Here is a 55,774-nt window from a genome sequence, read left to right as displayed (position 1 = left end):
CCGGTGATCTTGAAGCGCTCCTGGCCGCGCAGGCGCAGGTGTTCTTCGGCGCCACGGAAGGCGTTCTTGCCAGGTGAAACAGTGAAATCCAGGCCCATTTCCCAGAGGGTGTCGCCGGCCTTCTGGTCGGCGAAGGGGTACATCTGCGAGTTGTCGTAGGGGAAAAACATCAGCGAGCTTTCCACCCGCAACCAGTCCAGGGCGGTGAAGGCGCAGGGGATGATCCCCAGGCTCGCGCCTTGTTCGAGGATGCTGTCCCACAGGAACGGCGCATCGGCGGCCTTGCAGAAAATCTCATAGCCACGTTCGCCGGTGTAGCCGGTGCGCGAGATCATCACCGGGCGGTCGAACAGGCGGGTTTGCAGGTGGTGGAAGTACGCCAGCTGGCGGATGCCGGGCACGTGTTCGGCGAGGAAATCCACCGCCAGCGGACCTTGCAGCGACAGGTCGTGCAGGTCGTCATCGAACAGCACCGCCACTTGCCGGCCCTGGGCCGAGCGCACGAGCATTTCATGCCCGGTGCCGGCGCCATGCACCACCATGAACGCGTTGGGGCCGGTGCGGTAGACGATGCAGTCATCGACGAACTTGCCGTCCTCATCGAGCATCGAGGCGTACACCGATTTGCCGGGGTAGAGCTTGGCGATGTCGCGGGTGGTGGCCCACTGCAACAGGCTCTCGGCGTGGGGGCCCACGTAATGGACTTTTTTCAGGCCGGACACGTCCATCAGGCCGGCGCGGGTGCGGATCGCCTGATGGTGGTCGGCGAGGTCACTGCTGTAGGTCCAGGCAGTGCCCATGCCGTTCCAGTCTTCGAGGTGGGAGCCGAGGGCGCGGTGCCGTTCGGCCAATGCAGAAATACGCCATGAGTGGGTCATGTGAGGTTCCTTGTCGTAGAAGAAGGGGCGTCAGGCCTGTGGGTCGAACTGGCTCAGCCACTCGACCAGCGTGTGGCGGTAGCGGGTCATGCCCTTGTAGTCGGCGATGGGGTCGGGCAGGTCGCGCAGCACGCGGTGCAGGCGACAGCCCCAGCCGGGTTGCGTGACCAGCTCGTCCAGGCTGATCAGGTAGGTGCGGATGCTGAACATCACCGCGTGGCTGCGCGGCAGGCGTGCCATCACTTGCAGCTCGACCCGCAGGTGCACCTGCTGGCCGACGTTCTGCGCGGTGATCCGGCCGCGATCGGCGCCCCATTCGTGGAAGGTTTCCGGCGACGAATCCAGGCGCGGGTTGATGGTCAGGGTCCAGTTCAAGCGCCGTACCGGCTGGCCGACCTGCAGGTTGAGCAGGTACTTCAGCGCCCGTTCGAACACGCCCATCTGATGGGCCATGGGCACCGGTGCGTGCCATTGCTTGAAACTCATGCCGGCGTCGAACGCCAGCGACCAGTCGGCCGGGCTGGTGACCAGGCCGGCGTCCATGTACAGGTCGCCGTCACGCTGGTCGAGCAGGGCGAAATCCCCCTGCACCTGACGGCCGATGTACTCCAGCGGCGCGCAGGGCAGGCTGGTGGCATCGCCGAAGATGAAGGCCTGGTCGATGTCCAGCAGGTGGTTGCGCCACTGCCAGCGCTCGCCGTTTTGCGTCAGGCTGAACGACTGCGGGTAGTCGGCGGCCAGGTGTTCCATGATCATCTGCAGCGCATCCCATGCCGCCACTTGCATGTGGGGCATCACCAGGTAGCGGCGCGGGTCCTTGTCCAGCACCAGGGCGCGCTCGGCCATTTCCGAGCGGTAGTGCTCGTCGATGTCGAAGGCGTGCTCATAGATCGAGCCGGGGTCGCGGGAGATGGCCGGTTCGATGTTTACCGAGTACAGGTAGCTGTCCTCGATAAAGGGAAAGGGGAAACGCCGGATCGCTGCCGGGCTGTTGCGAAAGCTGAAATCGTCGCGATAGCTCAGCACGGGGCTCGTTTGCAGGGGCATGGCACTCACTCCTATAGGTCCAGCGAAACGCAGGGGCCGCTGCCGCGCGAGACGCAGGGCATCAGAAAGTCGGCCTGCTCGGCCGGGCTGAGGAAGCTGTCGCGGTGTTCGATGGCGCCGCCCTGGTGGCGGGTGATGCACTGGCCGCAGACCCCGCCACGGCACAGGTTGGGCACCTGTAATCCGGCGTGTTCCAGGGCTTCGAGCAGGCTTTGCTCGGCCTCGACCCGCAGGCGCCGGCCACTGCGCAGCAGCTGCAGGTCGAATGGCTGGCCGGGTTGTGCGCCCTTGAAGGCTTCCGAATGCACACGCCTGTTCGGCCAACCGAGGCGTGCAGCGTGTTGCTCAACCGCCTCAAGCAAGGGCTGCGGGCCACAGGTGTAGACGTGGCTGCCCAGCGGTCGATTGCCGAGGATCCGGTCTAGGTCCGGGCGCCGATCGTAGGTGTGCAGGCGCGGGCCAAGACGCTGTTGCAGCTCGTCGAGATAGGCGTCGCTGAGGCCTCGGCGGAACAGGTAATGCAGTTCGAAGTTGGCCTGCTGTTGTTCCATCGTGGCGATATAGGCCATGAACGGCGTGATCCCGATCCCGGCGGCGATGAGGATATGCAGGCGCGCGGTGCCATGGGGTGCGAACAGATTGGCCGGTGGTGAAATCTGCAAGGTGTCGCCGACCTGCACCTGCCTGTGCAGGTACTGCGAGCCACCGCGCGAGGCGTCTTGCAGGCGCACGGCGATGCGGTAGTGCTGGGGGTGGGCCGGGTCGCTGGTGAGTGAATAGGCGTTGCGCACCGTGCCTTCGGCCAGCGGCAGGTGCACCTGCACATGGCTGCCGGGCGAGAAGCCGGGCAGGCTGCCTGTGGCGGGCGTCAGGGTGAATTCGCGCACCACCGGCGTGAGCATGCGTGCGGCGCTGACCTGGACGTTGAGGGCCGCGCTCATGGCTGGAACCCCGCGTAGGGCTGGTCGGGGTTGATACACACGCCGAGATACGCCCCCAGGCGCCGCGAAAAATGCGTGCGGACCTCCAGCCCGACGTGGCAGCCGATGCAGTTCAACAGCGACTCCGGCCCGGCCGCCTGGGTCAGGCCGCAGTGCGCGCAATACACCTGGCGCAGGCCCGGTGTGGTGCAGGTCATGTCGATCTCGTCGTCTTCCAGGCCAGCGGCGCGGGCCTCGCCGTGCACACGCCAGATAAAGGCTTCGTCGCCCAGCAGGTAGAGCCGGCAGCCCACGGTGGCGCTGGCCAGCGCCTGTTGCAGGCGTCGCGCAAAGTCGGGGTGTTCGCCGTTCAACAGCACGGGCATGTGCAGTTCGTTGATGAACGCTGCGCTGGCGGCGGCTGATTGCATCACCACGATGGGGCGGCTGCGGGTAGGCGTCATGCGGGCTCTCCACGGTGTGTGTTTGTTTCCTGTTGGGAGAGATACTTTCCTATGGGGAAAATCTTCTCAATCTGGAAAAAGGGCTATGCCTTTGGAGATAAGCCTTGCGCGCCGGCCATTCGGGGCATGGAAGTTGCTGGGCCTTTCGACCACGCAGAGCAACCGGACGGGGAGTTATCAAAGAGTGCTGACACGACCAAAAGGCTGGCCGCTCTGGTTGGGGCCTGTACGCGCCGAACAGGCGCGCAGCGTGCGCAGGTTATTGGCCGGGTTACCCCTGCACGCTGACGGTGCCTTGTCGGATTTCCTGGACCGTTTCGACGCACTGCTGCCGCCTGCCCGGCTTAACCTGATCCTCGGCGGCGAAGACCTGGGCCCGACGCGGCGAGGGTGGGTCGACGGCTGCCAGGCGCTCGCGCGTTGCCCCTGGCGCGACGCCAGCGTGACGGACGCCCCCCAAGCCTGCGGACCCTGCCGGCAACGGGGCGTGCACCGTCTGGTGTGCGCCTTGCCCGAGGGTGAAAAGGGCGCATTGCTGCTCGACACCCCCCGGCGCGCCGGTGCCAGTTGGCGCCAGTTACTGGAAGAGGCGGCGCAGGCGGTAGGCGTGACCGTACGCCTGCGCAGCCACAACCGTGAGCAGCAGCGCAAACAGGCGACCTCCCGCCACGGTGCCCTGGCCCGTGAGCTGCACGATTCGGTGGCGCAGCAGTTGGGTTACCTGTCGTTCCAGGCCCATGGCTTGCAGTCGCAACTGGGCGAGCCGGCACTGCAGGACCTGTGCACCGGCCTGAGCCAACTGCAACGCCAGGTGCGCGAGCTGATCACCAGTGCGCGCCTGACCATGGACGGGCGCTCGCTGCGCCAGGCCCTGGCCGACTCCGTCGCGGAGTTCTCGCGGCGCTGCATCATTGTCTTCGAACTCGACAACCGCCTGGCCGACGACGCCCTGAGCCCGGAAACCGAATTGCAGATCCTGCAGATCATTCGCGAGGCCCTGGCCAATGCGGTGCGGCATTCCCACGCGCGCCACGTGCGCATCGAACTGCGCCAGACCCAGGACGGCGACGCCTCGGTGTCGGTCGAAGACGATGGCATCGGCTTGATCCCGGCCTGCGACGAGCACAACCATTTCGGCCTGGCGATTATCCGCGAGCGCGCCGCCAGCATCGGCGCGCGGCTGAGCATAGAAGCGATCCGCCCGCACGGGGTGCGCGTGCACCTTGGCCTGCGCCGCCACCACGATCTGCCACAGGGGAGTCTCGATGGGCTGCACGACCTTATTACTGATCGATGATCACCCGTTGTTTCGCAAGGGCCTGGCGCAGTTGTTCGATGCCAGCGGCGACTTCGAAGTGGTGGGGCAGGCGGCCAGCGGCCGCGAGGGCATCAACCTGGCCGTGAGCCTGACGCCGCAACAGGTGCTGCTGGATTTGCACATGCCTGGCCTCAGCGGATTACAGGTGCTGGATGAGCTGCGCCAGTTGCATCTGGATTGCCAGGTGGTGGTGCTCACCGCCTCCATGGACCGCGCCGAGTTGCTCACGGCCTTGCGCCTGGGCGCCAGCGGTTATGTGCTCAAGGAAACCGAGCCCGATGCGTTGCTGGCGTACATGCGCAACTGTCACAAGGGCGCGATCGTGCTGGATTCGAGCCTGATTGCCTTGCTCGCCGACCAGGCGGAGCCCACGCAAGCATGTGAGGCTGCGGGCAGCGAAAACCTCACCGAGCGCGAAGGCCAGACCCTGGCGCTGATCGCCGCCGGCATGAGTAACAAACAGATCGGCAGGGAACTGGGGATCAGCGACGGCACGGTGAAAATCTACGTGCGCAGCCTATTGCAAAAGCTCGGCCTGCATTCTCGCCTGGAGCTGGCGGCCTGGGTGCACAGCGGCGCCTTGATGAAACACGAGGAGCGCCATTAGATGAGGGACAGCCCCGAAGCGTTTGCGCCGCCGCCGATTGACCTGATGGATTGCTTTCCCGCCGCCTTATTGCAACTGCGCGACAACGGTCAGATCGCCCACTTCAACCTGGCCTGGGCCGAGTTGATGGGCGCGCCGGGCGCGGAGCGCAACCTGATGGACTACGTGCACCAGGAAGACCGCCCGCTATGGCGCCAGGCCCTGAATGAACTGCGTCGCCGCCCCGACACCTCATTCAACCAGCGCCTGCGCTTTGTGCACCCCAGTGGCGAACTGCGCTGGTTCGAGATCAGCCTCAAGCGCGGCCCCCAAGGCTTCTACCTGGTGGCCGGGGACGTTACTGCCCACAAGCGCCGCGAAATCGCCTGGCAGGCCAGCCAGCGCAGCAGCATGAGCTTGCTCGACAGCATGCCGGGCCTGATCTATCGCGGCCGCAACAACCGCGACTGGACCATGGAGTTCGTCAGCGCCGGCTGCCTGCAACTCACCGGCTACCCCGCCGAGCGTCTGGTGGACAACCATGAGTTCACCTACAACAGCCTGATCCTGGCGCAGGACGCCGACTACGTGTGGCGCGAGGTGCAATATGCGTTGTCACGGCAGGAGCCGTTCGAGCTCAATTACCGGATTCGCTGCGCCGACCGGTCGATCAAGCCTGTGTGGGAGAAGGGCGTGGGGATTTATGCCGATACCCGTGAGGTGTTGGGGATCGAGGGGGCTATTTTCGAGCGCAAGAGTTGACGGATAAACGCACTTCAAATGTGGGAGGGGGCTTGCCCCCGATGAGGGAGTGTCAGTGAATGCATCTTTAACTGACACAACGCTATCGGGGGCAAGCCCCCTCCCACATGGGATTCAATGCGCGCCTGCGGCCTTGTTCAGATCACTCTCGGCCCACTCCGTATACACACACGCATCCGCCGTCGCCCAGCGCACACGCACCGGGTCGCCGGCCTTGAGGGGCATGCCCGCAGCGGACAGCGCCTTGACCGTCATCGATGTGCCGCCCAGGGTTTTTACTGTGCAGGTCTGGCTTTCGCCGAGGAACAGCACCTCACCCACAATCGCCGACACTTCGTTCCAGCCCGCCGCCAACGGTTGTTCAGCGGCCTGTTCGACACTCAGCGCCAGGGCTTTTTCCGGGCGTACCATCAGCAGCACATCCTGCTCGGTGTGCAGCCCGCTGGTCAGGCGGATCGACAGGGACTGGCCTTCGAACGCTGCAGCCGCGTTGCCCTGGGCCTTGAGCTTGAGGAAGTTGGAGTTGCCGAGGAACGACGCCACAAACGCGTTCGGCGGGTTCTGGTAGAGGTCGAAGCCGCTGCCCAGGCCGACGATCTTGCCGTGGCTGAAAATCGCGATGCGCTGGGACAGGCGCATGGCTTCTTCCTGGTCGTGGGTCACGTAGACGATGGTGATGCCCAGGCGCCGGTGCAGTTGGCGCAGTTCGTCTTGCAGGTCTTCGCGCAGCTTCTTGTCGAGGGCGCCGAGGGGTTCGTCCATCAGCAGGATGCGTGGTTCGTACACCAGCGCGCGGGCGATGGCGACCCGTTGCTGTTGGCCGCCAGACAATTGCGAAGGGCGGCGATGCGCAAATTGCTCAAGCTGCACCAGCTTGAGCATGGCGTCGACGCGCTTTTCGCGTTCAGCGCTGGCCAGTTTGCGAATTGCCAGGGGGAAGGCGATGTTGTCGCGCACCGACAAATGCGGGAACAGCGAGTAACGCTGGAACACCATGCCGATGTCGCGTTTGTGCGGCGGTACGTTGACCAGTGATTGGCCGCTGACCAGGATCTCGCCGCTGCTTGGCGTTTCGAAGCCGGCAAGCATCGACAGCGTGGTGCTTTTGCCCGAGCCGCTGGAGCCGAGGAAGGTGAGGAATTCGCCGTCCTGGATGTCCAGCGAGATGTTGTCCACGGCTGCGAATTCGCCGTAGTGCTTGTTCAGGTTGCGCAGGCTGACCAGGGGTTGGCCATGGCTCTGCGCGACATCGTTGATCACTGCACTCATGTTCTTCTCCTCGGCGCTCAAGCGCGGGTTTCGGTACGCCGGCGAACGGCGGCGGCAATCACCATGACCAGCACCGAGAGGCCGATCAGCAGCGTCGACGCGACGGCGATCACAGGCGTCAGGTCTTGGCGCAGGGTGGTCCACATTTTTACGGGAAGGGTTTGCAGGGTCGGGCTGGCCATCATCACGCTGAGCACCACTTCGTCCCACGAGACCAGGAAAGCGAACAGCGCACCGGCGACCATCCCTGGGCGAATCGCCGGGAAGGTCACCTTGAACACCGCCTGCAAGCGCGAAGCGCCGCAGATCACCGCCGCGTCTTCGATCGACTGGTCGAACAGTTTCAGCGAGTTGATGATCGAGATGATGGTGAACGGCAGCGCCACGATCACATGGCTGACCACAAAGGCGAACATCGTGCCGGTGTAGCCCAGCTTGAGGAACAGCGCGTACACCGCCACGGCGATGATCACCAGCGGCACGATCATCGGCAGGGTGAACAGGCCGTAGAGCAATTCACGGCCGGGGAAGCGCCCGCGCACCAGGGCAAAGGCGGTGGGCAGGCCGAGGGCGACGGCGAATACGGTGGTCAGCACGGCCACCTTGAGGCTGGCCATGGCCGCGTTCATCCAGTCGGCGTTGGAGAAGAACTGGCCGTACCATTTCAGCGTCCAGCCCGGCGGCGGGAACACCAGCCATTGCGACGAGCCGAACGACAGCAGCACGATGAACACGATCGGCAGCAGCAGGAACAGGCCGATCAACCCGGTGGTGGTGTAGAGGCCCAAGCGCATCCTGCGGCTCATGGCATTGGGAGTCAGGAGCATGACGGCTTACCTCGCGTTGCTGGCGCCAACCGGGGATTCCGGCTGAAGCTTCAGGTAGAAGTAGAACAGCACCAGCGTGATGAAGATCAGCAACGCGGCGCCGGCACTGGCCAGACCCCAATTAAGGAACGATTGCACCTGCTGGATGATGAACTCGGGCAGCATCATGTTCTGCGCACCGCCGAGCAGCGCCGGGGTGACGTAGTAACCGAGGGACATCACGAACACCATCAGGCCGCCGGAGAACAACCCCGGCCGGCACAGCGGCAGGAACACGCGGAAGAAGTTGGTCCACGGGCTCGCGCCGCAGATCGAGCCGGCCTGCAGGATCATCGGGTCGATGGCCTGCATGGTCGCCTGCAACGGCAGCACGATGAACGGGATCATGATGTAGCTCATGCCGATCACCACGCCGGTGAGGTTATGCACCATCTCCAGGGGCACATCGATGATGCCCATGGCCATCAGCGCCTTGTTGATCACCCCGGAGGCTTGCAGCAAGACCAGCCAGGAGTAAGTGCGGGCGAGCAGGCTGGTCCACATCGACAGCAGCACAATATTCAGGATCCAGCGCCCCCAACCGCGCGGCACCAGGGTGATCGCCCAGGCCAGCGGAAAGCCCAACAGCAGGCTGAACAGGGTCACCAGGCCCGCCACCGAAAAGGTGTTGAGCAGTACCCGCGCATACGCTGAGTTCGCGAACAGCTGTTCGTAATTGCCCAGGCCCGGTGTGGGTTCCAGTACGCCGCGCAGCAACAGGCCGATCAGCGGCGCCAGGAAGAACAGGCCGAGGAACAGCAGGGCCGGGATCAGGTTGCTCGAGCCCCGCCAACGCTGCGCCAGGGAGGGCGCCCCGGCCTTGGGCGAAACCGCGCCGGCAGCGCCGAGGGCGCTCCCGGTCGGTGTGGTTGCCGTCATTTTCATTTGACTAGCCATTCATTCCACCGTGTCGCAATGGCCGGACCGTTCTTGGCCCAGTAGGCGAAATCGAGGGTGATCTGGTCCTTGACGTAGGCGGTCGGCAGGTTCGGCGCGAGCACCGAATCCAGGCGCTGCACGCTGTCGATGTTCACCGGTGCATAGGCGGTCAGGTTGGAGAAATCCGCCTGGCCCTTGGCGCTGCTGGCGTTGGCCAGGAACTTCATCGCAGCCGCTTTGTTTTTCGAACCTTTAGGCACGACGAGGATGTCGGCCATGACCAGGTTCTGCTTCCAGCTCACGCCCACGGGCGCGCCGTCTTCTTGCAGGGCGTGGATGCGACCGTTCCAGAACTGGCCCATGCTGACTTCGCCGGAGGCCAACAACTGTTGCGATTGCGCACCGCCGCCCCACCAGACGATGTCTTTCTTGATGGTGTCGAGTTTCTTGAAGGCGCGGTCCAGGTCCAGGGGGTAGAGCTTGTCGGCCGGGACGCCGTCGGCCAGCAGCGCGAGTTCGAGCACGCCGGGGCTTGGCCATTTGTAGAGGGCGCGTTTGCCGGGGTAGGTCTTGGTGTCGAACAGCGCGGTCCAGTCCTGGGGCTTGCCGGCGCCGAGCTTGCCTTCGTTGTAGCCGAGCACGAAGGAGAAGAAGAACGAGCCCACGCCATGGTCGGAGACGAAGCGCGGGTCAATCTTGTCGCGCTGGATCACCGAGAAGTCGAGGGGTTCGAGCAGGCCTTCGGCGGCGGCGCGCAAGGCGAAGTCGGCCTCGACATCTACCACGTCCCACTGCACGTTGCCGCTTTCGACCATGGCCTTGAGTTTGCCGTAGTCGGTGGGGCCATCCTGGACGACGGTAATGCCGCTGGCCTTGCTGAAGGGGTCGGCCCAGGCCTGCTTCTGCGCATCCTGGGTGCTACCGCCCCAGCTCACGAAATTGACGCTTTCGGCCGCCATGGCCGCGTGAGTGGCCGTGGCCAGTAAACCCGCGAACAGCACTGCGGTTGCACGTTTGTTCAACACCATTTTCACGCCCTCATTTGTTTTGTTATTGAGCGGGCTTGGTAATGCCCGCCTATCGGGAGCAGTAGGTCTATCGGGGCCTCTAATCGAGGCCCCAAAAGGCGACCGTGCCAAGGGCTGTTATTGGTGCTTTCCCTGGCGGGCGCACTTGGCAAAAGCGTTCGGTCTATGGAATGTCATATTATGGTATTCCAAACTTTGTGCAAGCATTTTGCCTTACCGGTTATCCGTCATTCGGTGAAGGCAATGCTCTCGACCACTTCCAGGTCGTAGCCGGTCAGCCCGGCGTATTTGAGGGGCGGGCCGAGGTGACGCAACTTGCCGACGCCGAGGTCCTGCAAGATCTGCGCCCCGGTGCCCACTTCAGAATAGATGCGCGACTGCGAACGGTTGAACTGGCGCGGCGCCTGGGTCAGTTGCGGCACACGTTCCAGCAGCGCCTGGGACGACTCATGGTTGGCCAGCACCACCACTACGCCAGTGCCTTCAGCGGCGACACGTTGCAAGGCCGCCCACAGCGTCCAGTTGGACGGGCCGCTGTAGTCGGCACCGACCAGGTCGCGCAGTGGGTCGATCACATGCACGCGCACCAGCGCCGGGGTATCGCGGCGCAACTGGCCCATCACCATGGCCATGTGCACGCCGCCGTCGATGCGGTCTTCAAAGGTGATCAGGCGGAATGTGCCGTGCACCGTGGGCAGGTCGCGTTCACCGATGCGCACCACGGTGCGTTCGGTGCTGAGGCGATAGTGGATCAGGTCGGCGATGGTGCCGATCTTGATGCCGTGCTTGCGCGCGAAGATTTCCAATTCCGGGCGGCGGGCCATGGTGCCGTCGTCGTTCATCACTTCGACGATCACCGACGCCGGGGTGTGCCCGGCCAGGCGCGCCAGGTCGCAGCCGGCTTCGGTGTGGCCGGCGCGGGTCAACACGCCGCCGTCCTTGGCGCGCAACGGGAAGATATGCCCCGGCTGCACGATGTCGGCCGGTCCGGCATTGCTGTCGACGGCCGCTGCCACGGTGCGCGCGCGGTCGGCGGCGGAGATGCCGGTGGTCACGCCGCTGGCGGCTTCGATGGACACGGTAAACGCGGTGCTGAACACGCTGCCATTGCTCGGCACCATCTGTTCCAGGCCCAGGCGCTGGCAGTGTTCATCGGTGAGGGTCAGGCAGATCAGGCCACGGGCTTCGCGGGCCATGAAACTGATAGTCTCGGCGGTGCAGCAGGCCGCAGGCAGCAACAGGTCGCCTTCGTTTTCCCGGTCTTCGTCGTCCACCAGGAGCACCATCTTGCCTTGGCGGTAGTCTTCGATGATGTCTGCGATGCTGTTGAAGGACATGGAGAGTGCTCGATTTGTTGGTTGTATGTATTATGGTATACCACAAAAACTCAACAAGAGGATGTCACGATGAAGGCCTACTGGATTGCCCATGTGGATGTGTCCGATGCCGAGCAATACACGCAGTACACCCAGCGCGCGCCGGCGGCGTTTGCAAAGTTTGGCGGGCGGTTCCTGGCCAGGGGCGGGCGCAGCGAGGCGATGGAAGGCGGGCCTGCACGGCAGCGTAATGTGGTGATTGAGTTTGAGAGCTATGAGCAGGCGGTGGCGTGTTATGAGTCCGCTGAATATCAGGAGGCGAAGGCGCACCGTGAAGGGGCGGGGGTGGCGCAGATCATCATCGTGGAAGGGTTGGCGCCCTGATTTTTTCAGGTATGAACCGATTCAGATGTGGGAGGGGGCTTGCTCCCGATGGCGGTAGTTCAGTCACTTCATGTATTGACTGACATAGTGCTATCGGGAGCAAGCCCCCTCCCACATTTGGACCCGGTTTACCTGAAAATCAGCGGATGAAGTGGATCTTGCCGCTGTCGTCATTACCGATATAGATGCCATACACCCCAGCCTGGCGTTCCTCGATATAGCGTTCGAGGATCTGCCGGATCGCGGGGTAGTAGATGCTGTCCCAGGGAATCTCCTCGGGCGCGAAGAACTTGTAGTCGAGGGTTTCCGGGCCGAACTGGCCGGTGATCTCCAGCGCGATGGCGCGGAAGATGATGTACACCTCGCTGATCCTGGGCACGCTGAAGATCGAGTAGGGCGAGAGGATCTCGGCACGTACGCCGCTTTCTTCCCAGACCTCACGCAACGCCGCCTGCTCAGTGGTTTCGCCACCTTCCATAAAGCCGGCAGGCAATGTCCAGGTGCCCGGGCGGGGCGGGATCGCGCGTTGGCACAGCAGGTATTTGCCGTCCTGCTCTATGATGCAGCCGGCGATGATTTTGGGGTTGATGTAATGGATATAGCCGCAGCCCCGGCACATCAGGCGCTCATGGGTATCGCCCGGTGGCAGCTGGTGACCGAGGTCACTGCCGCCGCATGTCGGGCAAAAGCTGGGGCTGGCCAAGGTCAGTGACCTATGCGCGGTTCTTTCAGCGCGATGGGCAGGGTGATTTCCGGAATCTTGCCGGTTTCTTCCTGTTTGCGCTTGAGGTAGTCCAGGGCCACGGCGGCCGCAGCGCGCACGTGATCGACGCAGGCCTGGTGAGCGGCCAGCGGGTCGCCGCTCTTGATCGCCTGGACCATGCGTTCCATTTCCTGGTTACTGGTGCCGCGACGGTTTTCCTGGGACACCGAGGTGGCGCGCAGGTAGCTGATGCGAGCCTGCAGCTGGCGCAACTGGGTGGCCGCCACATGGTTGCCCGAACCTTCGAGCAGCACGTCGTAGAAGCCTTGGACCGAGTCGATGACCTGTTGCAGCTCGCCGTCCTTGAGGGCCTTGCGGTTTTCTTCCAGGGCTTTTTCCAGGGCCTTGATGTCCTTGGCCTTGGCGCGCAGGGTGAACAACTGCACGATCAAGCCTTCGAGCACGCACCGCAGTTCATAGATGTCGACGGCGTCGGCCAGGGTAATGATCGCCACCTGTGGGCCCTTGGCATCGGCGAATTCCACCAGACCTTCGGACTCCAGGTGACGCAAGGCTTCGCGTACCGAGGTGCGGCTGACGCCGAGGCGGTCGCACAGGTCGCGCTCCACCAGGCGGTCACCGGGCAGCAGTTGGAAGTTCATGATGGCGCTGCGCAGTTTTTCCAGCACGATTTCGCGCAGGGTGACCGGGTTGTGATTGACCTTGAAGCTGTCGTCGAGGGGCGCGCGTTTCATGGGGTCTGCTCTGAATTTGGCGGTTAACTGGAGGCCTCGGCCGGCCGGGGCCGATTGAGGGCCGAAAAACGTGCCCAAGTTTATCATGCTGCGTTCCTTAAGCGACAAACCCTCATGGCCCCCGCGCGCCTCAGGCCAGGGCCGGCAGCGGGCCCAGCTTGCCCTTGTGGTAGATCATCGGCGTGACTGGCTCCTTGGGCAGGATCAGGTTCTTTACCGCGCCGACGATGATCGCGTGATCGCCGCCGTCGTATTCGCGCCACAGTTCGCACTCGATGATCGCCGTGGCCTTGGCCAACAGCGGGTTGCCCAGCTCGCTCAGGTGCCACTCGATGCCCTTGGCCTTTTCCTTGCCCTTGCTGGCGAAAGCATAGGCCTCGGCGGTCTGGTCGGCGGACAGCAAGTGGATCGCGAAGCGCTTGCTGTCGCGCAGGATCGGGTAGGTGTCCGACGCATAGTTGGGGCAGAACAGCACCAGCGCCGGGTCGATCGACAGCGCGCTGAACGCACTGGCGGTAATGCCGACGATGCCGCCGTCCGGGTCGAGGGTGGTGACCACCGTGACGCCCGAAGGGAATGAGCTCATGACGTCTTTGTAAATGCCGGGTTCGATCATGGTCGGGGTCTCTTAACGCATCACAAAAGGATCAGGCATGGGCGCCTGGGAGAGGTTGATCCACACCGTCTTCAGCTCGGTGTAGGCGAGCACCGAATCGATGCCGCTTTCGCGTCCGTAGCCGCTGTTCTTGAAGCCGCCGATAGGCGCCATGGCCGACACGGCGCGGTAGGTGTTGACCCAGATGATCCCCGAGCGCACGTCCCGGGCCAGGCGGTGGGCGCGGCCGAGGTCGCGGGTCCAGATGCCGGCGGCGAGGCCGAATTGCGAGTCGTTGGCGATGGCCAGCGCTTCGGCTTCGTCCTTGAAACGGATGACCGAGGCCACCGGGCCGAACACTTCTTCCTGCATGATCTTCATCGAGTTGCTGTCGCACTCGAACAAGGTCGGCTCATAGAACCAGCCTTCGCCAAGGTTCTGCGGGCGTTTGCCGCCGGTGCGCAGGCGCGCGCCTTCGGCGATGGCATCGGCGACCAAGCCCTCGACCACGGCCAGTTGCTGCGCGGTGGCCATGGGCCCCATTTCGCTGGCGTCGTCCTGGGGGTTGCCGATGCGGATGCGCTCGGCACGTGCCACCAGGCGCTCGACGAATTCGTCGTAGATTTCATCCTGCACCAGCAGGCGCGAGCCGGACACGCAGCTCTGCCCGGACGCTGCATAGATCCCGGCAATCGCACCGTTGATGGCGCTGTCGAGGTCGGCGTCGGCAAAGATGATATTGGGGGACTTGCCGCCCAGTTCCAGGGACAGCTTGGCGAAGTTCTCCGCACTGCTGCGCACCACATGGCGGGCCGTGGCCGCGCCGCCGGTGAAGGCGATCTTGCGCACCAGTGGGTGGCGGGTGAGGGCGGCGCCGGTGCTGGGGCCGTAGCCGGTGACCACGTTGACCACGCCCGGCGGGATCCCGGCTTCGAGGGCCAGGCGCGCGAGTTCGAGGATAGTCGCCGAAGCGTGCTCCGATGGTTTGATCACGATGGTATTACCCGCCGCCAGGGCCGGCGCGAGTTTGATCGCGGTCAGGTACAGCGGGCTGTTCCACGGAATGATCGCGGCGACCACGCCCATGGCTTCGTGCACGGTGTAGGCGAACAGGTCGGGCTTGTCCAGCGGCAGGGTGCCGCCTTCGAGCTTGTCGGCCAGGCCGGCGGTGTAGTGGAAAAACTCCGGCAGGTAGCTGACCTGGCCACGGGTTTCGCGGATCAACTTGCCGTTGTCGCGGCTTTCCAGCTGGGCCAGTTGCTCTTTGTTCTCGGCGATCAGGTCGCCCAGGCGGCGCAGCAATTTGCCCCGTGCGGTGGCGGTGAGGCCGCGCCAGGCCGGGCTGTCGAAGGCGCTTTGCGCGGCCTGCACGGCGCGCTCCACATCGGCTTCGTCGGCGTCGGGCAGTTGCGCCCAGGGTTCGGCCAGGGCCGGGTTGAGGCTGTCGAAAGTCTTGCCGGACAGGGCATCGACCCATTCACCGCCGATGCACATCTGGAAGCGTGCGAGTGTCATGCAACGATCCCCTTGATTGGATTGTTTTGGGCGTACACCGTGTCGAGGAAGCCCAGCAGCAGCTGGTTGACCAGGCGTGGCGATTCTACCGGCATCATATGCCGTTGCTCGGCCAGCACCGCAACGGTGGCACCGGGAATACGATCGGCCAGTTGCCGGGCCATTTCCGGGGTTGAACCGGGGTCGAGTTCGCCGGTGGCGACCAGGGTCGGTACGCGCAGGCCCTTGAGGTCGTCGGCGCGGTACATGTCCTGGGTCGCGAACAGTTCGTAGGTGGTCAGGTAGCCCTGGGGGTCGTTGCCCGCCAGGGTTTCCCGCAATGCGGCGATCTGCGCCGGGTTGGCCGCCTGGTATTCACGGCTGAACCAGCGCGACAGCGCGGCTTCGGCATTCGCATCCGGGCCGTGTTCCGCAGCCTGGGCGGTGCGTGCGATCACGCCGGCACGCTGTTCGGGGCTGCGGTTGAACACACTGTTGAGCACTACCAGGGATGTGAGGCGCTCGGGGTAGTGCAGGGCAAACGCCCGGGCGACCAGGCCGCCCATGGAAAAACCGATCACCGTGGCCTGGGGCAGTTGCAGGTGGTCGAGCAGCTCCAGCAACTGGTCGGCATACCCCAGCAGCGGCGTGCCGGCGGCCGGGCGCGGGCTGGCGCCATGACCGAGCATGTCATAGGTGATCACGCGGTAGTTCGTGGCCAGGCCAACGACTTGCCCGCCCCACATTTCTTTATTCAGGCCCACGCCGTGGATCAAAACCACAGGCTGGCCTTGGCCGGTCGCCAGATAACTGGTGCCAGCCGGGGTGCGTTCAGCGGTGAGCCGAATCATGGAGCGCTCCTGCATGCTTTTTTGTTTTGGCCGGTCTTGCTTACTGGGCTTTTTCAGCGGCCAGCTCTTCCAGGTCGATATAGCGGTTGCCGATACGAGGGTGCAGGCGGCCGCCATCGGCGCAGCCCAATACCACGACGATTTCATCGGCACGCGGCGCATCTTCGATGTGCATTTCCAGGGTGATGTAGTGCGAACGCAGGCCTTCGTCGTCCTTGTGCATCATCGGGATCTGGATCGAGGTGCCCGGACCGCCGCGCTTGTTGGTGAAGCTCAGGTAGCTCTTGGCCTTGACCGCTTCACGGTAGTGATTGCCGAAGCGCAGGGTGTGGATGATCGCGCTCGCGTGTTCGATCTCGCCATCGGCACCGACCACGGCGGCCTTGCCATACGCCTCGATGTTTTCGGCGCCGCCAATGATGCCCACCAGGCGCTCGACCATCAGCGCGCCGAGGTCGGAGCAATTGGCCCGGATTTCCGGCTTCAAGTCTTCGACGAAGCCACGACCCAGCCATGGGTTCTTCAGCACCACGGCGAGGCCGACCATTTTCACCGGGGTGTCTGCGGCCTTGCCGCCTTCGATGAAGGTTTCTTCTACGTAGCTGACGATCTTGCGGATTTCGAAACTCATGAGCGGCTCCATCAGGTGTGGGGGGAGTGGATTGCGTATGATGGTATACCATAATACGCAAAGCACAAGCATCGGAAATGAGTTTGCGTTGGGTGAGGAGAAAAGGCGTGCACGAGGGTGCGGTGTTAATAAATGTTAAATTGAAAAAATACTTCACATAATTCGTTCATTGGTGGATGATCGACTGCAATTCCAACGCGGCTCGCCGGTGTAGCGCGAGCCGCCGTTTTCCCCTGGAGTACCCCATGAATAATAAGAATGTCGGTGTGATCGGTTTGGGCGCGATGGGGCTGGGTATTGCCCGCTCGCTGTTGCGCGCAGGCTTCAATGTGCATGCCTGTGATGTGCGTGAGGCGGTCACCCAGCAGTTCGCCGGCGAAGGCGGGGTGGCGTGCGCGTCGCCGGCGCTGATGGCGGATGCTTGCGATGTGATCATCACCGTGGTGGTCAACGCCGAGCAGACCGAAACCGTCTTGTTCGGTGAAGGCGGTGCGGTAGCCGCATTGCGCCCGGCGAGCCTGGTGATCGGCTGCGCCACCGTGGCCCCGACCTACGCCGTGGACCTCGGCCAGCGCCTGGGCGAACACGGCCTGCTGTACCTGGATGCGCCGATTTCCGGCGGTGCGGCCAAGGCCGCCGCCGGTGAGATGACCATGATGACCTCCGGCCCGCAGGCCGCCTATGCCAAGGCCGATTCGGTGCTGGCGGGCATGGCCGGCAAGGTCTATCGCCTGGGTGACGTGCATGGCCTGGGCTCCAAGGTCAAGATCATCAACCAGTTGCTCGCCGGCGTGCATATCGCCGCGTCCGCCGAAGCCATGGCCCTGGGCCTGCGCGAAGGCGTGGACGCCGATGCCTTGTACGAGGTGATCACCCACAGCGCCGGCAATTCCTGGATGTTCGAAAACCGCGTGCCGCACATTCTCAAGGCCGACTACACGCCACTGTCGGCGGTGGATATTTTCGTCAAGGACCTCGGCCTGGTGCTGGATACCGCGCGTGCGAGCAAGTTTCCGCTGCCGTTGTCGGCCACTGCGCACCAGATGTTCATGCAGGCTTCCAGCGCCGGTTTTGGCCGCGAGGACGACTCGGCGGTGATCAAGATTTTCCCCGGCATCGACCTGCCGACTGCCAAGCCCGAGCCGGTGTAAGGAACGCTTTATGACTAACCACACCACGCGCCCGTTGCTGGGCTGCATCGCCGACGATTTCACCGGCGCCACCGACTTGGCCAACATGCTGGTGCGCGGCGGTATGCGCACGGTGCAGAGCATTGGCATCCCCAGCCGCGAAGTCGCGGACGGGCTGGATGCGGACGCCATCGTCATCGCCCTCAAGTCGCGTACCACGCCGGTCGCAGAGGCTGTCGAGGAATCCCTGGCCGCGCTGGACTGGCTGCGCGAGCAGGGCTGCGAACAGATTTTCTTCAAGTATTGCTCGACCTTTGACTCCACTGCCGCCGGCAATATCGGTCAGGTCAGCGAGGCCTTGCTCAAGGCACTGGGCAGTGATTTCACCCTGGCCTGCCCGGCGTTCCCCGAAAACGGCCGGACGATTTTCCGTGGCCACCTGTTTGTGCAGGACCAGTTGCTCAATGAGTCGGGCATGCAACATCACCCGCTGACACCCATGGGCGATGCGAATCTGGTGCGCGTGTTGCAGAGCCAGACGCAATTGCCGGTCGGGCTGTTGCGGTACGACAGCATCGCCGCTGGCGTCGAGGCGACCCGTAAAAAAATCGCCGAACTGCGCGAGCAAGGCGTGGGTATTGCCATCGCCGATGCGCTGTCCGATCAAGACCTCTACACCCTCGGCAGCGCCTGCGCCGACTTGCCTTTGCTCACGGGTGGCTCAGGCCTGGCCTTGGGTTTGCCAGGCAATTTCCGCCGTGCCGGTAAGCTGCGCGACTTCGATGCGGCGACGCTGCCGACCATCAGCGGTGGCGAGGTGGTGCTGGCCGGCAGTGCCTCGGTGGCGACCCTCGGCCAGGTTGCGGCCTGGTTAGAGGCGGGCCGCCCGGCGTTGCGCATTGATCCGCTGGCCCTGGCCGCCGGTGAACCGGTGGTGGCGCAGGCGCTGGCGTTTGCCCGCGACAGTGCACACACCGTATTGATCTACGCCACCAGCACCCCCGCCGAGGTCAAGGCCGTGCAAGAGCGGCTCGGCGTCGAACGCGCCGGGGCCCTGGTGGAGAACGCCTTGGGCGAGATCGCTGCGGGCTTGCGCGAGCAAGGCGTGCGGCGTTTCGTGATCGCCGGCGGGGAAACCTCCGGGGCGGTAGTCAAGGCGCTCGGCGTCAACCTGCTGCAGATCGGCGCGCAGATTGATCCTGGCGTGCCGGCCACCGTCAGCAGTTCCACTGAGCCGCTGGCGCTGGCGCTCAAATCCGGCAACTTCGGTGGCCGTGAGTTCTTCGCCAAAGCCCTCGCGCAACTGGCCGGAGGTGCGCAATGAGCGGCACCGATGAACAGGCCCTGCGCGATGAAATCTGCGATGTCGGCCACAGCCTGTACCAGCGCGGCTACACCGTCGGCAGCGCCGGCAACATCAGCGCGCGCCTCGACGATGGCTGGCTGATCACCCCCACCGATGCCTGCCTCGGGCGCCTCGCGCCAAGTGCTATTGCCAAGGTCAACCTGAAAGGCGAGTGGGTGTCCGGGGACAAACCCTCGAAGACCCTGGCCCTGCATCGCCAGGTGTATGACCGCAACCCCTCGGTGGGCGGGGTGGTGCACACCCACTCCACCCACCTGGTGGCGCTGACCCTGGCCGGGGTGTGGAGCGCTGAGGATATCTTGCCGCCGCTCACGCCTTACCAGGTCATGAAGGTCGGTCACATTCCCTTGATCGGCTATCAGCGTCCGGGTTCGCCCAAGGTCGCCGAGCAGGTCGCGCAACTGGCCAACCGCGTGCGTGGGGTGATGCTTGAGCGCCTGGGGCCGGTGGTCTGGGAGAGTTCGGTGGCCAAGGCCAGCTACGCCTTGGAAGAGTTGGAAGAAACCGCACGGCTGTGGTTGATGAGCAACCCCCGGCCGGCGCCGTTGGATCAGGCTGCACTGGATGAATTGCGCGAGACGTTCGGCGCGCACTGGTAACCCGCAAGACGACACGGCAAGTGCTGCCCGAGCGTCTGGTTTGACGCTCGACGGACCCGGCTTGCCTAAAAAACAATAACAACAGGACATTCTTGAATGAGCCCATTGATTTTGATGTTGACCGCTGGCGCGGGTATCGCGCTGCTGCTGTTTCTGGTCCTCAAGTACAAATTCCAGCCGTTTGTTGCGCTGATGCTGGTGAGTATCGTGGTGGCGCTGGTGGCCGGGGTGAAACCGGCTGATCTGGTGGCGACCATCGAAGGCGGCATGGGCAAGACCCTTGGCCATATCGCGATCATCATTGCCCTGGGTGCGATGATCGGGCGGATCATCGAGCTGTCCGGCGGTGCCGAAGCCTTGGCCAAGTCGTTGATCGAGCGGTTTGGCAACAGCCGTACGCCGCTGGCGCTGACCATCGCCGGGTTCATCATCGGCGTGCCGGTGTTCTTTGAAGTCGGGGTGATCATCCTGATGCCGTTGGCGTATGGCGTGGCACGCCGGGCGCGCAAGCCGCTGCTGGTGTTCGCGTTGCCGATGTGTGCGGCGCTGCTCACCGTGCATGCCTTCCTGCCGCCCCATCCGGGTGCCGTGGCCGCCGCCAGCCAACTGGGTGCCGACCTGGGCCGGGTGCTGATGTTCGGCCTGCCAATCACCGCGTTGCTGTGCTACATCGGTTACCGCGTGGCGGGGCGCATGACCCGACGCTTCTATCCGATGACCGACGATATCCGCGCCGAAGTCTATGGCCCTCACGTGACCAATGAAGACCTGCGGGCCTGGACCAACGGCAATCACCAGGCGGTGCAACAGAGCGCTGTGGCCGAGTCCCATATGGGCCTGGAAGAGTCCACCAGCGCCATCGCCGCCAAGCTGCCGGCGGCGCCTGCACCCGGTTTTGGCCTGATTGTCAGCCTGATCCTGCTGCCGATTGTGCTGATTTTACTGGGTACCCTGGCCACTTCGCTGCTGCCGGTCGATTCGACCCTGCGCGGGGTGATGACCGTACTCGGCGCGCCACTGGTGGCGCTGCTGATCGACACCTTGCTGTGTGCCTGGCTGCTCGGCTCGCGCCGTGGCTGGAGCCGCAGCCAGGTCTCCGACGTGATCGGCTCGGCGTTGCCGGGCGTGGCGATGGTGATCCTGATCGCCGGCGCCGGTGGCGTGTTCGGCAAGGTGCTGGTGGACACCGGCATCGGCGCGGTAGTCTCCGACATGCTGCGCACCACCGGCCTGCCGGTGCTGGCCCTGGGCTTTTTGCTGACCATGTTGCTGCGTGCGGTGCAGGGTTCGACCACCGTGGCTCTGGTGACCACGGCGGGGATCATCAGCCCGCTGATCGTGACCCTCAACCTAACGCCCAACCACCTGGCGCTGCTGTGCCTGGCCATGGGCGGTGGCGGGCTGGCGATGTCGCATATCAACGACGCCGGCTACTGGATCTTCACCAAGCTCGCCGGGCTCAACGTGGCAGACGGTCTGCGCACATGGACGGTGATCACCACCTTGCTCGGCACCTTGGGTTTCTTGATTACCCTGCTGATCTGGCCTTTTGTCTGACTCTTGGGAGCTTTGTATGCCTCGTTTTGCTGCCAACCTGAGCATGCTGTACCCGCAACATGATTTTCTCGAGCGCTTCGCGGCTGCGAAGGCCGATGGTTTTGACGCGGTGGAATACCTGTTTCCCTACGACTACAGCGCCGAGGCACTCAAGCAACGCCTGAGTGACAACGGCCTGGTCCAGGCTCTGTTCAATGCACCACCGGGCGATTGGGCGGCGGGGGAGCGCGGCATCGCCACGCTGCCGGGGCGTGAGGCGGAGTTTCGCAGTGGCTTCGACCGGGCCCTGGAGTACGCCGCCGTGCTTGGCAACGACCGCGTGCACGTCATGGCCGGCTTGCTGCCCTCGGAAAGCCTGCGCCAGCGCCATCAGGCCGTGTACCTGGAAAACCTCGCCTACGCCAGCGCAGCGGCGGCCAAGGTCGGCGTCACGGTCTTGCTGGAACCGATCAACACCCGCGACATGCCGGGGTTTTTCCTCAACCGCCAGGACCAGGCCCAGGCCATCTGCCGGGAGGTCGGCGCGCGCAACCTCAAGGTGCAGTTTGACTGCTACCACTGCCAGATCGTCGAAGGTGACTTGGCCACCAAGCTGCGCCGCGACATCGATGGCATTGGCCATATCCAGATTGCCGGGGTACCGGACCGTCACGAGCCTGACCTGGGCGAGCTGAACTACGGCTTCCTGTTCGAACTGATGGACCAGTTGGGCTACGACGGCTGGGTCGGCTGCGAATACCGGCCAAAGGGCGACACCTCGGCGGGCCTGCAATGGTTGCGGGACTGGAAAGCGGCTCGGTAGTCGACGAGCCTCTGTGGCGGTTCGGTTCAAATGTGGGAGGGGCGGTGCGACGATTCGACTTGCCCCCGATAGCGGTGTGTCAGCCAACACACCTGCCAACCCTGCCGCCGCCATCGAAGCCTCGCTAAAGCTCGACCTCTCCCACAAAGGAAGGGCATCACGCCGGCAACGGATCACCCGGCAGCATCAATTCAATCCCGCGCTTGCGGATGCCATCTGCCGCTGCCGGGGCCAAGGCGTCGTCGCTGATGATCACGTCGAACGGTTCCAGCCCGGCGATGCGGTACATGCTGAAGGTGCCGTATTTGGAACTGCTCGCCACCAGCACGACCTGGGATGCCGATTGCATTGCCACTTGCTTGACCTCGACTTTCAGCGCCGAGGGGGTGGTGATGCCTCGGTGCAGATCCCAGGAGCTGGTCGACACAAAGGCGATGTCCGTGACCACCTGGCGCAAGGTCGCCACGGCCAGCCCGCCGACGGAAGAGTGGTTGTCATGGTCCAGTTGGCCGCCGGTGTGGATCACCGTGACTTGCGTCGCATCCATCAGGGCCTGCACGATCCCGAAGTCGTTGGTGACCACGGTCATCCCCGACAGCGCCTTGATATACGGGACGATCTCCAGGGTGCTGGTGCCGGCATCCAGGTACACCGTCATGTCCGCGTGCAGCAACCGCGCCGCCAGTCGCGCCATGGCCTGCTTTTGCGGCAACTCCACCACGGCTTTGGATTGGTGGCTGGGCTCGCTGTGCAACTGACTGGCGATCCGGACCCCACCGGTGACGGAGTACGCCCGGCCTTCCTGCTCCAGCAATGCAATATCGCGGCGCACGGTCATGTGCGAGCAGTCGAACATCTCCATCAACTGGTGCACGCTCATCACCTGATGCTTGCGCAATTGCCGCAGGATTTGTTCGCGACGCTGCTCGGGAATCATCGGGGTACTGCTGTCGGCGGCAGTGTCCTTGGGGGTGGGCATTGAGGCTCCGGGTCGGTCTGGGGGCTGGGGCACATAGTAGCGAATACACGCGGCGTTCGCCTGCTCCCTGCAGGCGATCCCAGCCCATTGCCCGTCAGAACTTGAACCGCCCCACCAACCCCTTGAGCTGACCGGAAATATCCGTCAACCGACCTGATCCGGTCTGCGCCGAGTGGGCAAAGCCTTCGACCAGTTGCGCATCGGCATGGATCTGCGCGATGTGGCGGTTGATCTCCTCGGCCACCTGGTGCTGTTCTTCGGCGGCGGTGGCGATCTGGGTGTTCTGGTCGCGGATCGAGTCCACCGAGCCTTGGATCTTGTCGAAGCTGTCGCGGGCCTGCTGGATGCGTTCCACGCTGGTGTGGGACACCTGCAGGCTGCCTTGCATCTGCAGGGTGACTTCCTGGGTGCGGCGGGCGAGGTTGCCCAGCAGGCTGTCGATTTCGCCGGTGGAGTCGGCGGTGCGGCGCGCCAGGGCGCGGACTTCGTCGGCGACCACGGCAAAACCTCGGCCCTGATCACCGGCGCGCGCGGCTTCAATCGCCGCGTTGAGTGCCAGCAGGTTGGTCTGTTCGGCGATCGAACGGATGGTGTCGAGGATGGTGTTGATGTTCTGGCTGTCCTGCTCCAGTAACTGCATGGTCTGGGTCGACTTTTGCAGGTCTTCGCTGAGCTTGAGCACGCTGCCGGTGGCTTCGCCGATATGCTGCTGGCCATTGTGCACGTCGCGGTAGCCTTCGTCGGCACTCGCGGCGGCGGCGCTGCAGGAGCGCGCGACTTCGTTGGCGGTGGCCACCATTTCGTTGAACGCGGTGCTCACCAGCTCCACGGCTTCGCGCTGGCGGCCGGCGGCCTGGTTCATGTTATTGGCGACTTCGCTGGTGTCGGCGGCGGCGGTCTGCAGGTCGGAAGAGGCGTTACCGATGCGCTGCACCAATTGCGCGATCATGCTCAGGAACTGGTTGAACCAGCCTGCCAGGCTGGCGGTTTCGTCCTTGCCTTGCACTTTGAGTTGGCGCGTCAGGTCGCCTTCGCCTTCAGCAATTTCTTGCAGGCCGTCGGCCACCCCGCGAATCGGGCGCACGATCATGCTGGCAAAGCTGGCACCGACAATCGCGAACACCACGGCCAGGGCGGCGGCAATTGCGGCGATCAACCACGTGAGGCTGGTGGCGCCGGCCATGACTTCATCGCGTTTGATCAGGCCGATAAAGCGCCAGCCCAAATCCTTGGAGCTGACCACGTTGGCCATGTAGGCCACGCCGTTGATGTCGATCTGGGTCACGCCGTCGCCGCGCTTGGCCAGTTCGGCGTAGTTGGGGCCCAGGTCGGCCATCGGCTTGAAGTTGTGCTTGGCGTCGCTGGGGTCCACCAACACGTTGCCGTTGGCTTCCACCAGCATCAGGTAGCCGCTGTCGCCCAGCTTGATATTGCGCACCAGCTCGGTGAGCTGCTTGAGCGACACGTCCAGGCCGACCACGCCAAGGATGTCGCCGGTGGCGTCGGCGACGGTGTGCACGGTGCCGATCAGGACCACGTCGTCCGGTGCCCAGTAATAGGCGCCGGTGCGCACGGTGGCGCCTGGCGCGGCGATGGCGGCTTTGTACCAGGGGCGTACGCGTGGGTCGTAGTTGTTCAGTTTGGTGTCGTCAGGCCAGCTGGCATAACCGCCGTCGGCGAGGCCCAAAGACAAGTAGGCGGTGCTTGGGTGGCTCTTGGCGAACTGGTCGAAAATCGCCAGCAGGTCTTTGTTGGTCTGGGTCAGGGGGATTTGCGCGGCGTCAGCGCCGGCGTAGCTCTTGAGGTCCTTGGCCGCGACAACGCGCGGGTCCTTGGCCACGAAGTCGACGTTCTGGCTGATGCCATCGAAAAACTGCTTCATGCCGTTGTCGATCTGGCGGATCTCGCGGCCGCTGCTGTCGAGGAAATTGGCCAGGGCCCCCTCGCGCAGATTCAGTACAACCAACACAGCGACCAAAATAACCGGGACGCACGCAATGGCGGCAAACGCCCAGGTCAGCTTTTGCTTGATATTCATGACTTCACCCGCGGGTATTTATATTTTTGGCAAGGAGAAAACAGTGGTGTCGAGCGTCGCATGTGTTGTTTTGAGGGGGTGTGGCCCATGCGTACTCCCTGTATATCGACTGCGGGAGCACGCACTTGAGGCCCAAGGGAGTGTTTAACCGATACGTTCGCCACCCAGCGCATCACGCTGCATCGATTGCAGGTTTTTCTCGATGGTTTCGCAGATGGTTTCCATCTGGATCTGGTGTTCGCTGGAGCGGAACGGGCTCTGCAGGTCGGTGCCGATGCGTTCGATGGCCAGCAGCATAAAGCCCACCACGGTGGATGCCAGCGGGGTGAACCAACCCAGGGATTCCACCAGGCCCACCGGCACGATCAGGCAGAACAACGAGATAAACAGGCGTGGGAAATACACGTAAGGGTAGGGCAGTGGCGTGTTGGCGATCCGTTCCATGCCGCCCTGGGCGTTGGATAAATCCACCAGGGTCGACTCCAGCCGTGCCAGGCGAATGCTGTCCACGTGCCCGGCCTTGTATTCCCTGGCCAGCAACGCCGCCGAGCCGGTGAGGATGTCATTGGCAAAGTTGTTGGTGGCGCCGTTGCGGGCGAATTCCTCGGCCGGGATAAACGCACGCACCTCTTCCGGGCACGGCTCACCCTTGAGATGGGCGGCCAGGCAATTCACGTAGGCCACGTGGCGGCGCAGCAGGGTGGACTTGACCGGGTTCACTTCGCCGTCCGGATCGTCCAGCAGGGTCAGCACCTGACGGGCAAAACTGCGCGAGTTATTGACCATCGCCCCCCACAGCGTGCGCGCCTCCCACCAGCGGTTATAGGCGCTGCTGTTGCGAAAGCTGATGAGCACGATCAGTGCCGAGCCCAGCAGGGTAAGGGGCATCAGCGGCAAGTTGATCTTGGCGGTGAGGAACAGCATGAAGTCCACGGTGACGGCGACGTCCCACAGCAACAGCCAGAACAGCGACCAGCCCACATAGCCCATGGTCTTGATGATCAGGCGGTACTTTTTGATGATGGCGGCTTTCAAACGACAACCTCGCGGCGAACGGTAGGCAACAGTGCCTTAGCTCGGACGCCGGCTTGCGGGGAAGGTTCGCCGCAGCGACTGAAACGGTTAAGCCATCGGGGTCTTTTTGGAACAATTTTGGTAGCGACGGTGTCCCCTGCGCTAATCACGATAGATTGCGCCCAAGGCAAAACGCCATTATCGGTGCTGCAATTGAGATCAGTGAATCCAAGTTGTTTGATCAGGGCTCTTTCTCATGTGCAGTGGTTCGTTGAAGTTGGCGATGGAACAGTCGGCGCGGGCGTTCGAGCGCCATGTGGATTTTGAAGCGTGTATTCGTACCCATTATTCGATCTTGCTGGAGTGCTATTCAAAAAGACCCTTTTTCTACAAGACCGCACTCAAGTTCAGTCGCTTGATGGTGTCCTTTACGTTATTGAGCACGTATTTCTCCAAACCGGTGCCATTGCTGTCCGAGGTGAAAGAGTTTTGTATGGCGCGTGGGTTCTGTTCCAGAAACAGCCTGGAGTCGATCTTCCTGCTGTTCCGGGCGCTGGGGTTCATGACGGTGTCCAGGCATGCGGATGACAGCCGTTTGCGGGTATTCAGCCCGTCATCCCAAGCCTGCGAGGAGGTCAGGCAGATGCTCACGTCGGTGGTCGAGCCGCTGGGCGTGATGTGCCCGGAAACCGCGGTGTGCGGCTCAATGAACGGGTTGGATGATCGCGCCTATCTGGCACGTTATTTCAAAGGGTTTTCGGTCCTTCTGAGCCATAACGTGACCATTGACCTGTTGATGCCCGACTGTTATTGGCTGGTAAAGCGCGATGCCGGGCATATGTTGATGCTGGCGATCTATAACGATGCGTGTGCGCTGGATAATCAAGGGGCAAGTTTCAGGTCTTCGTCGTACCTTTCCATCGCTGAGCAACTCTCGGTGTCCAAGACCCACGTTATTCGCCTGGTGCAAGAGGGGGCCGACCGGGGCTATTTCAAGGTTCATTCCAAGACACTGCTTGAAGTCCTGCCACCTTTTATCGTGTTGGTAAGGCGGTTCATGGCTTATTCGTTTGCGACCTGCCTGCACAGTCTTCAACTGAGTCATGTCGATAACAAAGCGGCCACTCATGCACAGGGAGTGACGGGATGCCGGCTAATGTGAAACTCAGGCCTCGGATGCAAAGGCTGTTGTCGCCCGCCATTGCCCAGGCCGAACTGATCGGGATTTTCGCCTGGCTGGCGGTGTTGCTGGTTGATCGCGGGGAGATGTTCGGCTGGCCGGTCGCGCTGGTCACGATGGGTCTGTGCGCGGTGTATGGGGTCCACCGGGTGGTGACTCAGTATGTGCTGTGGCGGGCGCTGGGCGTGGCCTACATGGTGCTGCTGACCGCAGGTTTTGCCTATGTGGTTCACACCCGCCCCGCGTTGCAGGTGTTCGCCTTGCCGCTGGCCGTGACCTTGGTGATGAGCAGCGCAATCCTGTTTATCGTGGTCCAGGATTTTCTGTTATGCGCCGCTGTGGTCTGGTTGCTGACGTGGCCCAGCATTCAATTGAGCCTCTATGAAGGCGTCGACAGCTACGTGTTTATCTTTTGCGCCGCGTCGGTGGCGATCGGCTTTATCTTGAATGTCTATTACCTGAAAAACCTGCGCTCCGTGTTACTGGTCGAGAGTGAGTTTCGGGAATTGGCCGAGACGGATTATTTGACCTCCATCCTGAACCGGCGAGCCTTTATGGAGAGTTTCGCCAAACTGATTGAGGCCGGTGATACCGGTTACTTCATGATGTTGGATATCGACAGTTTCAAGTTGAAGAATGACCAATTCGGCCATGACGTCGGCGACAGGATTCTCTGCGCGATGGCCGCGTGCCTGAAATCCACCCCCGGCAGCCACAGTTTCGGCAGGATTGGCGGCGAGGAATTCGGCGTGCTGCTGGTGGGCGATGACCCTGATGTCGCCAGCGATTTTGCGCTGCGGCTGTTGCATGGGATTCGCTACAGTGTCGCACCGCCCCATCACTACACCTGCAGTGCGGGCATGACGCGTTTTACGGCCGGGGACGATATGTCGGCGGTCCTCAAGCGTGCCGACCGCAATCTCTACGCCGCCAAGGGCAACGGTAAAGACCGCGTGTATCTGGATGGCGCGCCGGTGGTTCATGGTTCGATGTCCACTCCGGAGGCCTTATGAAAGTTGGCGTGATTTCCGATACCCATGGCCTGCTGCGGCCTGAAGCGGTGGCGGCCTTGCAGGGATGCGAGCAGATCATCCATGCCGGCGATATCGGCAGCCCTGAGATTCTTGAGCAGTTGGCACAGATCGCGCCCCTGCACGTGGTGCGCGGCAACAATGACCAGGACGCGGCGTGGGCGGAGCAGGTGCCCGACCACCTGATGCTGGATGTGGGCGGATGGCGGACGTTGGTGGTGCATGACATCGCCGACGTACCCGCCTTACTCGACACGCCTACACGGCTGGTGATCACCGGCCATTCGCACAAGCCCCTGATCGAATGGCGGGGCGCAACGCTGTATGTGAACCCCGGCAGTGCAGGGCGGCGGCGCTTCAAGTTGCCGGTGACGTTGGCGGTGCTGGAGGTGCAGGAAATGACGATCGAGTCGCGGCTGATCGCGCTGCTGGACTGAGCCGGCTTTTATCGTTGCGTCAGGATGCTCTGCAACAATCCCGGAAACCGTTCCTCAAGCACCTCGCCGCGCAGTGAATTCATATGGGTAGTGCCCATGCTGCGGGTGTGTACCAGGCCGGCATCGCGCAGGACCCGGAAGTGGTGGGACATGCTGGACTTGGGACGCCCGCCGTCCAGTTCGCCGCAACTGGCCTCGGGCACGCCGGCCAGGCAGCGGACAATCTCCAGGCGCACCGGATCACTCAGCGCGTACAACAGGCGCTCGAGGGTCAGGTCTTCCGGGGTGGGGTGTTTAAAGGCTCGCATGAAACGAATCATAACAGGGGGCTATCATCGAATACCATAGTTCGATTACCATCGAACTATCGAATCAACCACTCGCTCCTGGAGTTCTCAATGTCCGCTTTGTTCGAACCGTTCAAACTCAAAGACGTCACCCTGCGCAATCGCATCGCCATCCCGCCAATGTGCCAATACATGGCCGATGACGGCATCGTCAACGACTGGCACCTCGTGCACCTGGCCAGCATGGCCCGTGGCGGCGCCGGTTTGCTGGTGGTCGAGGCCACCGCTGTAGCGCCTGAGGGGCGTATCACCCCAGGCTGCGCCGGTATCTGGAGCGACGCCCACGCCCAGGCGTTCGTGCCCATGGTCAAGGCCATCAAGGCCGCCGGCTCGGTGCCAGGCATCCAGATCGGCCACGCCGGTCGCAAAGCCAGCGCCAACCGCCCATGGGAAGGGGACGACCATATGCCTGCCTCCGATGCGCGCAGCTGGGAAACCATCGCGCCGTCAGCCATCGCTTTTGGTGCCAACCTGCCGCAAGTCCCACGCGCCATGACCCTGGACGATATTGCTCGGGTCAAGCAGGACTTCGTCGACGCTGCCCGCCGCGCCCGTGACGCCGGTTTCGAGTGGATCGAACTGCACTTCGCCCATGGCTACCTGGGCCAGAGCTTCTTCTCCGAGCATTCCAACCAGCGCACCGACGCCTACGGTGGCAGCTTCGACAACCGCAGCCGTTTCCTCCTGGAAACCCTGGCCGCCGTGCGCGAAGTCTGGCCAGAGAACCTGCCGCTGACCGCGCGTTTTGGCGTGATCGAATACGACGGCCGTGACGAGCAGACCCTCACCGAATCCATCGAACTGGCCCGCAACTTCAAGGCTGGCGGCCTCGACCTGCTGAGCGTCAGCGTCGGTTTTACCATCCCCGACACCAATATCCCGTGGGGCCCGGCCTTCATGGGCCCGATCGCCGAGCGCGTGCGCCGCGAAGCGGGCATCCCGGTGACCTCGGCCTGGGGCTTTGGCACGCCGCAACTGGCAGAAGGTGCGTTGCAGTCTGGGCACCTGGACCTGGTCTCGGTCGGTCGTGCGCACCTGGCTGACCCGCATTGGGCGTACTTTGCGGCCAAGGAACTGGGCGTGGAGAAATCCTCCTGGACCTTGCCGGCGCCTTACGCCCATTGGTTGGAACGCTATCGCTGAGCGGATCCATTTCTAAAGTTATAAAAAAATCCAAATGTGGGAGGGGCGGTGCGACGATTCGACTTACCCCCTCCCACATTTGCCTCGCGTCCAATTTCCTGCATATCGATACAAAGCGGTTACCTGAAAAATAGTGAATGAGAACAGATGTCAAACGCGAATGACTTGGTATACCATTCCCGCGTTTTTTGGCAGGTTTGCCGCCCCTTCTGGCTCATTCACTAGGTTCAACATCCATGCGTCGTACCTTGATTTCCCTCTGTGTGCTTCAGGCGTTTTCCCCTTTCACCTGGGCAGAGGTTGTCCCTGCCGACAAGGCCAGTCTTGAGCTGCAGGCCACCAATGTCACAGGCGAGGCGGACTACGAGACAGCTCAAGGGCCGGTCAAGGGCTACCACGCCACACGTTCCGCGAGTGCGACGCGCACCGACACCTCGATTCATGAAACCCCGCAGTCCATCAGCGTCGTGTCCAAGGATGTGGTCGAAGACATCGGCGCCACCCGCTTGCAGGACGCACTGGACTACGCCGGCGGCGTGGGCCGCGCCAACAACTTCGGCGGGCAGGGGCTCACCACCTTCACCGTACGTGGCTTCACCACCGGCGAGTTCTACCGCAATGGTTTCCCGATCAACCGCGGCTACCCGAACATGCCGGACGCCAACACCATCGAACGCCTCGAAGTACTGCGCGGTCCGGCGACCATGCTGTATGGCCGTGGCGATCCCGGCGGCACTTTCAACGTGGTCTCCAAGCAACCGCTGGCCGAGCCGACCGTGACCCTCGGCAGCCAACTGGATGACCAAGGCATGCAGCGCGCCACCCTCGACGCCTCCGGCCCGCTGGACGAACAAGGTCGCCTGGCCTATCGCCTGAACGTGGTGGGCGAGGGCGGTGACACGTTCCGTGATCACGTCGAAACCGAACGCTACGGCGTGACGCCGGTGATCACCTGGCAGGCCAGCGATGACACCAAGGTGATCTTCGAAGGCGATTTCATGCGCAACAACCACCCGCTGGACCGTGGCCTGACGCGCTACCCCAATCAAAAAGGCACCGCCTCGCGCGACACCTTCTGGGGTGAAAAAGACGTCGGCAAACTGCACAACGACAACAGCATGGCGCAGCTGCGTTTCGAGCACCTGCTCAATGACAACTGGACCCTGGGCGGCGGTTTCCAATGGCTCGACGGCACCCTGCAAGGCAACGCCATTGAAGCCAACGGCCTGGCCGCCGATGGGCGCACACTGGGCCGGAACTTCAACTACCGCAAGCTGGAGTGGACCGATAAAGACACTCAGCTCAACCTCACCGGGCATTTCTCCACCGGCGGTTTCGATCACACCTTGCTCACCGGCGTCGAGTTCGAAGACTACGACTATAAGTCGATCATCCAGCGCTCCAGTGGCGCGGTGGGGGCCTACACCATCGACATCTTCAACCCGGTCTACGGCCAGGCGCGCCCGAACCTCACACGCACGCCGACCCACGACAAGGAAAACCTCAAGACTTACGCCGCTTTTGTGCAGGACCAGGTGGCCCTGACCGAGCGTTTGAAAGTCCTTGCCGGCGCACGCTTCGAGCGCTTTGAACACGACTACCACACCTACGTGCCGGGCGGTAAAAGCTGGGAAGCCAGCGACAACGCCGTCACCCCACGCGTCGGCGTGATCTATGACCTTACCGACACCGTCGCGGTCTACGCCGACGCCGCGCGTTCGTTCAAGCCCAACACCGGCGCCAGTCGCCAGGGCGGTGGTTTTGAACCGGAGAAAGGCAAATCCTACGAGATGGGCATCAAGTGGGAAGCCCTGGACCGTCAACTCAGCGTCGACGCCGCGATCTACCAGATCGAGAAGAAAAACGTGCTCACCACCGACCCTCTCGACTCAACCTTCAGCGTCGCCGCCGGCCAGGTGCGCAGCCGTGGTTTCGACTTGAACGTGGCGGGCAATATCACCCCCGAGTGGCGTGTGATCGGTGGCTATGCCTATGTGGACGCCGAAGTGACCAAGGACAACACCCTGCGCACCGGCACGCGTTTGCTGAACATCCCGCGCAACAGCTTCAGCCTGCTCAACGTCTACGAATTCCAGGACGGCGCCCTCAAGGGCCTGGGCTTGGGCGCGGGTGGCAAGTATGTGGATGAGCGGGCCGGGCAGACCTCCAACAATGCCTTCTCGATGGACGCCTACACCGTGGTCGACCTGCTCAGCTACTACAAGGTCAACGACAAGGTGCGGCTGAACCTGGATGTGAAGAATCTGTTCAATCGGGACTATGAAGAAGGTGCGTTTGGCAACGTATACGCCTACCCAGGCGAACCGCGCACGGTGCAGGTCGGCATCGCCTACACCCTCTAACAGCCTGCACAGCTTCAATGTGGGAGGGGGCTTGCTCCCGATAGCGGTAGACCAGTCGATGTTGCTATGACTGATCCACCGTCATCGGGGCAAGCCCCCTCCCACATTTGATTGCGTTTACATTACAACGGCGTGAGCACATTCATCACCGTATCCAACGCCACCCGCGTGTCATCCAACTGCACCAGCGAAGCATGCCGTGCGCCAAGGGCGTCGCGGTTTTTTATCGCGGTGAGGATCGCCTTGTGCCGGGGCAGGCTCAGGCCCTGGATGTCCGGGCGGCGGTTGGTGATGTTGATCGACTCGCGCAGCGGCAACGACAGCATGTTGCACATATAGGCGAGCAGGTCGTTGCGGGTGGCGTCGGCGATGGCGCGGTGGAAGTCCAGGTCGGCCTGCAACAGCTGTTCGTGGGTCTGCGCGGTTTCCATGCCCAGGTAGGCTTTTTCGATGGTGGCGATGTCTTCATCGGTGGCGGTGGTCGCGGCCATGGCGGCGATCTCCGGCTCGAGGATGCGACGCACACCGGCCAAGGTGTTGAAGAATTCACTGTGGGGAGTGGACTGCATCAACCAGGACAACACGTCCGGGTCGAGCAGGTGCCATTTCAAGCGCGGCCGCACCACCGCGCCCACCCGCGGCTTGGAATACACCAGGCCCTTGGCGCTGAGCACCCGGGTCGCCTCGCGCAATACCGAACGACTGACCTTGTACTCCTCGCAGAGCGTGGCCTCCATGGGCAACCGTTCTTCGGGCTTGAAGCGACCTGAAACGATGTGCATGCCCAAGTCCTGAACGATCTGGGCATGCATGCTCTTGCGCGGCTTGGGCGGCTGGTGATCCATAACGACAGGGATGCTCTGACTTAAATTCGCGGCATCATAGCATCCCAATTAGTGGGAATGCCGGGGGACTTCAGCCCCACGGCAACCCACCAGGAAGTCAAAGTCGCAACCCTGGTCGGCCTGCAGCACATGGTCGATGTACAGCTGGCGGTAGCCGCCGACGATCAGGTTCTGCGGCGGCTTCAGGTCGGCCATGCGCGCCGCCAGCTCTGCGTCGGGGATGTCCAGGTGCAGGCGACCGTTGGCGCAGTCGAGTTCGATCCAGTCACCTTCCTTCACCGTGGCCAACGGTCCACCGGCAGCGGCTTCCGGCGCCACGTGCAAGACCACGGTGCCGTAGGCGGTGCCGCTCATGCGCGCATCGGAGATCCGCACCATATCGGTCACGCCCTGGGCCAGCAGTTTGGCCGGCAAGCCCATGTTGCCGACTTCGGCCATGCCCGGGTAACCCTTGGGCCCGCAGTTTTTCATGACCAGGATCGAGTTGGCGTCCACGTCCAGTTCCGGGTCGTTGATGCGCGCCTTGTACATGTCGAAGTTCTCGAACACCACCGCACGGCCGCGATGCTGCATCAGCTCGGCGCTGGCCGCTGAAGGCTTGAGCACCGCACCGAGTGGCGCCAGGTTGCCGCGCAGCACGCAGATGCCACCGTCGGCGCGGATCGGGTTGTCGAGGGTGCGGATCACTTCGTCCTGGCCGTAGATCGGCGAGTCCTTGGTGTTCTCGCCCAGGGTCTTGCCGTTGACGGTCAAGGCGTTCGGGTGCGGGATCAGGTTGGCTTCGCCGAGGCGACGCAGCACGGCGGGCAGGCCACCGGCGTAGTAGAACTCTTCCATCAGGAAGCGCCCGGACGGTTGCAGGTCGACGATGGTCGGCATGCCGCGACCGATGCGGGTCCAGTCGTCCAGGTCGAGCTCGACGCCGATGCGCCCGGCGATGGCTTTCAAGTGGATCACGGCGTTGGTCGAACCACCGATGGCGGCGTTCACGCGGATGGCGTTTTCAAACGCTTCCTTGGTGAGGATCTTCGACAGCTTCAAGTCTTCGCGCACCATCTCCACTGCACGCATGCCGGACATGTGGGCCAATACATAACGCCGCGCATCCACCGCCGGGATCGCTGCGTTGTGGGGTAGGGAGGTGCCCAGTGCCTCGGCCATGCAGGCCATGGTCGACGCGGTGCCCATGGTGTTGCAGGTGCCCGCCGAACGCGACATGCCGCCTTCGGCCGCGAGGAAGTCATCCAGGGTAATGGTGCCGGCCTTGACCTGTTCACTGAGCTGCCACACCACGGTGCCCGAGCCGATGTCCTGGCCCTTGTGCTTGCCGTTGAGCATCGGCCCGCCGGTGACCACGATGGCCGGCACGTCGCAACTGGCGGCGCCCATCAGCAGGGCCGGGGTGGTTTTGTCGCAGCCGGTCAGCAGCACCACACCGTCAATCGGGTTGCCGCGAATCGCTTCCTCCACGTCCATGCTCGCCAGGTTGCGGGTGAGCATGGCGGTGGGGCGCAGGTTGGATTCGCCGTTGGAGAACACCGGGAATTCCACCGGGAAGCCACCGGCCTCGATCACGCCACGTTTGACGTGCTCGGCGATCTGGCGGAAATGCGCGTTGCATGGGGTCAGCTCCGACCAGGTATTGCAGATACCGATGATCGGCTTGCCATGAAACTGATGGTCGGCAATGCCCTGGTTCTTCATCCAGCTGCGGTACATAAAGCCGTTTTTGTCGGCGGTACCAAACCACTGGGCGGAGCGTAGGCCGGGCTTTTTATCAGACATGATCGACTCTCTTATTGTATGACTATATGTTCTATGCGTGCTTAAACATAAGCGCAAAATCGATGCTTTGGAAGAGTTGTTTTGCAAATAGTCCTACTATATAGTCTGGCTTAACTGAGGTATGACCCTGGCGGATTTTCGCGAGAGGCGTCCCCCGAGCTTCTATAAGAACAACAATCGGAGATCGACCCCCATGAGCCAGGAACTGCGGCTTATTCGGCGCATCACGCTGAAACTGATTCCCTTCCTGATCCTGCTGTACCTGATCGCCTACGTGGACCGCTCCGCCGTGGGCTTTGCCAAGTTGCACATGGGCGCCGACGTCGGTATCGGCGATGCGGCCTATGGCCTGGGCGCGGGGTTGTTCTTTATCGGCTACTTCCTCTTCGAGATCCCCAGCAACCTGATGCTCGACCGCTTTGGCGCACGGCGTTGGTTCGCGCGGATCATGATCACCTGGGGCGCGATCACCATCGGCATGGCCTTCGTGCAAGGGCCGCACAGCTTCTATGTGATGCGCTTCCTGCTCGGCGCGGCCGAAGCCGGATTCTTTCCCGGCGTCCTGTACTACATCACCCAATGGTTCCCGGTGCGCCATCGCGGCAAGATCCTCGGGCTGTTCATCCTCTCCCAACCGATTGCGATGATGATCACCGGCCCCGTGTCCGGCGGCCTGCTGGGCATGGACGGCATCCTCGGCCTGCATGGCTGGCAGTGGCTGTTCATCGTGATCGGCACCCCGGCGATCCTGCTGACCTGGCCAGTGCTGCGCTACCTGCCGGATGGCCCCAAGCAGGTCAAATGGATGAGCGACGCGGAAAAAACCTGGCTCACCGATGAATTGGCCAAGGACCTGCAAGCCTACGGCCAGACCCGCCACGGCAATCCGCTGCATGCCCTCAAGGACAAACGTGTGCTGCTGCTGGCGCTGTTCTACCTGCCGGTGACCCTGAGCATTTACGGCCTGGGCCTGTGGCTGCCGACCCTGATCAAACAGTTTGGCGGCACCGACCTGGTCACCGGCTTTATCTCCGCCGTGCCGTACATCTTCGGCATCATCGGCCTGCTGATCATCCCGCGCAGTTCCGACCGCCTGAATGATCGCTACGGCCACCTGGCCGTGCTGTATGTGCTGGGTGCCATCGGCCTGTTTTTCAGCGCCTGGCTGAGTGTGCCGGTGCTGCAAATGGCCGCGCTGTGCCTGGCGGCGTTTGCGATGTTTTCCTGCACCGCAGTGTTCTGGACCTTGCCGGGGCGCTTCTTTGCCGGCGCCAGTGCGGCGGCGGGCATTGCCTTGATCAACTCGGTGGGCAACCTCGGCGGCTATATCGGTCCATTCGTGATCGGTGCACTCAAGGAATACACCGGCAACCTCGCCTCGGGCTTGTACTTCCTGTCCGGGGTCATGGTGTTCGGGCTGGTCTTGACCGGCGTGGTCTACCGCCTGCTGGAGCGCAAGCACGTACTGCCCGCCGATCAATTCGCCGCCAGCGCCCGTGGCGCCACACGTACTTAATCTGGGAGAAGTTTCATGCGTTTAGTTCAGTTCGAGTCAAGCAACGGTGAACGCCGGGTCGGCGTTGTAGAAGGCGCCACAGTGCGCGAAGTGCGTACCGCGCGCAGCGTGCGCGAACTGGCGCTGGCCGCCATCGAGGCGGGCGTCAAGTTGCAGCAGCAGGTCGAGAGCCTGGGCCTGGGCGACAGCCATGACTACGCCGCACTGCTGGCCGACCTGAAGATTTTGCCGCCGCTGGACCACCCGGACCCGGCCCATATGCTTATCAGCGGCACCGGCCTGACCCACCTGGGCAGCGCCTCGGCGCGGGACAAAATGCACCAGCAGGCCGGCGATGAGAGCACCTTGACCGACACCATGCGCATCTTCAAATGGGGCGTGGAGGGCGGCAAGCCTGCTGCCGGCCAGGCCGGCGTGCAACCGGAATGGTTCTACAAGGGCGACGGCAGCATCGTCGTGCGCCCAGGCGAAGCCTTTCCGGTGCCACCGTTTGCCGAAGACGCCGGTGAAGAACCGGAAATCGGCGGCCTGTATGTGATCGGCCCGGACAGCAAGCCCTATCGCCTGGGTTTTGCGGTGGGCAACGAGTTCTCCGACCACATCATGGAGCGCAAGAACTACCTGTACCTGGCCCATTCCAAGCTGCGCAGCTGCAGCTACGGCCCCGAACTGCGCGTGGGCGAGTTGCCCCAGCACCTGGCCGGCACCAGCCGCATCCTGCGTAACGGCGAGGAAATCTGGCGGAACGAATTCCTCAGTGGCGAGGCCAATATGTGCCACAGCCTGGAAAACCTCGAGTACCACCACTTCAAATACCGCCAGTTCCTCAAGCCGGGCGATGTGCACATTCACTTCTTCGGCACCGCCACGCTGTCATTCGCCGATGGTATACGTACCCAACCGGGCGATGTGTTCGAGATCAGCCAGGCCGAGTTCGGCGCGCCGTTGGTCAATGGCGTCGGCAGCAGCGAGGCGGCATTTGAACCCGGCCAAGTCACCCCCCTTTAAGGAGATCAACATGACCCAGTTCCTCGGCCACAACTACATCGGCGGCCAGCGCAGCGCCAACGGCAGCATCAAGCTGCACAGCGTTGACGCCAGCACGGGCGAAGCCTTGCCGCAGGACTTCTACCAGGCCACGCCGGAAGAGGTGGATGCCGCCGCCAAGGCCGCCGCCGCGGCGTATCCGGCGTACCGTGCGTTGAGTGCCGCGCGCCGCGCGCAGTTCCTGGACGCGATAGCCGACGAACTGGATGCCCTGAGCGATAACTTCATCGAGCTGGTCTGCCGCGAAACCGCGCTGCCCGCCGCCCGTATCAAAGGCGAGCGTGGGCGTACCAGTGGCCAGATGCGCCTGTTCGCCACGGTGCTGCGTCGCGGTGATTTCTACGGCGCACGCATCGACAAGGCGTTACCCGATCGCCAGCCGCTGCCACGCCCGGACCTGCGCCAATACCGCATCGGCCTGGGCCCGGTCGCCGTGTTTGGCGCGAGCAACTTCCCCCTGGCCTTTTCCACCGCCGGCGGCGATACCGCAGCGGCGCTGGCGGCCGGTTGCCCGGTGGTGTTCAAGGCCCACAGCGGGCATATGGCCACGGCCGAGTGTGTCGCTGATGCGATCATTCGCGCGGCCGAGCTCACGGAAATGCCGGCGGGCGTGTTCAACATGATCTTCGGCGGCGGCGTCGGTGAGGCGCTGGTCAAGCACCCGGCGATCCAGGCGGTGGGCTTTACCGGCTCGCTCAAGGGCGGTCGCGCCTTGTGCGATATGGCCGCGGCGCGCCCGCAGCCGATCCCGGTGTTTGCCGAGATGTCGAGCATCAACCCGGTGATCGTGCTGCCCCAAGCCCTGCAAGCGCGAGCGGAAGCGGTCGCTCGGGATCTGACCGCGTCGGTGGTGCAAGGCTGCGGCCAGTTCTGCACCAACCCTGGCCTGGTGATCGGTATCGCCTCGCCGCAGTTCACTGCGTTTACCCAACAGGTCGCCCAATTGATCGGTGAGCAACCGGCGCAAACCATGCTCAATGCCGGCACCCTGAGCAGCTACGGCAAAGGCCTGGAAAAACTCCTGGCGCATCCTGGCATTCAGCATGTGGCCGGTAGCACCCAGGCGGGCAATCAGGCGCAACCGCAGCTGTTCAAGGCCGATGTGCGCTTGCTGATCGATGGCGATGAAGTGCTGCAGGAAGAAGTCTTCGGCCCTACCACGGTGTTTGTCGAAGTGGCTGATCAAGCCCAACTCAGCGCCGCCTTGCACGGCCTGCACGGCCAGCTCACGGCGACGATCATTGGCGAAACGGCAGACTTTCAACAGTTCGCCGAACTCACGCCGCTGCTGGAACAGAAAGTCGGGCGCATCCTGCTCAACGGCTACCCGACCGGCGTCGAAGTCTGCGATTCGATGGTGCATGGCGGCCCGTATCCGGCGACGTCGGATGCCCGTGGCACCTCGGTCGGCACCTTGGCCATCGACCGTTTCCTGCGCCCGGTGTGCTTCCAGAACTACCCTGACAGCCTGCTGCCCGACGCGTTGAAAAACGCCAACCCGTTGCGCATCCAGCGTCTGGTGGATGGCACGCCATCGCGCGATTCGCTGTAAACACTCATCAGGAGGCGTCATGTCGTGTACCGCTGTCACTGAGCACCGTGCGCAACTGGGGGAAGGCCCGTTCTGGGACGTGCCGACCCAGGCGCTGTACTGGGTCAATATCGCCGGCAAGCAGGCACTGCGCCTGATGGGCGGGCAGTTGCAGATCTGGCAGTTGCCCGAGCACGTTTCGGCGTTTATCCCGTGTGAAAGCGGTGATGCGCTGGTGACCTTGAGCAGCGGTGTCTACCGCCTGGACCTGGCCACCGAAGCCCTGACCCTGCTGTGCGTGGCCGACCCGCAACCGGGCAACCGTGGCAATGAAGCGCGCTGCGATGCCCAGGGCCGCCTGTGGCTGGGCACCATGCAGAACAACATCGGCGAACACGGCGAAGACTTGCCGATCACGCGGCGCTCCGGCGGCCTGTTTCGCATCGATGCGGATGCACAGGTCACGCCGTTGCTCCACGGCCTGGGTATTCCCAACACCTTGCTGTGGAGCGAGGACGGCAGGCAGGTGCATTTCGGTGACAGCCTGGACGCCACGCTCTACCAGCATACGATCCAAGCCGACGGCCAACTTGAGCCGGCAACGCTATGGTTCGGACCGCACGCACGCGGCGGGCCGGATGGCTCAGCCATGGACAGTCAAGGCTACATCTGGAACGCCCGTTGGGACGGCAGTTGCCTGCTGCGCCTGACGCCCGAGGGGGAGGTGGACCGCATTATCGAATTGCCCGTGAGTCGCCCCACCAGTTGCGTATTCGGTGGCCCCAACCTCACCACTTTGTATATCACCAGCGCTGCCAGTCCATTGGATCACCCTCTGGACGGCGCGGTGCTGGCCATCGAAGTCGATGTCCCCGGCATGCCTTGCCATCGCTTTGCCGGTTAGCTGCACCGCTTCACTGTAGGAGCGAGCTTGCTCGCGAAAAGCCTGAGCGCGCCGCGTGCATTCAGGATGTACGCGTCATCGTTAACGTTTTTCGCGAGCAAGCTCGCTCCTACAAAAAACAGCAAACAAAAAACAACAACAAGGAGTCACCCGTATGAATCATCGTCGTCGTGGTATCCGTTCCCTGTGCTGCGCCGCTGTGGCGGTCTCGGCCATGAGCTTGAGCGGGCTGTTGCTGGCCGCTGAAGAAGTGAAAATCGGCTTCCTGGTCAAGCAGGCCGAGGAGCCCTGGTTCCAGACCGAATGGGCCTTCGCCGAAAAAGCCGGCAAGGAACATGGCTTTACCGTGATCAAGATCGCCGTGCCCGATGGCGAGAAAACCCTCTCGGCCATCGACAGCCTGGCCGCCAACGGCGCCAAGGGCTTTGTGATCTGCCCGCCGGACGTGTCCCTGGGCCCGGCCATCGTCGCCAAGGCCAAGGCCAATGGCCTGAAAGTCATGGCGGTGGATGACCGCTTTGTCGATGCCAAGGGCAACTTCATGGAGGACGTGCCGTACCTGGGCATGGCCGCGTTTGAAGTGGGCCAGAAACAAGGTGCCGCCATGGCCGCCGAAGCGAAAAAACGCGGTTGGGACTGGAAGGACACCTACGCGGTGATCAACACCTTCAATGAACTCGACACCGGCAAGAAACGCACCGATGGCTCGATCAAATCCCTGGAAGAAGCCGGCATTCCCAAGGACCACATCCTCACCGCCGCGCTGAAAACCCTCGACGTCCCCGGCAGCATGGACGCCACCAACTCGGCGCTGGTCAAGCTGCCCAGCGGCGCGAAAAACCTGATCATCGGCGGCATGAACGACAACACCGTATTGGGCGGCGTACGCGCCACCGAAAGCGCCGGCTTCAAAGCCGCCAACGTGATCGGCATCGGCATCAATGGCACCGACGCCATCGGCGAATTGAAGAAAGCCGACAGCGGCTTCTTCGGCTCGATGCTGCCGAGCCCGCACATCGAGGGCTACAACACCGCACTGGCGATGTACGAGTGGGTCACCACCGGTAAAGAGCCTGCCAAGTACACCGCGATGGACGAAGTGACCCTGATCACCCGCGCCAACTTCCAGGAAGAACTGACCAAGATCGGGCTGTGGAAATGACTGCGGCGGCCCTGCGTTTTGACGCTATCGGCAAAACCTTTCCCGGGGTCAAGGCGCTGGACGGCATCAGCTTCACCGCCCAGCCGGGGCAGGTGCACGCCCTGATGGGCGAGAACGGTGCGGGCAAGTCGACGCTGCTGAAGATCCTCGGCGGCGCCTATATTCCCAGCAGCGGCACGGTGCAGATCGGCGCGCAGACCATGGCGTTCAAGTGCGCCGCCGACAGCATCGCCAGCGGTGTGGCGGTGATTCACCAGGAGCTGCACCTGGTGCCGGAAATGACCGTCGCCGAAAACCTGTTCCTCGGGCATTTGCCCTCGCGCTTTGGCGTGGTCAACCGGGGCCTGCTGCGCAAGCAAGCCCTGGCTTGTCTCAAGGGCCTGGCGGATGAAATCGACCCCGAGGAAAAACTCGGCCGCCTGTCCCTGGGCCAGCGCCAACTGGTGGAAATCGCCAAGGCACTGTCCCGTGGCGCCCATGTGATCGCCTTCGACGAACCGACCAGCAGTCTGTCGGCACGGGAGATCGACCGGCTGATGGCGATCATCACGCGCCTGCGGGATGAGGGCAAAGTGGTGCTCTACGTCTCTCACCGCATGGAAGAGGTGTTCCGCATCTGCAACGCGGTCACGGTGTTCAAGGACGGCCGCTACGTGCGTACTTTCGACGACATGAGCGCGTTGACCCACGACCAGTTGGTGACCTGCATGGTCGGTCGCGACATCCAGGACATCTACGACTACCGCCCGCGTGAGCACGGTGAGGTGGCGCTCAAGGTCGACGGTTTGCTGGGTCCGGGTTTGCGTGAGCCGATCAGTTTTGAGGTGCGCAAGGGCGAGATTCTTGGCTTGTTCGGCTTGGTCGGGGCAGGGCGCACGGAGTTGTTCCGTTTGCTCAGCGGTTTGGAGCGCGCCAGTGCCGGCAGCCTTGAGTTATGCGGGGAGGCCCTGCAACTGCGCTCGCCCCGCGACGCCATCGCGGCCGGTGTGCTGCTGTGCCCGGAAGACCGCAAGAAGGAAGGCATCATTCCGCTCGCAAGCGTCGCGGAGAACATCAACATCAGTGCCCGTGACGCGCATGCGTCCTTTGGCTGGCTGTTGCGCGACGGTTGGGAAAAGGGCAACGCCGACCAGCAGATCAAGGCGATGAAAGTCAAAACGCCTAACGCTGAACAGAAAATCATGTACCTGTCCGGCGGCAATCAGCAGAAAGCCATTCTTGGCCGCTGGCTGTCGATGCCGATGAAGGTGCTGCTGCTCGACGAGCCAACGCGTGGCATCGACATCGGCGCCAAGGCCGAGATCTACCAGATTATCCATAACCTCGCGGCCCAGGGCATTGCGGTGATCGTGGTGTCCAGCGACCTCATGGAAGTGATGGGCATCTCCGACCGCATCCTGGTGCTGTGCGAAGGCGCGATGCGCGGCGAACAAACCCGTGAACACGCGACTGAATCCAACCTGCTGCAACTGGCCCTGCCGCGCGGCCTGGCGAACTGAGAGAAGACCATGACCACTCAAAACAACGCGCTGCCGACGGCACGCAAACCCTTCGATATGCGCGCACTGCTCGACAATTGGGCGATGCTGTTGGCAGCGGTGGGCATCTTTGTCCTGTGCGCCTTGCTCATCGATAACTTCCTCTCACCGTTGAACATGCGCGGCCTGGGCCTGGCGATTTCCACGGTGGGCATCGCCGCCTGCACCATGCTGTTCTGCCTGGCATCGGGGCACTTCGACTTGTCGGTAGGCTCGGTGATTGCCTGCGCCGGTGTGGTGGCGGCGATTGTGATGCGCGATACCGACAGCGTCATGCTGGGCATCGGCGCGGCGCTGCTGATGGGCCTGGTCGTGGGGCTGATCAACGGCATCGTGATCGCCAAGTTGCGAGTCAATGCGTTGATTACCACCCTGGCGACCATGCAGATCGTGCGTGGCCTGGCCTATATCTTTGCCGACGGCAAGGCGGTGGGAGTGTCCCAGGATCAGTTCTTTATCTTCGGTAACGGCCAACTGCTGGGCGTACCGGTGCCGATCCTGATCACCATTGTGTGCTTTGTGTTCTTCGGCTGGCTGCTCAACTACACCACCTACGGGCGCAACACCATGGCCATCGGCGGCAACCCGGAAGCGGCGTTGCTGGCGGGGGTGAATGTCGACCGCACCAAGATCCTGATCTTCGCCGTGCACGGCCTGATCGGCGCATTGGCCGGGGTGATCCTCGCCTCGCGCATGACCTCGGGCCAGCCGATGATCGGCCAGGGTTTCGAGCTGACGGTGATTTCTGCCTGCGTGCTGGGCGGGGTGTCACTGAGCGGCGGGGTGGGGATGATTCGCCACGTGATCGCCGGGGTGTTGATTTTGGCGATCATCGAGAACGCGATGAACCTGAAGAACATCGACACCTTCTACCAATACGTGATCCGCGGTTCGATCCTGCTGCTGGCGGTGGTCATCGACCGCATGAAACAACGCTGAATTCATGCCATGTGAAGATCCAAGTGTGGGAGGGGGCAAGCCCCCTCCCACAATTTAATCAGCGGAGAACTTGAAGACGGTGTTCTGGGTGTAGGTCTGTCCTGGGTTCAGGCGAGTTGAGGCGAAGTTTGGTTGGTTAGGCGCATCCGGATAGTGCTGGGTCTCCAAGGTGAAACCACTCCAGTGCAGGTAGGTCTTGCCACCTTTGCCCTTCACCGAGCCATCAAGGAAGTTGCTGGTATAGAACTGCACGCCCGGTTCGCTGGTGTAGAGCTGCAAGCGCCGGCCTGACGCCGGGTCATGCACCTCGGCGGCCAGTTGCTTGACGTCGCCTTTGGTGTCCAGTGCCCAGTTGAAGTCAAACCCACCCTGTTTTGGCTCGGCAAACTTGAGCTGCGGATGATCCTCCTTGATGTGCTGCCCGATCGGGGTGGGCTTGAGGAAGTCCATCGGCGTGCCTTTGACCGGTGCGAGTTCGCCGGTCGGAATCAGGGTGGCATTGACCGGGGTGTAATGGCTGGCATGCAAGGTCGCGACTTGCTTGAGGATGTCGCCGTTACCCGCACCGGCCAGGTTGAAGTAGCTATGGTTGGTGAGGTTGAGCACCGTCGGTTTGTCGGTGGTGGCTTTGTAGTCGATGTGCAGTTCGTTCTTGTCGTTGAGACGGTAGGTGACTTCGGTTTTCAAATTACCGGGAAAGCCCATCTCACCGTCCTTGGACAGGTAGCTCAGCTTCACGCCGACCGAGTCCTTGTCCTTGACCGACTCGGCCTTCCACACCTGCTTGTCGAAGCCCTGGGCGCCGCCATGCAGTGAGTTGGGGCCATCGTTGAGCGGCACCTGGAAGCGCTTGCCGTCGAGTTCGAAGGCGCCGCCGGCCAGGCGATTGCCGAAGCGGCCGATGGTTGCGCCGAAAAACGCCGTACCGGCTTGATAGCCTTGCACGTCGTCAAAGCCCAGCACCACATCGTCGACCTTGCCGTTTTTGTCCGGCACTTTCAGCGACTGCAACACACCGCCGTAGGTAATGACGGTGGCTTGCATGCCGTGACTGTTGCGCAAGATGTACTGTTCGACGGCAGTGCCGTCGTTGGTTTTACCGAAAGGTTTTTGCTCGCTGCTCAGGCCGGCCGCCTGGGCGCCGCCGCTGGCGATCAGCATGGACAGCGCCAGTCCGGACAGCAGGTATCGAGGGTGCTTCATGGTCGAACTTCCTTTTGTTGTTTTGAGTGGAATAGTTCTACTAATAGCGATATTTTGTCGTTGTGACAGCGAATTTATAGCCTTTTACCCCGGTTTCGTAAAATAAAATAAGACTAATTGATCGAGGCATCCTTTTATGAGTACTGAACACGCCGTCTATCCCGACCTCAAGGGCAAGACCGTATTGATTTCCGGGGGCGCCTCGGGGATCGGCGAATTCATGGTGCGGGCCTTCGCTGTGCAGGGTGCCAAGGTCGGCTTTGTGGACCGCGCACAAAGCCAGGGCGAACGCCTGGCGGCGTTGTTGAGTTCCCAGGGGCATGCCGTGGAGTTCGTGTGTTGCGACATCACTGATGAAATCGCCTACAAGGCGGCGATAGGGCGCTTCGAACATTCCCTGGGGCCGATCACCGTACTGGTGAACAACGCCGCCAATGACGTGCGCCACACCCTGGAAGAAGTCGATTCGGAAATGTTCGACCGGCTGATCTCGGTCAACCTCAAACACGCCTTCTTCGCCGCCAAGGCCGTGGTGCCGATGATGAAACGCGCCGGCAGCGGCTCGATCATCAACCTCGGCTCCGTCGGCTGGATGATGGCTTCCGCCGGCTACCCGGTGTACGCCGCCAGCAAGGCCGCCGCCCACGGCATGACCCGCGCGCTGGCACGGGAGCTGGGGCCCAATCGCATCCGCGTCAATACGCTGGTGCCAGGCTGGGTGATGACGGAGAAACAGCTGGCCATGTGGGTGGATGACGCCGCCAAGGAACTGATCAGCCGCAGCCAGTGCCTGCCCGGCAGCGTACTGCCGGAACACATCGCCAATATGGCGCTGTTTCTTGCTTCCGATGCGTCGGCGATGTGTTCGGCGCAGAACTTCATCGTTGACGGCGGCTGGGTCTGAGCCGAACACGTCAGTTCAGACAACCCAGATCAAGGTGGGAGGGGGCTTGCCCCCGATAGCGGTGGCTCAGGCAGTACGTCTACAACTGACCCACCCTTATCGGGAGCAAGCCCTCTCCCACATTTGAAACTGTGTCGCTTATTCGATGGGGTAACGCTTGAACGCCGGATGCTGTTCCAGCCTTTCGGCATGCCGTTGCAGGTTGGGAAACGCATCCGCCTTGACCACCGACGCCACGGTGAACTGGCTGAACGACCAGGCCACCGCCGCCGTAATCGACGCCTGGGTCAGTGCTTCGCTGTCGCCCAATTGCTTGTCCAGCAATCCATAGGCCGCGAGCAATTGGCCGGTCACGCGCTCAAGCCACGGTGCATGCAGTTTCTCGGCCGGGCGCAGGTTGTGTTCATAGACGATCTGCACGCTTTTCTCACAGGCTGCCAGCGCCAGTCCCAGAACGTGCAAGTCCTTGGCCAGTGCCGCCGGTTGCTGGGGCAGCAGCTTCCTGTCAGCCGGAGCCAGGGTTTCGAGGTACTCCAGGATCAGGCTGGAGTCCATCAATACCGTGCCGTCGTCCAGCACCAGGGTAGGGGCCTTGACCACCGGGTTGATCTGCGCAAATTCGTTGAAGGTGCGGAACACGGACAAGGGTTCATGCACGAAATTCACCCCGTACAGGTCCAGGGAAATTGCCACGCGGCGTACGTAAGGCGAGTCCAGCATGCCGACCAGTTTCATGAAGCCTCCATTGCTATCAGGGTGACGAGCTCAAGAGATTAAGGGCACTCGGTCGCCCGGCGCAATTGTTGATACGCCTGCACCAACTGCTCCAGGCTGAACGCCAGGTTGCGTCCGCTGGGGTTGGGCAGCACCCACACTGACGCACCGCCCAACCCCTTTGGCTGCAAGCCCCAGGCGATCTCGCGCTGGCCGCTCAATGCGCTGTAGCCGGGCTTGCCCAGGAACGCCACGAAGCGCGGCGCGCAGTGGCGGATCTTCTGTTCGAAGCCCGTCGCGGCCTGGGTGAACTCATGCCGTGCCAATTCGCCCGCGCTGGCCGTGGGGCGTTCCACCAACGTGGTCAGTCCGCAGTGGTAGTGCAACAACGTGCGGCCGTGTTCGGGGGGGATTTCATGGGGGGTGAACCCGGCCAGATGCAAGGTGCGCCAGAAGCGGTTGCTGCGGTTGGCGAAATGCAGGCCGAGGGCGGCAGAACCCTTGCCGGGGTTGATGCCGCAGAACACCACGTTCAGGTGGTCAGCGAGGATGTCTTCAAGCCCGGCGTTCATGCCGGGCTCCTGAAACCTTGGCGGCTGGCGCCCGGCGGTTGCCCGGTGATGCGTTTGTAGGCGCGGCTGAAGGCCGCCTGGGAGGTATAGCCGAGGCGGTACGCCACTTCTTCGATGGGCAGCCGCTCCAGGGTCAGCCACTGGCTGGCGAGGCGCATGCGCAGTTCGGTCACGTAACGCAGCGGCGGTACCCCGAGGGTCGCCTGGAAACGATCCGCGAACACCGAGCGTGAGGTATGACAGTGCGCCGCCAGTTCGGCCACGCTCCAGTCGCGGCCCGGTTGCTGGTGCAGGGCGAGCAGGGCGCCGGCCAGGCGGGTGTCGCGCAAGGCGGCCGCGAGGCCCGACGCATTGGCGCAGGCGCACTCGACCCAGCCCCGCACGATCATCGCTGCCACCACATCGGCCAGGCGCGCAAGGATGCCGGCGTAACCGACGCGGGCGCTGGAGACTTCGCGTTCCATCACCGCCAGGATCGGCATCAAGCCGGGGTAACGCTGGCCCCCGGCGTCGATCAGCATCAAGGCCGGCATCAGGTTGCCGAGGCCCTGGATGCTGTCGAGCTCGAACTCCATGCAGGCGCTGAACAGCAGGGTGCTGGAAGGAGCAAGGGGCGAGGCATTCACCGCGCACACGGTATCGCCCAGCGGTGCAGCGTCGAAGCTGGCGATGTCTTGCACGGGGTCATCCGGGTTGGACAACAGCGCATGGGCGCCACCGTGGGCGATAAACACCGCATTACCGGCCGACAACTCAAAGAGGCTGCCGTCGTGCAGGCGCAGGGTCGCGCAGCCGGCGGCCAGAAAGTGGAAATACGCATGGCCTGGCTTGGCCGCAAAGCTGATGCCGAACACCGGCCCGGCCTGGATGCGCCGGTACTGCACGCCGCGCAGGCGCATGCTGCGCAGCAGCTCATTGATCAGCTCGGAGGACAGGGTGAATGCGTTGTCGGCTGGCATATTCGGGGTTTCGGTCAAGAACTCAAGGGTTTGAATCATAGATCATCCTGATGGGCAAACCTAGACTGGCCATCACGTAAATGCCTGAGGATGTCTTGTGATGAATGATTGTGTGTCCCATGCCCCTGTCGATGACAGGGCAGAACCGACCACGCCGGCCTGGATGGCGGTGTTTTCCCTGGCGATGGGCGTGTTCGGCCTGCTCACGGCGGAGTACCTGCCGGCCAGCCTGCTGACGCCGATGGCCCTGGACCTGGGCGTGTCGGAGGCGTTGGCCGGGCAAGCGGTCACGGTCACGGCGGTGGTGGCGTTGTTCGCCGGTTTGCTGGTGCCTGGCCTGACGCGCGGCATCGACCGGCGCCTGGTGCTGCTGGGGTTCTCCACGCTGATGATTGCGTCCAACCTGCTGGTGGCGTTCTCGTCCAGCCTCCTGGTGCTGTTGTTGATGCGCATCCTGTTGGGCATTGCCCTCGGCGGTTTCTGGAGCATGGCGGCGGCCGTTGCGATGCGCCTGGTACCAGCGGCATTGCTGCCGCGTGCCTTGTCGATCATCTTCAGCGGCATTGCGGTAGGTACCGTGGTCGCGGTGCCGTTGGGCAGCTACCTGGGGGACCTGTATGGCTGGCGCAGTGCATTTGTGGCGGCGGCCGCCGTCGGCGTAGTGACCCTGGCCTTCCAGCTGTTCACACTGCCGCGCCTGGCACCCAGCGGCACCGCGCGCCTTCGCACCGTGCTTGATGTACTGCTGCGCCCCGGCATTGCCATCGGCATGTTCGGCTGCGTGCTGGTGCACACCGGGCACTTCGCGCTGTTTACCTACATTCGCCCGTTTCTGGAAAGCGCCACCGGAGTCGGCACCCAAGGGCTGGCGTTGATGCTGCTGGGGTTTGGCGCGGCGAATTTTGTCGGCACGCTGCTGGCCGGGTGGTTGCTGGTGCGCAATCCCCGGGGGACCCTGGTGTTGATGCCGGTCCTGGTGGGCGTCGCGGCGTTGGCCCTGGTGTTGCTGCCCGCGTCACTGCCGGGTCAGGCATTGCTCCTGGCGCTGTGGGGCATGGCCTTCGGCGGGGTGCCGGTGGCGTGGTCGAACTGGGTGGCCCGTGCGGTGCCGGATCAGGCCGAAAGTGCCGGTGGCATGGTGGTCGCCTCGGTGCAATCGGCCATCGCGGCGGGTGCGGCGGGCGGGGGCGCGATGTTCAGTGCCACCGGCATCGACGGGGTGTTTCTGGGCGCGGGTTGCTTGATGCTGCTGGCGGCACTGTTGATCGCGCTGCGCGTGCAGGTGCCCCGGCACGCTGCGGCGGGGAGTGTGACGCACCACCCGTCTTTGGTTTAGTCTCAAACGCTTCGCTGATCGCACACGCTTCTGGAGTCGTAAGCATGACCGAGTATGTACCCCCGAAAGTCTGGACCTGGGACACCGAAAGCGGCGGCACCTTCGCCAGCATCAACCGGCCCATCGCCGGCGCCACCCATGACAAGGCGCTGCCGGTCGGCAAGCATCCGCTGCAGCTGTATTCCCTGGCCACGCCCAACGGGCAGAAGGTCACCATCCTTCTTGAAGAACTGCTGGCCCTGGGGCACAGCGGCGCCGAGTACGACGCCTGGCTGATCAAGATCGGCGACGGCGACCAGTTCGGCAGCGGCTTTGTCGGGGTCAACCCGAACTCCAAGATCCCGGCCTTGATGGACCACAGCGGCGCCCAGCCGATTCGCGTGTTCGAGTCCGGCGCGATCCTGCAATACCTGGCCGAGAAGTTCGGCGCCTTCTTCCCCACCGAGGCTGCGGCCCGCGCGGAGTGCCTGTCGTGGTTGTTCTGGCAGATGGGCAGCGCGCCGTACCTGGGCGGCGGCTTCGGGCATTTCTATGCCTATGCGCCGAGCAAGATGGAATACCCGATCAACCGTTTTGCCATGGAAACCAAGCGCCAGTTGGATGTGCTGGACCAGCGCCTGGCCGTGAGCGAGTACATCGCCGGGGATGAATACACCATCGCCGATATCGCCATCTGGCCGTGGTACGGCGGGCTGGTCAAAGGCCGCTTGTATGGGGCGGCGGAGTTTCTGTCGGTGCACGAGTACACACACGTACAGCGCTGGGTGGAGGCGATTGAGGCGCGGCCGGCGGTGCAGCGTGGGCGGCGGGTGAATGGGGTGTCGGGCGAGGAACCGTTGCCCGAGCGGCATGACGCAAGTGACCTGGACTGATTGAGATCCAAGTGTGGGAGGGGGCTTGCCCCGATAGCGGTGGATCAGTCACGGATGTATCAACTGACCCACTGCCATCGGGGGCAAGCCCCCTCCCACATTTTGATCGCCTTATCTTCGATTTACTTGTAGCGCTGTTCGAACACCGCCACCTGTTCGGGCTTAATGAGCTCGAACGGCACCCACACCTCCGACTCGATCGGCTCGCCCTTGATCATCTTGATTGCCGACTGCACTGCCTGAGTGGCCTGGGCCTTGGGGTCCTGGAACACCGAGGCGGTGAGCATGCCACGTTTGATCGCCGCCAAACCGTCAGGTAAGCCGTCGATGCCGATAATCGCGATCTCACCCTTGGCCTTGCCCGACTGTTGCAAGGCCATGGCCGCGCCGATCGCCATTTCGTCGTTGTTGGCGACGATGGCATCGAACTGCGTGCCCGCCAGCAGCCAGTTGCTGGTCAGGTCCATGCCCTTGCTGCGTTGCCATTCGGCGCTTTGCTGCTCGACCACCTTGATGCCGGGAAAGTCCTTGAGCACCTGCTTGGCGCCTTCGGTGCGGTCATGGGTGGCGTTCTGCGCGAGGTCGCCCATGATGATCGCCACATTGCCTTTGCCGCCGAGTTTTTCCGCGAGGTAGCGCATCTGCAATTGCCCGGCTTCGATATCGTTGGACGCCACGGTGACCACGCCCTTGGGCAACGTACGCTCATCCGGGTGGCGGTTGACGTACACCAGAGGAGTCTTGGCCGCCACGGCGGCGCGGGTCATGTTGGCGGTGGCGGCGGTGTCCACCGGCAGCACGATCACGGCGTCGACTTTCTGGTTCAGAAAGCCTTCGACCTGGTTGAGCTGGCGCACCACGTCGCCCTGGGCGTCTTCGAACTGGATCTGCACGTCCTGTTGTTTAGCGGCATTTTCCAGGCCGGTGCGCACGTAGGTCATGAAGTTATCGTCGACCCGCGCGATGCTCACGCCGATGCGATACGCGGCGAAGGTCCATTGGCTGAACAGCAGTAAAAACGCAGCAACAAGCAATGAATAGCGATGCATGAGGGTGTTCCTTTTATTGTTATAGGGTGAACGCTTGACGGAAACGCTCCAGGGCCAACTCGCTGTCGCCGCTGGCCCAGCCTTCGAGGCCGACCACGCCGTTGTAGCCCATGGCGTGCAGGGCCCTGGCAATGGCCGGGTAGTGGATTTCGCCGGTGCCAGGCTCCTTGCGTCCGGGCACGTCGGCCACCTGGATTTCACCGATGGCGCTGCCTGCGCGCTGGATCAGCTCGATCAGGTTTCCTTCGCCGATCTGCGCGTGGTACAGGTCCAGGTTCATCTTCAGGTGCGGGCTGCCCACGGCTTCGATCAGCGCCAGGGTGTCGTCGGCGCGGGCGAACGGGGTGCCTGGGTGGTCGACCTCAGTGTTGAGGTTTTCCAGCAGGAACACGCGGCCGGCGTCTTCGCCCAGGCGCGCGATTTTTTCCAGCGCCTTGCACGCGCTCAGCCACATGCGCCCGGTGGTCTGGCTCACGGGCTGTACCGGTAGGCCGCCGTCACCCAGTCCGGTGCCGTGCAGGTTGAGGCTGGGGCAATTCAGGCGCTCGGCGACGCCGATGGATTCGCGCGCACTGTCGAGCAGTTGGCGGATGCCGTCGGGGTCGGTGAGGGTGCCGCTGATATAGCCGGTCATCGAGGTGAAATCGGCGCCGGTGGCGGCCAGGGCACTGATGTCTTTATTGGTCCAATTCCAGATCTCCGCGCTGAAACCCAGTGCATGGATGCGCTTCACGCGCTCGACGAAGGGCAGGTCGAGAAACACCATCTCGGCACTGATCGCCAGTTTGAACGGGCTCATCAACGGGCTCCCTGCACGGCCACGGCCTTGCCGGTTTCGAACGACTCGATACAGGCGCGGGCAATCGCCAGGGCGGCGCGCGCGTCTTCACCACTGGCCATGGGCTTGGCGCCGGTGCGCAGGCAGTCGACAAAATGGTTGAGTTCGGCGATGTAGGCGTCGCGCAGCAGGTCGGTGTCCATACGCTGGGTGTCGGCCTGGATACCCTGGGCCAGGTAGCGCACCAGGTCGGAGTCGTTGAGGCTGCCCATGCTCAGCATGCCGGCGCTGCCGAACACTTCGCCGCGCACGTCGTAGCCGTACACCGCCTGGAAGTTGGCCTCGGCGGTGGCGATGGCGCCGTTGTCGAAGCGGATCGCGACCACGGCGGTGTCGAGGAAACCTTTGCTTTTGTATTCCGGCGCGATCAGTGCGTCGGCCATCACATACACCTGCACCGCTTCGGCGCCGGGGTTGAGGTAGCGCAGGGTGTCGAAGTCGTGGATCAGGGTTTCCAGGAAGATCACCCATTGCGGCGAATTGGCCGGGTTGTTGAGTGCCGGGTCGCGGGTCAGCGAACGCAACAACTGCGGCGTGCCGATGCGGCCGGCCGCCACGTCGAGGTGGGCCGTGCGGAAGCTCTTGGCGAAACGCCGATTGAAACCGACCTGCAGCGGCACGCGCGCATCGGCGGCGGCGGCAATGGCGCGGTCGGCTTCGTCGAGGGTGATGGCCATGGGTTTTTCGCAGAAGATCCCCTTGCCGGCGCGGGCGGCGCTGATCACCAGTTCGGCGTGGCTGCGGGCGGGGGCGGCGATGAGGACGCCGTCGATGTCCGGGTCGTCGAGCAGCTGCTGTGGGTCGGTGTAGACCTTGTCCACGCCCAGTTCGGCCGCCAGGCGTGCGGCTTGGCCGGGAGTGGGGTCGGCGATGGCGGCGAGGGTCGCGCCGGGGATGTGTCGCGCGGCGGTCAGGCCGTGGAAACTGCCCATGCGACCCGCACCGATCAAGCCCAGGCGGATGTTCTGTGTACTCATGAAATGACCCCTTTTTATTGTTGGCCGCAGGACAGCCCTGACTGGCAAAGGGGCAGGAGCAAAGGTTATGCCAATTTATAAGTACCTGATAATTAAGGCTTTATAAAATACAATAAACAAAATGTGTTCATTCTGATGACATGCCTATACTGACATGTCAAAAACATGAACATGGATACCGCCCGATGAGCATGGCGTTCAGCGTACAAGACCTCGACTACCTGACGGCCCTGGGGCCTGCGGCGCTGAACGACGGCCCCGTTGCCGCGCTGGAACAGGCGTGGCGCGCGTGCCTGGCCGGGCAGGTGCAGCGCCCGGCCGAGGTGCGGCAGGTAATCTGGGACTCGTGGCGGCGCAGCATCGCTGCCGCTATCGACCCGCACGACAGCCAATACCGCTTCGCCGCCGCCGACACGCTGGCGGCCACCCTGGCCAGCCATCGCGTGCTGATCGCCGCCGCCGCGCAGGTCATGCACGGCTTGTTGGCCTACAACCCTCGCGGCCATATCAACCTCACCGACGCCGATGGCATCACCCTGTATTTCTGCGGGCTGGACATCACCCCCGTCGGCAGTCGCCTGCTCGAATCGGTCCAGGGCACCAACTGCACCGGCCTGGCCCTGGCCGAAGACCGCTTGGTGTACGTGCTGGCCGAGGAGAACTTCGGCAGCGGCCTGCGCCAACGCCGCATGCACTGCGCCGCCGCGCCGATCAGGAATGCCCAGGGCCAGCCCCTGGCGATGCTGACCCTCACCGCCGAACCCGGCTGGTTTCACTTTCACACCCTCGGCACCGTGCAAGCGGCTGCCGAAGCGGTCTCCCGCCAAATGGCCCTGCAAGCGCTGTTGGAAGAGCAGCAAACCGTGCTCGAAGTCCTTAACGAAGGCCTGGTGGTGCTCGATGAGCGTGGCTGCATCAAGGCGCTCAACCGTTATGCCCGGCAACTGTTCGGGGTGGGACTGGAACTGATCGGCAGCCCCTTCCAGCGCCTGGGCCGCAGTGAGTTGAGTGACGCCATGCTTTTACGCGGCGGTGAGCCGGTGCGTGACCTCGATTGCACCTTCCACCTGCACGACCGCAGTCAGCTCGCCTGCCTGGTCTCGGTGTGCCCGCTGGAGCAGGGCGGGGTGATCGTGTCGCTGCGCGAGAACCGCCGCATCCGCGAAATCACCCGGCGCATCATCAGCACCCAGGCCCGCTACACCTTCGACACCCTCCAGGGCACGTCGCGGGCGATCCAGGACGCGCTGCACTTGGGGCGCATTGCCAGTCGCAGTGAATCCACCACCCTGATCCTCGGCGAAAGCGGCACCGGCAAGGAGTTGTTCGCCCAGGCCATCCACAACGCCAGCGACCGCGCCAACGGCCCGTTCGTGGCGGTCAACTGCGGCGCGATCCCGCGCGACTTGGTGCAAAGCGAGCTGTTCGGGCATGTCGAAGGCGCATTCACCGGCTCGGCCCGGGGCGGGTCGGCAGGCAAGTTTGAACTGGCCGATGGCGGCACCATCTTTCTGGATGAGATTGGCGATATGTCCTTCGACGCTCAGGTCAGCCTGTTGCGGGTGTTGCAGGAAGGCGAGATCACCCGCGTCGGCGCGAAAAACTCACGGCCAGTGGACGTACGCATCATCGCCGCGACCCACCGCAACCTCAGCCAGGCGGTGGCCGAAGGGGCGTTCCGTGAAGACCTCTACTACCGCCTCAACGTACTGAACCTGACCGTGCCGCCGCTGCGCATGCGCCGTGAAGATATTCCACTGCTGGCACGGCACTTCCTCACGCGCTGTGCCCGTTCGCTGCGCAAATCGGTACAAGGTTTTTCCCCGGAGGCGCTGGAATTGCTCTCGGCCTACGCCTGGCCGGGCAATGTGCGAGAGCTGGAAAACAGCATCGAGCGCGCCACCAACCTGGCGACGGGCGAACTGATCCAGGCGGCCGATTTGCCCGTGGAAACCAGACCGCGCGCCACGCTGCGTCACTACGAACCTCAGCCCGCCCAAGACCTGAGCAGCCACGAAATGCACGCCATCGTCGCCGCACTCAAAAGCACCGGCGGCAACATCCGCCTGGCCGCCCGGCAACTGAACGTATCGCGGGGTGGGCTGTACAACAAGATGAGTCGATTCGGGCTGAGCGCCGCAGATTTTCGCGGCGCATAAGATCGAAATGTGGGAGGGGGCTTGCCCCCGATAGCCATAGGTATCTACACAACGTTGGCTCAACGCTGAAAGCGCGGCAGATAGGGCTGTTGTGGCGAGCGGGCTTGTCCCGCGTTGGGCTGCGCAGCAGCCCCAAAACCAGCCTCTACAGAGTGTCTGATACACCGCGTTCTTCTTGACTGGGGCTGCTGC

General features: G+C 63.1%; 52 protein-coding genes and 2 pseudogenes (1 of these 54 cut by a window edge). 25 read left to right on the top strand and 29 right to left on the bottom strand.

Going from position 1 to position 55,774, the window contains the following annotated elements:
• The 4 genes in view from AD670_RS27095 to AD670_RS27080 are tightly spaced (at most 30 nt apart) and all read right to left on the bottom strand, a layout consistent with a single transcriptional unit that may run on beyond the window.
• Window positions 1-878, bottom strand: partial view of an aminomethyltransferase family protein gene (locus tag AD670_RS27095; RefSeq protein ID WP_053139523.1) — the 5' portion only. The gene continues 253 nt to the left of window position 1, outside the view; only the first 878 of its 1,131 coding nucleotides appear in the window; it begins with the start codon at window positions 876-878; its stop codon lies off the left edge, out of view.
• Between the two features lie 30 nt (window positions 879-908).
• Entirely contained in the window at window positions 909-1,925 is a 1,017-nt protein-coding gene (locus tag AD670_RS27090; protein ID WP_053139522.1) for a DUF3445 domain-containing protein, read from the bottom strand.
• An 11-nt stretch (window positions 1,926-1,936) separates the two neighbouring features.
• Window positions 1,937-2,866: a PDR/VanB family oxidoreductase gene (locus AD670_RS27085; protein ID WP_053139521.1), complete on the bottom strand. Its 930-nt coding sequence runs from the start codon at window positions 2,864-2,866 to the stop codon at window positions 1,937-1,939.
• Window positions 2,863-3,309, bottom strand: a complete 447-nt coding sequence (locus tag AD670_RS27080; protein ID WP_053139520.1) for a dimethylamine monooxygenase subunit DmmA family protein — start codon at window positions 3,307-3,309, stop codon at window positions 2,863-2,865. Before AD670_RS27080 ends, AD670_RS27085 begins: the two co-directional genes overlap by 4 nt.
• A gap of 250 nt (window positions 3,310-3,559) precedes the next feature.
• Between AD670_RS27080 and AD670_RS27075 the strand changes: the two genes are divergently transcribed.
• Genes AD670_RS27075 through AD670_RS27065 form a run of 3 tightly spaced genes read left to right on the top strand, consistent with a single transcriptional unit; the run spans window position 3,560 to window position 5,975 of the window.
• Window positions 3,560-4,606, top strand: coding sequence for an ATP-binding protein (locus AD670_RS27075; protein ID WP_053139880.1), 1,047 nt, complete (start codon window positions 3,560-3,562; stop codon window positions 4,604-4,606).
• A complete protein-coding gene (locus AD670_RS27070) occupies window positions 4,575-5,234 on the top strand; it encodes a response regulator (protein ID WP_053139518.1) in 660 nt (219 codons plus the stop codon). Before AD670_RS27075 ends, AD670_RS27070 begins: the two co-directional genes overlap by 32 nt.
• Complete coding sequence (locus AD670_RS27065) at window positions 5,235-5,975, top strand: PAS domain-containing protein (RefSeq protein ID WP_053139517.1); 741 nt, start codon at window positions 5,235-5,237, stop codon at window positions 5,973-5,975. It abuts the gene before it with no gap.
• 114 nt (window positions 5,976-6,089) lie between these two features.
• On the opposite strand, the gene AD670_RS27060 is transcribed toward AD670_RS27065, so the two are convergent.
• From AD670_RS27060 to ribBA, 5 genes are all read right to left on the bottom strand, one after another.
• Entirely contained in the window at window positions 6,090-7,244 is a 1,155-nt protein-coding gene (locus tag AD670_RS27060) for an ABC transporter ATP-binding protein (protein WP_053139515.1), read from the bottom strand.
• A 17-nt stretch (window positions 7,245-7,261) separates the two neighbouring features.
• Window positions 7,262-8,071, bottom strand: coding sequence for an ABC transporter permease (locus AD670_RS27055; RefSeq protein WP_010567348.1), 810 nt, complete (start codon window positions 8,069-8,071; stop codon window positions 7,262-7,264).
• Window positions 8,072-8,077: 6 nt separating this feature from the next.
• Window positions 8,078-8,995, bottom strand: coding sequence for an ABC transporter permease (locus AD670_RS27050; RefSeq protein ID WP_053139514.1), 918 nt, complete (start codon window positions 8,993-8,995; stop codon window positions 8,078-8,080).
• Window positions 8,992-10,017, bottom strand: a complete 1,026-nt coding sequence (locus AD670_RS27045; protein ID WP_027603596.1) for an ABC transporter substrate-binding protein — start codon at window positions 10,015-10,017, stop codon at window positions 8,992-8,994. The genes AD670_RS27050 and AD670_RS27045 overlap by 4 nt, the downstream gene beginning before the upstream one ends.
• 227 nt (window positions 10,018-10,244) lie before the next feature.
• A complete protein-coding gene (gene ribBA, locus AD670_RS27040; RefSeq protein ID WP_053139513.1) occupies window positions 10,245-11,354 on the bottom strand; it encodes a bifunctional 3,4-dihydroxy-2-butanone-4-phosphate synthase/GTP cyclohydrolase II in 1,110 nt (369 codons plus the stop codon).
• A 69-nt stretch (window positions 11,355-11,423) separates the two neighbouring features.
• Between ribBA and AD670_RS27035 the strand changes: the two genes are divergently transcribed.
• Window positions 11,424-11,717 carry a DUF1330 domain-containing protein gene (locus AD670_RS27035; RefSeq protein WP_053139511.1) on the top strand — a complete coding sequence of 98 codons (294 nt, stop codon included), beginning with the start codon at window positions 11,424-11,426 and terminating at the stop codon, window positions 11,715-11,717.
• A gap of 139 nt (window positions 11,718-11,856) precedes the next feature.
• Here AD670_RS27035 and AD670_RS27030 read toward each other — a convergent pair whose 3' ends face one another.
• The 6 genes from AD670_RS27030 to AD670_RS27005 form a co-directional block, all read right to left on the bottom strand.
• Window positions 11,857-12,420: an NUDIX hydrolase gene (locus tag AD670_RS27030; protein WP_053139510.1), complete on the bottom strand. Its 564-nt coding sequence runs from the start codon at window positions 12,418-12,420 to the stop codon at window positions 11,857-11,859.
• 2 nt (window positions 12,421-12,422) lie between these two features.
• Window positions 12,423-13,175, bottom strand: coding sequence for a GntR family transcriptional regulator (locus AD670_RS27025; protein ID WP_027603600.1), 753 nt, complete (start codon window positions 13,173-13,175; stop codon window positions 12,423-12,425).
• Between the two features lie 130 nt (window positions 13,176-13,305).
• Window positions 13,306-13,791, bottom strand: coding sequence for a flavin reductase family protein (locus AD670_RS27020; protein WP_053139508.1), 486 nt, complete (start codon window positions 13,789-13,791; stop codon window positions 13,306-13,308).
• Window positions 13,792-13,803: 12 nt separating this feature from the next.
• On the bottom strand, window positions 13,804-15,285 hold the full coding sequence (locus AD670_RS27015; protein ID WP_053139507.1) for an aldehyde dehydrogenase: 1,482 nt from the start codon (window positions 15,283-15,285) through the stop codon (window positions 13,804-13,806).
• Window positions 15,282-16,115, bottom strand: coding sequence for an alpha/beta fold hydrolase (locus AD670_RS27010; RefSeq protein ID WP_027603603.1), 834 nt, complete (start codon window positions 16,113-16,115; stop codon window positions 15,282-15,284). The genes AD670_RS27015 and AD670_RS27010 overlap by 4 nt, the downstream gene beginning before the upstream one ends.
• A 40-nt stretch (window positions 16,116-16,155) precedes the next feature.
• A complete protein-coding gene (locus AD670_RS27005; protein ID WP_053139505.1) occupies window positions 16,156-16,746 on the bottom strand; it encodes an amino acid synthesis family protein in 591 nt (196 codons plus the stop codon).
• Between the two features lie 176 nt (window positions 16,747-16,922).
• Between AD670_RS27005 and ltnD the strand changes: the two genes are divergently transcribed.
• The 5 genes from ltnD (at window position 16,923) to otnI (ending at window position 22,200) form a co-directional block, all read left to right on the top strand.
• A complete protein-coding gene (gene ltnD, locus AD670_RS27000) occupies window positions 16,923-17,897 on the top strand; it encodes an L-threonate dehydrogenase (RefSeq protein ID WP_256243953.1) in 975 nt (324 codons plus the stop codon).
• A 10-nt stretch (window positions 17,898-17,907) separates the two neighbouring features.
• Window positions 17,908-19,200 carry a 3-oxo-tetronate kinase gene (gene otnK / locus AD670_RS26995; RefSeq protein WP_053139502.1) on the top strand — a complete coding sequence of 431 codons (1,293 nt, stop codon included), beginning with the start codon at window positions 17,908-17,910 and terminating at the stop codon, window positions 19,198-19,200.
• The gene (locus AD670_RS26990) at window positions 19,197-19,841 is read left to right on the top strand and encodes an aldolase (protein WP_053139501.1); all 645 of its coding nucleotides are present in this window, start codon (window positions 19,197-19,199) and stop codon (window positions 19,839-19,841) included. Before otnK ends, AD670_RS26990 begins: the two co-directional genes overlap by 4 nt.
• Before the next feature lie 96 nt (window positions 19,842-19,937).
• Window positions 19,938-21,398, top strand: coding sequence for an SLC13 family permease (locus AD670_RS26985; RefSeq protein WP_053139499.1), 1,461 nt, complete (start codon window positions 19,938-19,940; stop codon window positions 21,396-21,398).
• Between the two features lie 16 nt (window positions 21,399-21,414).
• Window positions 21,415-22,200 carry a 2-oxo-tetronate isomerase gene (otnI, locus tag AD670_RS26980; protein WP_053139497.1) on the top strand — a complete coding sequence of 262 codons (786 nt, stop codon included), beginning with the start codon at window positions 21,415-21,417 and terminating at the stop codon, window positions 22,198-22,200.
• A gap of 157 nt (window positions 22,201-22,357) precedes the next feature.
• Here otnI and AD670_RS26975 read toward each other — a convergent pair whose 3' ends face one another.
• The 4 genes and pseudogenes from AD670_RS26975 to AD670_RS26965 all read right to left on the bottom strand — a co-directional run bounded on the left by AD670_RS26975 (window position 22,358) and on the right by AD670_RS26965 (window position 26,252).
• Window positions 22,358-23,179, bottom strand: a complete 822-nt coding sequence (locus AD670_RS26975; protein WP_053139495.1) for a DeoR/GlpR family DNA-binding transcription regulator — start codon at window positions 23,177-23,179, stop codon at window positions 22,358-22,360.
• Window positions 23,180-23,273: 94 nt separating this feature from the next.
• Window positions 23,274-23,810: pseudogene (locus tag AD670_RS32370) on the bottom strand (methyl-accepting chemotaxis protein); the annotation flags it as partial.
• A 327-nt stretch (window positions 23,811-24,137) separates the two neighbouring features.
• Window positions 24,138-25,061: pseudogene (locus tag AD670_RS32365) on the bottom strand (cache domain-containing protein); the annotation flags it as partial.
• A gap of 300 nt (window positions 25,062-25,361) precedes the next feature.
• Window positions 25,362-26,252, bottom strand: a complete 891-nt coding sequence (locus tag AD670_RS26965) for a bestrophin family protein (RefSeq protein ID WP_053139492.1) — start codon at window positions 26,250-26,252, stop codon at window positions 25,362-25,364.
• Between the two features lie 262 nt (window positions 26,253-26,514).
• Between AD670_RS26965 and AD670_RS26960 the strand changes: the two genes are divergently transcribed.
• From AD670_RS26960 to AD670_RS26950, 3 genes are read left to right on the top strand one after another with little or no spacing between them, the layout of a single operon-like run.
• Window positions 26,515-27,393, top strand: a complete 879-nt coding sequence (locus AD670_RS26960) for a hypothetical protein (RefSeq protein WP_082341056.1) — start codon at window positions 26,515-26,517, stop codon at window positions 27,391-27,393.
• The gene (locus AD670_RS26955) at window positions 27,378-28,424 is read left to right on the top strand and encodes a GGDEF domain-containing protein (RefSeq protein WP_053139488.1); all 1,047 of its coding nucleotides are present in this window, start codon (window positions 27,378-27,380) and stop codon (window positions 28,422-28,424) included. The genes AD670_RS26960 and AD670_RS26955 overlap by 16 nt, the downstream gene beginning before the upstream one ends.
• Window positions 28,421-28,879, top strand: a complete 459-nt coding sequence (locus AD670_RS26950; RefSeq protein ID WP_053139486.1) for a metallophosphoesterase family protein — start codon at window positions 28,421-28,423, stop codon at window positions 28,877-28,879. The genes AD670_RS26955 and AD670_RS26950 overlap by 4 nt, the downstream gene beginning before the upstream one ends.
• Window positions 28,880-28,887: 8 nt before the next feature.
• Here the strand turns inward: AD670_RS26950 and AD670_RS26945 are convergent, their stop codons facing one another.
• The gene (locus tag AD670_RS26945) at window positions 28,888-29,199 is read right to left on the bottom strand and encodes a helix-turn-helix transcriptional regulator (protein ID WP_082341055.1); all 312 of its coding nucleotides are present in this window, start codon (window positions 29,197-29,199) and stop codon (window positions 28,888-28,890) included.
• Window positions 29,200-29,277: 78 nt separating this feature from the next.
• Between AD670_RS26945 and AD670_RS26940 the strand changes: the two genes are divergently transcribed.
• Window positions 29,278-30,369, top strand: coding sequence for an NADH:flavin oxidoreductase/NADH oxidase (locus AD670_RS26940; RefSeq protein ID WP_053139484.1), 1,092 nt, complete (start codon window positions 29,278-29,280; stop codon window positions 30,367-30,369).
• A 236-nt stretch (window positions 30,370-30,605) separates the two neighbouring features.
• On the top strand, window positions 30,606-32,732 hold the full coding sequence (locus AD670_RS26935; protein ID WP_053139482.1) for a TonB-dependent siderophore receptor: 2,127 nt from the start codon (window positions 30,606-30,608) through the stop codon (window positions 32,730-32,732).
• Window positions 32,733-32,854: 122 nt separating this feature from the next.
• On the opposite strand, the gene AD670_RS26930 is transcribed toward AD670_RS26935, so the two are convergent.
• Window positions 32,855-33,577, bottom strand: a complete 723-nt coding sequence (locus AD670_RS26930) for a FadR/GntR family transcriptional regulator (protein ID WP_053139481.1) — start codon at window positions 33,575-33,577, stop codon at window positions 32,855-32,857.
• A 48-nt stretch (window positions 33,578-33,625) separates the two neighbouring features.
• On the bottom strand, window positions 33,626-35,362 hold the full coding sequence (locus AD670_RS26925; protein WP_027603618.1) for an IlvD/Edd family dehydratase: 1,737 nt from the start codon (window positions 35,360-35,362) through the stop codon (window positions 33,626-33,628).
• A gap of 193 nt (window positions 35,363-35,555) precedes the next feature.
• On the opposite strand from AD670_RS26925, the gene AD670_RS26920 reads away from it, so the two are divergent.
• From AD670_RS26920 to araH, 7 genes are all read left to right on the top strand, one after another.
• Complete coding sequence (locus AD670_RS26920) at window positions 35,556-36,878, top strand: MFS transporter (protein ID WP_053139479.1); 1,323 nt, start codon at window positions 35,556-35,558, stop codon at window positions 36,876-36,878.
• 15 nt (window positions 36,879-36,893) lie between these two features.
• Entirely contained in the window at window positions 36,894-37,886 is a 993-nt protein-coding gene (gene araD1 / locus AD670_RS26915) for an AraD1 family protein (protein WP_053139477.1), read from the top strand.
• A 10-nt stretch (window positions 37,887-37,896) separates the two neighbouring features.
• Window positions 37,897-39,477 carry an aldehyde dehydrogenase (NADP(+)) gene (locus tag AD670_RS26910; RefSeq protein WP_053139474.1) on the top strand — a complete coding sequence of 527 codons (1,581 nt, stop codon included), beginning with the start codon at window positions 37,897-37,899 and terminating at the stop codon, window positions 39,475-39,477.
• Between the two features lie 19 nt (window positions 39,478-39,496).
• On the top strand, window positions 39,497-40,360 hold the full coding sequence (locus tag AD670_RS26905) for an SMP-30/gluconolactonase/LRE family protein (RefSeq protein ID WP_053139472.1): 864 nt from the start codon (window positions 39,497-39,499) through the stop codon (window positions 40,358-40,360).
• Between the two features lie 154 nt (window positions 40,361-40,514).
• Window positions 40,515-41,522, top strand: coding sequence for a substrate-binding domain-containing protein (locus AD670_RS26900; protein WP_053139471.1), 1,008 nt, complete (start codon window positions 40,515-40,517; stop codon window positions 41,520-41,522).
• Window positions 41,519-43,021 (top strand): L-arabinose ABC transporter ATP-binding protein AraG, encoded by a 1,503-nt coding sequence (araG, locus tag AD670_RS26895; RefSeq protein WP_053139468.1) that lies wholly within the window; start codon window positions 41,519-41,521, stop codon window positions 43,019-43,021. The genes AD670_RS26900 and araG overlap by 4 nt, the downstream gene beginning before the upstream one ends.
• Before the next feature lie 9 nt (window positions 43,022-43,030).
• On the top strand, window positions 43,031-43,999 hold the full coding sequence (gene araH, locus AD670_RS26890; RefSeq protein ID WP_053139467.1) for an L-arabinose ABC transporter permease AraH: 969 nt from the start codon (window positions 43,031-43,033) through the stop codon (window positions 43,997-43,999).
• 54 nt (window positions 44,000-44,053) lie between these two features.
• Here araH and AD670_RS26885 read toward each other — a convergent pair whose 3' ends face one another.
• The gene (locus AD670_RS26885) at window positions 44,054-45,202 is read right to left on the bottom strand and encodes an aldose epimerase family protein (RefSeq protein ID WP_053139465.1); all 1,149 of its coding nucleotides are present in this window, start codon (window positions 45,200-45,202) and stop codon (window positions 44,054-44,056) included.
• A 136-nt stretch (window positions 45,203-45,338) separates the two neighbouring features.
• On the opposite strand from AD670_RS26885, the gene AD670_RS26880 reads away from it, so the two are divergent.
• Window positions 45,339-46,106 carry an SDR family NAD(P)-dependent oxidoreductase gene (locus AD670_RS26880; RefSeq protein WP_053139463.1) on the top strand — a complete coding sequence of 256 codons (768 nt, stop codon included), beginning with the start codon at window positions 45,339-45,341 and terminating at the stop codon, window positions 46,104-46,106.
• Between the two features lie 138 nt (window positions 46,107-46,244).
• Here AD670_RS26880 and AD670_RS26875 read toward each other — a convergent pair whose 3' ends face one another.
• From AD670_RS26875 to AD670_RS26865, 3 genes are read right to left on the bottom strand one after another with little or no spacing between them, the layout of a single operon-like run.
• Window positions 46,245-46,841 carry a glutathione S-transferase gene (locus AD670_RS26875; RefSeq protein WP_053139461.1) on the bottom strand — a complete coding sequence of 199 codons (597 nt, stop codon included), beginning with the start codon at window positions 46,839-46,841 and terminating at the stop codon, window positions 46,245-46,247.
• Between the two features lie 38 nt (window positions 46,842-46,879).
• Window positions 46,880-47,392, bottom strand: a complete 513-nt coding sequence (mug, locus tag AD670_RS26870) for a G/U mismatch-specific DNA glycosylase (protein ID WP_053139459.1) — start codon at window positions 47,390-47,392, stop codon at window positions 46,880-46,882.
• Window positions 47,389-48,351: an AraC family transcriptional regulator gene (locus AD670_RS26865; RefSeq protein WP_053139876.1), complete on the bottom strand. Its 963-nt coding sequence runs from the start codon at window positions 48,349-48,351 to the stop codon at window positions 47,389-47,391. The genes mug and AD670_RS26865 overlap by 4 nt, the downstream gene beginning before the upstream one ends.
• A 100-nt stretch (window positions 48,352-48,451) precedes the next feature.
• On the opposite strand from AD670_RS26865, the gene AD670_RS26860 reads away from it, so the two are divergent.
• Window positions 48,452-49,687: an MFS transporter gene (locus tag AD670_RS26860; RefSeq protein WP_053139457.1), complete on the top strand. Its 1,236-nt coding sequence runs from the start codon at window positions 48,452-48,454 to the stop codon at window positions 49,685-49,687.
• Between the two features lie 44 nt (window positions 49,688-49,731).
• Window positions 49,732-50,559: a glutathione-dependent disulfide-bond oxidoreductase gene (gene yghU, locus AD670_RS26855; RefSeq protein ID WP_053139454.1), complete on the top strand. Its 828-nt coding sequence runs from the start codon at window positions 49,732-49,734 to the stop codon at window positions 50,557-50,559.
• A gap of 122 nt (window positions 50,560-50,681) precedes the next feature.
• Here yghU and AD670_RS26850 read toward each other — a convergent pair whose 3' ends face one another.
• The 3 genes from AD670_RS26850 to AD670_RS26840 are packed head-to-tail and all read right to left on the bottom strand — an operon-like array spanning window position 50,682 to window position 53,423.
• Window positions 50,682-51,608: a sugar ABC transporter substrate-binding protein gene (locus AD670_RS26850; protein WP_053139452.1), complete on the bottom strand. Its 927-nt coding sequence runs from the start codon at window positions 51,606-51,608 to the stop codon at window positions 50,682-50,684.
• A 19-nt stretch (window positions 51,609-51,627) separates the two neighbouring features.
• On the bottom strand, window positions 51,628-52,407 hold the full coding sequence (locus tag AD670_RS26845; RefSeq protein ID WP_053139449.1) for a TIM barrel protein: 780 nt from the start codon (window positions 52,405-52,407) through the stop codon (window positions 51,628-51,630).
• Complete coding sequence (locus AD670_RS26840) at window positions 52,407-53,423, bottom strand: Gfo/Idh/MocA family oxidoreductase (protein ID WP_053139447.1); 1,017 nt, start codon at window positions 53,421-53,423, stop codon at window positions 52,407-52,409. The genes AD670_RS26845 and AD670_RS26840 overlap by 1 nt, the downstream gene beginning before the upstream one ends.
• Before the next feature lie 185 nt (window positions 53,424-53,608).
• Here AD670_RS26840 and AD670_RS26835 point away from each other — a divergent pair, with 185 nt between their 5' ends.
• Entirely contained in the window at window positions 53,609-55,582 is a 1,974-nt protein-coding gene (locus tag AD670_RS26835) for a sigma-54-dependent Fis family transcriptional regulator (protein ID WP_053139445.1), read from the top strand.
• The last annotated feature ends 192 nt before the right edge of the window (window positions 55,583-55,774 follow it).

The sequence above is a fragment of the Pseudomonas sp. MIACH genome, from assembly GCF_001269925.1.
GTDB lineage: Bacteria > Pseudomonadota > Gammaproteobacteria > Pseudomonadales > Pseudomonadaceae > Aquipseudomonas.
This window is presented reverse-complemented; position numbering and strand designations above follow the sequence as displayed.

Excerpts from the sequence above, each read along its gene's own strand:
- AD670_RS26885 (WP_053139465.1), bottom strand. The coding sequence starts at position 45,202 with ATGAAGCACCCTCGATACCTGCTGTCCGGACTGGCGCTGTCCATGCTG.
- AD670_RS26930 (WP_053139481.1), bottom strand. The coding sequence starts at position 33,577 with ATGGATCACCAGCCGCCCAAGCCGCGCAAGAGCATGCATGCCCAGATC.
- AD670_RS26920 (WP_053139479.1), top strand. The coding sequence starts at position 35,556 with ATGAGCCAGGAACTGCGGCTTATTCGGCGCATCACGCTGAAACTGATT.
- AD670_RS26840 (WP_053139447.1), bottom strand. The coding sequence starts at position 53,423 with ATGAGTACACAGAACATCCGCCTGGGCTTGATCGGTGCGGGTCGCATG.
- AD670_RS27070 (WP_053139518.1), top strand. The coding sequence starts at position 4,575 with ATGGGCTGCACGACCTTATTACTGATCGATGATCACCCGTTGTTTCGC.
- AD670_RS26865 (WP_053139876.1), bottom strand. The coding sequence starts at position 48,351 with ATGCCAGCCGACAACGCATTCACCCTGTCCTCCGAGCTGATCAATGAG.
- otnK (WP_053139502.1), top strand. The coding sequence starts at position 17,908 with ATGACTAACCACACCACGCGCCCGTTGCTGGGCTGCATCGCCGACGAT.
- AD670_RS27015 (WP_053139507.1), bottom strand. The coding sequence starts at position 15,285 with ATGACACTCGCACGCTTCCAGATGTGCATCGGCGGTGAATGGGTCGAT.
- araG (WP_053139468.1), top strand. The coding sequence starts at position 41,519 with ATGACTGCGGCGGCCCTGCGTTTTGACGCTATCGGCAAAACCTTTCCC.
- AD670_RS27035 (WP_053139511.1), top strand. The coding sequence starts at position 11,424 with ATGAAGGCCTACTGGATTGCCCATGTGGATGTGTCCGATGCCGAGCAA.
- AD670_RS26925 (WP_027603618.1), bottom strand. The coding sequence starts at position 35,362 with ATGTCTGATAAAAAGCCCGGCCTACGCTCCGCCCAGTGGTTTGGTACC.
- AD670_RS27025 (WP_027603600.1), bottom strand. The coding sequence starts at position 13,175 with ATGAAACGCGCGCCCCTCGACGACAGCTTCAAGGTCAATCACAACCCG.
- AD670_RS26940 (WP_053139484.1), top strand. The coding sequence starts at position 29,278 with ATGTCCGCTTTGTTCGAACCGTTCAAACTCAAAGACGTCACCCTGCGC.
- AD670_RS26835 (WP_053139445.1), top strand. The coding sequence starts at position 53,609 with ATGAGCATGGCGTTCAGCGTACAAGACCTCGACTACCTGACGGCCCTG.
- AD670_RS26875 (WP_053139461.1), bottom strand. The coding sequence starts at position 46,841 with ATGAAACTGGTCGGCATGCTGGACTCGCCTTACGTACGCCGCGTGGCA.
- AD670_RS27085 (WP_053139521.1), bottom strand. The coding sequence starts at position 2,866 with ATGAGCGCGGCCCTCAACGTCCAGGTCAGCGCCGCACGCATGCTCACG.
- AD670_RS26985 (WP_053139499.1), top strand. The coding sequence starts at position 19,938 with ATGAGCCCATTGATTTTGATGTTGACCGCTGGCGCGGGTATCGCGCTG.
- AD670_RS26950 (WP_053139486.1), top strand. The coding sequence starts at position 28,421 with ATGAAAGTTGGCGTGATTTCCGATACCCATGGCCTGCTGCGGCCTGAA.
- AD670_RS26910 (WP_053139474.1), top strand. The coding sequence starts at position 37,897 with ATGACCCAGTTCCTCGGCCACAACTACATCGGCGGCCAGCGCAGCGCC.
- AD670_RS27010 (WP_027603603.1), bottom strand. The coding sequence starts at position 16,115 with ATGATTCGGCTCACCGCTGAACGCACCCCGGCTGGCACCAGTTATCTG.
- AD670_RS26960 (WP_082341056.1), top strand. The coding sequence starts at position 26,515 with ATGGAACAGTCGGCGCGGGCGTTCGAGCGCCATGTGGATTTTGAAGCG.
- araD1 (WP_053139477.1), top strand. The coding sequence starts at position 36,894 with ATGCGTTTAGTTCAGTTCGAGTCAAGCAACGGTGAACGCCGGGTCGGC.
- AD670_RS26845 (WP_053139449.1), bottom strand. The coding sequence starts at position 52,407 with ATGAGCCCGTTCAAACTGGCGATCAGTGCCGAGATGGTGTTTCTCGAC.
- araH (WP_053139467.1), top strand. The coding sequence starts at position 43,031 with ATGACCACTCAAAACAACGCGCTGCCGACGGCACGCAAACCCTTCGAT.
- AD670_RS26935 (WP_053139482.1), top strand. The coding sequence starts at position 30,606 with ATGCGTCGTACCTTGATTTCCCTCTGTGTGCTTCAGGCGTTTTCCCCT.
- AD670_RS26860 (WP_053139457.1), top strand. The coding sequence starts at position 48,452 with ATGAATGATTGTGTGTCCCATGCCCCTGTCGATGACAGGGCAGAACCG.
- AD670_RS26905 (WP_053139472.1), top strand. The coding sequence starts at position 39,497 with ATGTCGTGTACCGCTGTCACTGAGCACCGTGCGCAACTGGGGGAAGGC.
- AD670_RS27055 (WP_010567348.1), bottom strand. The coding sequence starts at position 8,071 with ATGCTCCTGACTCCCAATGCCATGAGCCGCAGGATGCGCTTGGGCCTC.
- AD670_RS27020 (WP_053139508.1), bottom strand. The coding sequence starts at position 13,791 with ATGATCGAACCCGGCATTTACAAAGACGTCATGAGCTCATTCCCTTCG.
- yghU (WP_053139454.1), top strand. The coding sequence starts at position 49,732 with ATGACCGAGTATGTACCCCCGAAAGTCTGGACCTGGGACACCGAAAGC.
- AD670_RS26880 (WP_053139463.1), top strand. The coding sequence starts at position 45,339 with ATGAGTACTGAACACGCCGTCTATCCCGACCTCAAGGGCAAGACCGTA.
- ribBA (WP_053139513.1), bottom strand. The coding sequence starts at position 11,354 with ATGTCCTTCAACAGCATCGCAGACATCATCGAAGACTACCGCCAAGGC.
- AD670_RS27090 (WP_053139522.1), bottom strand. The coding sequence starts at position 1,925 with ATGCCCCTGCAAACGAGCCCCGTGCTGAGCTATCGCGACGATTTCAGC.
- AD670_RS27060 (WP_053139515.1), bottom strand. The coding sequence starts at position 7,244 with ATGAGTGCAGTGATCAACGATGTCGCGCAGAGCCATGGCCAACCCCTG.
- AD670_RS26945 (WP_082341055.1), bottom strand. The coding sequence starts at position 29,199 with ATGATTCGTTTCATGCGAGCCTTTAAACACCCCACCCCGGAAGACCTG.
- AD670_RS26955 (WP_053139488.1), top strand. The coding sequence starts at position 27,378 with ATGCCGGCTAATGTGAAACTCAGGCCTCGGATGCAAAGGCTGTTGTCG.
- AD670_RS26990 (WP_053139501.1), top strand. The coding sequence starts at position 19,197 with ATGAGCGGCACCGATGAACAGGCCCTGCGCGATGAAATCTGCGATGTC.
- AD670_RS27050 (WP_053139514.1), bottom strand. The coding sequence starts at position 8,995 with ATGAAAATGACGGCAACCACACCGACCGGGAGCGCCCTCGGCGCTGCC.
- ltnD (WP_256243953.1), top strand. The coding sequence starts at position 16,923 with ATGATCGACTGCAATTCCAACGCGGCTCGCCGGTGTAGCGCGAGCCGC.
- AD670_RS27065 (WP_053139517.1), top strand. The coding sequence starts at position 5,235 with ATGAGGGACAGCCCCGAAGCGTTTGCGCCGCCGCCGATTGACCTGATG.
- AD670_RS26975 (WP_053139495.1), bottom strand. The coding sequence starts at position 23,179 with ATGCCCACCCCCAAGGACACTGCCGCCGACAGCAGTACCCCGATGATT.
- AD670_RS27005 (WP_053139505.1), bottom strand. The coding sequence starts at position 16,746 with ATGAGTTTCGAAATCCGCAAGATCGTCAGCTACGTAGAAGAAACCTTC.
- AD670_RS27045 (WP_027603596.1), bottom strand. The coding sequence starts at position 10,017 with ATGGTGTTGAACAAACGTGCAACCGCAGTGCTGTTCGCGGGTTTACTG.
- otnI (WP_053139497.1), top strand. The coding sequence starts at position 21,415 with ATGCCTCGTTTTGCTGCCAACCTGAGCATGCTGTACCCGCAACATGAT.
- AD670_RS26850 (WP_053139452.1), bottom strand. The coding sequence starts at position 51,608 with ATGCATCGCTATTCATTGCTTGTTGCTGCGTTTTTACTGCTGTTCAGC.
- mug (WP_053139459.1), bottom strand. The coding sequence starts at position 47,392 with ATGAACGCCGGGCTTGAAGACATCCTCGCTGACCACCTGAACGTGGTG.
- AD670_RS26900 (WP_053139471.1), top strand. The coding sequence starts at position 40,515 with ATGAATCATCGTCGTCGTGGTATCCGTTCCCTGTGCTGCGCCGCTGTG.
- AD670_RS27080 (WP_053139520.1), bottom strand. The coding sequence starts at position 3,309 with ATGACGCCTACCCGCAGCCGCCCCATCGTGGTGATGCAATCAGCCGCC.